This window comes from Microbacterium sp. JC 701 (assembly GCF_021026215.1).
In the GTDB taxonomy this organism is placed as follows: domain Bacteria; phylum Actinomycetota; class Actinomycetes; order Actinomycetales; family Microbacteriaceae; genus Microbacterium; species Microbacterium algihabitans.
The window spans coordinates 70689-127065 of sequence record NZ_JAJNCV010000003.1 but is presented as its reverse complement, the minus strand read 5'-3'; the positions used below and the strand labels follow the sequence as shown (position 1 = coordinate 127065).

Annotated in this window: 50 protein-coding genes, 1 tRNA gene and 2 pseudogenes (2 of these 53 only partly in view); 21 read left to right on the top strand and 32 right to left on the bottom strand. The window is 71.3% G+C overall.

The annotated features are described in order from the left end of the window. A protein-coding gene (locus LPW41_RS12405; protein WP_154097268.1) for an IclR family transcriptional regulator crosses the window boundary here: on the top strand, positions 1-531 show its 3' portion. The gene continues 261 nt to the left of window position 1, outside the view; the window shows 531 of its 792 coding nt (coding positions 262-792); the start codon falls outside the window, past its left edge; the stop codon is at positions 529-531. On the opposite strand, the gene LPW41_RS12400 is transcribed toward LPW41_RS12405, so the two are convergent. Both LPW41_RS12400 and LPW41_RS12395 read right to left on the bottom strand, forming a co-directional pair. Beyond that, complete coding sequence (locus LPW41_RS12400; RefSeq protein ID WP_144832288.1) at positions 528-1286, bottom strand: IclR family transcriptional regulator C-terminal domain-containing protein; 759 nt, start codon at positions 1284-1286, stop codon at positions 528-530. The two genes, LPW41_RS12405 and LPW41_RS12400, sit on opposite strands and share 4 nt — an antisense overlap. Continuing rightward, positions 1286-2689: an amino acid permease gene (locus LPW41_RS12395; protein ID WP_230705182.1), complete on the bottom strand. Its 1404-nt coding sequence runs from the start codon at positions 2687-2689 to the stop codon at positions 1286-1288. The genes LPW41_RS12400 and LPW41_RS12395 overlap by 1 nt, the downstream gene beginning before the upstream one ends. Before the next feature lie 355 nt (positions 2690-3044). Here LPW41_RS12395 and LPW41_RS12390 point away from each other — a divergent pair, with 355 nt between their 5' ends. Together LPW41_RS12390 and LPW41_RS12385 are read left to right on the top strand one after the other, a co-directional pair. Next, positions 3045-4100 carry a homoserine dehydrogenase gene (locus tag LPW41_RS12390; protein ID WP_230705004.1) on the top strand — a complete coding sequence of 352 codons (1056 nt, stop codon included), beginning with the start codon at positions 3045-3047 and terminating at the stop codon, positions 4098-4100. Then, the gene (locus LPW41_RS12385; RefSeq protein WP_230705003.1) at positions 4097-5488 is read left to right on the top strand and encodes an aldehyde dehydrogenase family protein; all 1392 of its coding nucleotides are present in this window, start codon (positions 4097-4099) and stop codon (positions 5486-5488) included. The genes LPW41_RS12390 and LPW41_RS12385 overlap by 4 nt, the downstream gene beginning before the upstream one ends. 73 nt (positions 5489-5561) lie before the next feature. On the opposite strand, the gene LPW41_RS12380 is transcribed toward LPW41_RS12385, so the two are convergent. Further along, entirely contained in the window at positions 5562-6005 is a 444-nt protein-coding gene (locus tag LPW41_RS12380; RefSeq protein WP_144832275.1) for an Lrp/AsnC family transcriptional regulator, read from the bottom strand. Positions 6006-6112: 107 nt separating this feature from the next. Here LPW41_RS12380 and LPW41_RS12375 point away from each other — a divergent pair, with 107 nt between their 5' ends. Next, on the top strand, positions 6113-7327 hold the full coding sequence (locus LPW41_RS12375; RefSeq protein WP_144832272.1) for a PLP-dependent aspartate aminotransferase family protein: 1215 nt from the start codon (positions 6113-6115) through the stop codon (positions 7325-7327). 6 nt (positions 7328-7333) lie between these two features. On the opposite strand, the gene LPW41_RS12370 is transcribed toward LPW41_RS12375, so the two are convergent. The 3 genes from LPW41_RS12370 to LPW41_RS12360 are packed head-to-tail and all read right to left on the bottom strand — an operon-like array spanning position 7334 to position 9592. Further along, complete coding sequence (locus LPW41_RS12370; protein WP_230705002.1) at positions 7334-8155, bottom strand: Cof-type HAD-IIB family hydrolase; 822 nt, start codon at positions 8153-8155, stop codon at positions 7334-7336. A 52-nt stretch (positions 8156-8207) separates the two neighbouring features. After that, positions 8208-8609 carry an HNH endonuclease signature motif containing protein gene (locus LPW41_RS12365; RefSeq protein WP_230705001.1) on the bottom strand — a complete coding sequence of 134 codons (402 nt, stop codon included), beginning with the start codon at positions 8607-8609 and terminating at the stop codon, positions 8208-8210. Beyond that, positions 8591-9592 carry a DUF222 domain-containing protein gene (locus LPW41_RS12360; protein WP_230705000.1) on the bottom strand — a complete coding sequence of 334 codons (1002 nt, stop codon included), beginning with the start codon at positions 9590-9592 and terminating at the stop codon, positions 8591-8593. Before LPW41_RS12360 ends, LPW41_RS12365 begins: the two co-directional genes overlap by 19 nt. Positions 9593-9872: 280 nt before the next feature. Here LPW41_RS12360 and LPW41_RS12355 point away from each other — a divergent pair, with 280 nt between their 5' ends. Next, positions 9873-10490 (top strand): histidine phosphatase family protein, encoded by a 618-nt coding sequence (locus tag LPW41_RS12355; protein WP_144832266.1) that lies wholly within the window; start codon positions 9873-9875, stop codon positions 10488-10490. A gap of 6 nt (positions 10491-10496) precedes the next feature. Here the strand turns inward: LPW41_RS12355 and LPW41_RS12350 are convergent, their stop codons facing one another. Genes LPW41_RS12350 through LPW41_RS12335 form a run of 4 tightly spaced genes read right to left on the bottom strand, consistent with a single transcriptional unit; the run spans position 10497 to position 17588 of the window. Beyond that, positions 10497-11177: an ABC transporter ATP-binding protein gene (locus tag LPW41_RS12350; protein WP_144832263.1), complete on the bottom strand. Its 681-nt coding sequence runs from the start codon at positions 11175-11177 to the stop codon at positions 10497-10499. Beyond that, positions 11174-12112: an ABC transporter ATP-binding protein gene (locus LPW41_RS12345; RefSeq protein WP_144832261.1), complete on the bottom strand. Its 939-nt coding sequence runs from the start codon at positions 12110-12112 to the stop codon at positions 11174-11176. The genes LPW41_RS12350 and LPW41_RS12345 overlap by 4 nt, the downstream gene beginning before the upstream one ends. After that, positions 12109-14667 carry a hypothetical protein gene (locus LPW41_RS12340; RefSeq protein WP_230704999.1) on the bottom strand — a complete coding sequence of 853 codons (2559 nt, stop codon included), beginning with the start codon at positions 14665-14667 and terminating at the stop codon, positions 12109-12111. The genes LPW41_RS12345 and LPW41_RS12340 overlap by 4 nt, the downstream gene beginning before the upstream one ends. Continuing rightward, positions 14664-17588: a hypothetical protein gene (locus LPW41_RS12335; RefSeq protein ID WP_230704998.1), complete on the bottom strand. Its 2925-nt coding sequence runs from the start codon at positions 17586-17588 to the stop codon at positions 14664-14666. The genes LPW41_RS12340 and LPW41_RS12335 overlap by 4 nt, the downstream gene beginning before the upstream one ends. 375 nt (positions 17589-17963) lie before the next feature. On the opposite strand from LPW41_RS12335, the gene LPW41_RS12330 reads away from it, so the two are divergent. Next, a complete protein-coding gene (locus LPW41_RS12330; RefSeq protein ID WP_144832253.1) occupies positions 17964-18395 on the top strand; it encodes a MarR family winged helix-turn-helix transcriptional regulator in 432 nt (143 codons plus the stop codon). A gap of 14 nt (positions 18396-18409) precedes the next feature. Here LPW41_RS12330 and LPW41_RS12325 read toward each other — a convergent pair whose 3' ends face one another. Beyond that, the gene (locus LPW41_RS12325; protein ID WP_144832249.1) at positions 18410-19906 is read right to left on the bottom strand and encodes an L-serine ammonia-lyase, iron-sulfur-dependent, subunit alpha; all 1497 of its coding nucleotides are present in this window, start codon (positions 19904-19906) and stop codon (positions 18410-18412) included. Between the two features lie 170 nt (positions 19907-20076). Between LPW41_RS12325 and LPW41_RS12320 the strand changes: the two genes are divergently transcribed. Next, positions 20077-20149 (top strand) — tRNA-Arg (locus tag LPW41_RS12320). Positions 20150-20260: 111 nt separating this feature from the next. On the opposite strand, the gene LPW41_RS12315 is transcribed toward LPW41_RS12320, so the two are convergent. The 3 genes from LPW41_RS12315 to LPW41_RS12305 all read right to left on the bottom strand — a co-directional run bounded on the left by LPW41_RS12315 (position 20261) and on the right by LPW41_RS12305 (position 21709). After that, the gene (locus LPW41_RS12315) at positions 20261-20467 is read right to left on the bottom strand and encodes a hypothetical protein (protein WP_144832246.1); all 207 of its coding nucleotides are present in this window, start codon (positions 20465-20467) and stop codon (positions 20261-20263) included. 128 nt (positions 20468-20595) lie between these two features. Further along, positions 20596-21237: an asparagine synthase gene (locus LPW41_RS12310; RefSeq protein WP_230704997.1), complete on the bottom strand. Its 642-nt coding sequence runs from the start codon at positions 21235-21237 to the stop codon at positions 20596-20598. Positions 21238-21280: 43 nt separating this feature from the next. After that, complete coding sequence (locus LPW41_RS12305) at positions 21281-21709, bottom strand: YdeI/OmpD-associated family protein (protein ID WP_144832244.1); 429 nt, start codon at positions 21707-21709, stop codon at positions 21281-21283. A 250-nt stretch (positions 21710-21959) separates the two neighbouring features. Between LPW41_RS12305 and LPW41_RS12300 the strand changes: the two genes are divergently transcribed. The 4 genes and pseudogenes from LPW41_RS12300 (at position 21960) to LPW41_RS12285 (ending at position 24439) form a co-directional block, all read left to right on the top strand. Further along, complete coding sequence (locus LPW41_RS12300) at positions 21960-22370, top strand: DUF4383 domain-containing protein (RefSeq protein ID WP_154097258.1); 411 nt, start codon at positions 21960-21962, stop codon at positions 22368-22370. Between the two features lie 2 nt (positions 22371-22372). Beyond that, positions 22373-22903: a hypothetical protein gene (locus LPW41_RS12295; protein ID WP_144832239.1), complete on the top strand. Its 531-nt coding sequence runs from the start codon at positions 22373-22375 to the stop codon at positions 22901-22903. Between the two features lie 142 nt (positions 22904-23045). After that, a pseudogene (locus tag LPW41_RS12290) lies at positions 23046-23747 on the top strand (oxygenase MpaB family protein); the annotation flags it as partial. Between the two features lie 87 nt (positions 23748-23834). Next, positions 23835-24439 (top strand): annotated as a pseudogene (locus tag LPW41_RS12285) (DUF1992 domain-containing protein). 169 nt (positions 24440-24608) lie between these two features. Here the strand turns inward: LPW41_RS12285 and LPW41_RS12280 are convergent. Beyond that, positions 24609-25439, bottom strand: coding sequence for an aldolase/citrate lyase family protein (locus tag LPW41_RS12280; protein ID WP_230704996.1), 831 nt, complete (start codon positions 25437-25439; stop codon positions 24609-24611). After that, on the bottom strand, positions 25436-26905 hold the full coding sequence (locus LPW41_RS12275) for a cation:dicarboxylase symporter family transporter (RefSeq protein ID WP_144832226.1): 1470 nt from the start codon (positions 26903-26905) through the stop codon (positions 25436-25438). The genes LPW41_RS12280 and LPW41_RS12275 overlap by 4 nt, the downstream gene beginning before the upstream one ends. Positions 26906-27042: 137 nt before the next feature. On the opposite strand from LPW41_RS12275, the gene LPW41_RS12270 reads away from it, so the two are divergent. Both LPW41_RS12270 and LPW41_RS12265 read left to right on the top strand, forming a co-directional pair. After that, positions 27043-28647, top strand: coding sequence for an ATP-binding protein (locus tag LPW41_RS12270; protein ID WP_230704995.1), 1605 nt, complete (start codon positions 27043-27045; stop codon positions 28645-28647). Beyond that, positions 28644-29327, top strand: coding sequence for a response regulator (locus tag LPW41_RS12265; protein ID WP_230704994.1), 684 nt, complete (start codon positions 28644-28646; stop codon positions 29325-29327). Before LPW41_RS12270 ends, LPW41_RS12265 begins: the two co-directional genes overlap by 4 nt. 415 nt (positions 29328-29742) lie before the next feature. Here LPW41_RS12265 and ald read toward each other — a convergent pair whose 3' ends face one another. Further along, positions 29743-30828 carry an alanine dehydrogenase gene (gene ald / locus LPW41_RS12260; RefSeq protein WP_230704993.1) on the bottom strand — a complete coding sequence of 362 codons (1086 nt, stop codon included), beginning with the start codon at positions 30826-30828 and terminating at the stop codon, positions 29743-29745. Positions 30829-30983: 155 nt separating this feature from the next. Between ald and LPW41_RS12255 the strand changes: the two genes are divergently transcribed. After that, a complete protein-coding gene (locus LPW41_RS12255) occupies positions 30984-31457 on the top strand; it encodes an Lrp/AsnC family transcriptional regulator (protein ID WP_144785944.1) in 474 nt (157 codons plus the stop codon). A 91-nt stretch (positions 31458-31548) separates the two neighbouring features. On the opposite strand, the gene mmuM is transcribed toward LPW41_RS12255, so the two are convergent. From mmuM to LPW41_RS12240, 3 genes are all read right to left on the bottom strand, one after another. Then, on the bottom strand, positions 31549-32403 hold the full coding sequence (gene mmuM, locus LPW41_RS12250; RefSeq protein WP_154097250.1) for a homocysteine S-methyltransferase: 855 nt from the start codon (positions 32401-32403) through the stop codon (positions 31549-31551). Then, positions 32400-32906 carry a MarR family winged helix-turn-helix transcriptional regulator gene (locus LPW41_RS12245; protein ID WP_144832214.1) on the bottom strand — a complete coding sequence of 169 codons (507 nt, stop codon included), beginning with the start codon at positions 32904-32906 and terminating at the stop codon, positions 32400-32402. Before LPW41_RS12245 ends, mmuM begins: the two co-directional genes overlap by 4 nt. Positions 32907-33081: 175 nt before the next feature. Beyond that, positions 33082-34083, bottom strand: a complete 1002-nt coding sequence (locus LPW41_RS12240; protein ID WP_144832211.1) for a LacI family DNA-binding transcriptional regulator — start codon at positions 34081-34083, stop codon at positions 33082-33084. 177 nt (positions 34084-34260) lie between these two features. Here LPW41_RS12240 and LPW41_RS12235 point away from each other — a divergent pair, with 177 nt between their 5' ends. Genes LPW41_RS12235 through LPW41_RS12220 form a run of 4 tightly spaced genes read left to right on the top strand, consistent with a single transcriptional unit; the run spans position 34261 to position 39814 of the window. Continuing rightward, positions 34261-35547, top strand: a complete 1287-nt coding sequence (locus tag LPW41_RS12235) for an extracellular solute-binding protein (protein ID WP_144832208.1) — start codon at positions 34261-34263, stop codon at positions 35545-35547. A gap of 11 nt (positions 35548-35558) precedes the next feature. Beyond that, positions 35559-36572 (top strand): carbohydrate ABC transporter permease, encoded by a 1014-nt coding sequence (locus LPW41_RS12230; protein ID WP_144832205.1) that lies wholly within the window; start codon positions 35559-35561, stop codon positions 36570-36572. Then, positions 36569-37453: a carbohydrate ABC transporter permease gene (locus LPW41_RS12225; protein WP_230704992.1), complete on the top strand. Its 885-nt coding sequence runs from the start codon at positions 36569-36571 to the stop codon at positions 37451-37453. The genes LPW41_RS12230 and LPW41_RS12225 overlap by 4 nt, the downstream gene beginning before the upstream one ends. A gap of 6 nt (positions 37454-37459) precedes the next feature. Further along, entirely contained in the window at positions 37460-39814 is a 2355-nt protein-coding gene (locus tag LPW41_RS12220) for a glycoside hydrolase family 3 N-terminal domain-containing protein (protein ID WP_230704991.1), read from the top strand. A gap of 86 nt (positions 39815-39900) precedes the next feature. On the opposite strand, the gene LPW41_RS12215 is transcribed toward LPW41_RS12220, so the two are convergent. Beyond that, positions 39901-40683 carry an alpha/beta fold hydrolase gene (locus tag LPW41_RS12215; protein ID WP_056224106.1) on the bottom strand — a complete coding sequence of 261 codons (783 nt, stop codon included), beginning with the start codon at positions 40681-40683 and terminating at the stop codon, positions 39901-39903. A 308-nt stretch (positions 40684-40991) separates the two neighbouring features. Continuing rightward, positions 40992-41408, bottom strand: coding sequence for an amidohydrolase family protein (locus LPW41_RS12210; RefSeq protein ID WP_230704990.1), 417 nt, complete (start codon positions 41406-41408; stop codon positions 40992-40994). Between the two features lie 61 nt (positions 41409-41469). On the opposite strand from LPW41_RS12210, the gene LPW41_RS12205 reads away from it, so the two are divergent. Both LPW41_RS12205 and LPW41_RS12200 read left to right on the top strand, forming a co-directional pair. After that, entirely contained in the window at positions 41470-43047 is a 1578-nt protein-coding gene (locus tag LPW41_RS12205; protein ID WP_230704989.1) for a deoxyguanosinetriphosphate triphosphohydrolase family protein, read from the top strand. Next, the gene (locus LPW41_RS12200) at positions 43044-43589 is read left to right on the top strand and encodes a hypothetical protein (protein WP_144832193.1); all 546 of its coding nucleotides are present in this window, start codon (positions 43044-43046) and stop codon (positions 43587-43589) included. Before LPW41_RS12205 ends, LPW41_RS12200 begins: the two co-directional genes overlap by 4 nt. A 60-nt stretch (positions 43590-43649) precedes the next feature. Here LPW41_RS12200 and LPW41_RS12195 read toward each other — a convergent pair whose 3' ends face one another. The 9 genes from LPW41_RS12195 to LPW41_RS12155 all read right to left on the bottom strand — a co-directional run bounded on the left by LPW41_RS12195 (position 43650) and on the right by LPW41_RS12155 (position 54528). Continuing rightward, a complete protein-coding gene (locus tag LPW41_RS12195) occupies positions 43650-44717 on the bottom strand; it encodes an SDR family oxidoreductase (RefSeq protein ID WP_230704988.1) in 1068 nt (355 codons plus the stop codon). Positions 44718-45143: 426 nt separating this feature from the next. Continuing rightward, positions 45144-46655, bottom strand: a complete 1512-nt coding sequence (gene araA, locus LPW41_RS12190; RefSeq protein WP_230704987.1) for an L-arabinose isomerase — start codon at positions 46653-46655, stop codon at positions 45144-45146. Between the two features lie 17 nt (positions 46656-46672). Continuing rightward, positions 46673-48256, bottom strand: a complete 1584-nt coding sequence (locus LPW41_RS12185; RefSeq protein ID WP_230704986.1) for a xylulokinase — start codon at positions 48254-48256, stop codon at positions 46673-46675. Next, on the bottom strand, positions 48253-48969 hold the full coding sequence (locus LPW41_RS12180; protein WP_144785930.1) for an L-ribulose-5-phosphate 4-epimerase: 717 nt from the start codon (positions 48967-48969) through the stop codon (positions 48253-48255). The genes LPW41_RS12185 and LPW41_RS12180 overlap by 4 nt, the downstream gene beginning before the upstream one ends. A gap of 233 nt (positions 48970-49202) precedes the next feature. Then, on the bottom strand, positions 49203-50171 hold the full coding sequence (locus LPW41_RS12175) for a LacI family DNA-binding transcriptional regulator (protein ID WP_230704985.1): 969 nt from the start codon (positions 50169-50171) through the stop codon (positions 49203-49205). 135 nt (positions 50172-50306) lie between these two features. After that, positions 50307-50873, bottom strand: coding sequence for an SIS domain-containing protein (locus LPW41_RS12170; RefSeq protein WP_230704984.1), 567 nt, complete (start codon positions 50871-50873; stop codon positions 50307-50309). A 27-nt stretch (positions 50874-50900) separates the two neighbouring features. Further along, complete coding sequence (locus tag LPW41_RS12165) at positions 50901-51923, bottom strand: ABC transporter permease (RefSeq protein WP_230704983.1); 1023 nt, start codon at positions 51921-51923, stop codon at positions 50901-50903. Further along, positions 51920-53425, bottom strand: a complete 1506-nt coding sequence (locus tag LPW41_RS12160; RefSeq protein WP_230704982.1) for a sugar ABC transporter ATP-binding protein — start codon at positions 53423-53425, stop codon at positions 51920-51922. The genes LPW41_RS12165 and LPW41_RS12160 overlap by 4 nt, the downstream gene beginning before the upstream one ends. Before the next feature lie 32 nt (positions 53426-53457). Then, a complete protein-coding gene (locus tag LPW41_RS12155; protein ID WP_230704981.1) occupies positions 53458-54528 on the bottom strand; it encodes a sugar ABC transporter substrate-binding protein in 1071 nt (356 codons plus the stop codon). Positions 54529-54765: 237 nt separating this feature from the next. Between LPW41_RS12155 and LPW41_RS12150 the strand changes: the two genes are divergently transcribed. Next, positions 54766-55512: a GntR family transcriptional regulator gene (locus LPW41_RS12150; RefSeq protein ID WP_230704980.1), complete on the top strand. Its 747-nt coding sequence runs from the start codon at positions 54766-54768 to the stop codon at positions 55510-55512. Positions 55513-55518: 6 nt separating this feature from the next. Here the strand turns inward: LPW41_RS12150 and LPW41_RS12145 are convergent, their stop codons facing one another. After that, positions 55519-56377, bottom strand: partial view of an FGGY family carbohydrate kinase gene (locus tag LPW41_RS12145; protein WP_230704979.1) — the 3' portion only. Its footprint extends 485 nt past the window's final position; only the last 859 of its 1344 coding nucleotides appear in the window; its start codon lies off the right edge, out of view — the gene reads right to left on this strand; its stop codon occupies positions 55519-55521.

Genomic DNA, 56377 nt, shown 5'->3' with positions numbered 1-56377 from the left:
CTCGTCGACCGCCGCCTGCGCGCGGAGGGCATCGAGGTGCTCGACGAACTGGCCTTGTCGACGGGCGAAGCGGTGTTCCTCGGCGTGCTGCGCGGAGACACCACCGTCACCGTGGTCGAGAGCATTCCCGCCTCGTCTCGCATGGTCGGAACGTGGATCGGCCGCGCCTACCCCGCCTTCTGCAGCGACGCCGGGCAGGCGGTGCTGTGGGATGCCGACGACGACGAGGTGCGCGCCGTGCTCGCCGCGACGCGCTTCGAGGCCGCCGGCCCTGAGGCGCCGCGCGACGTCGAGGACTTCCTGCAGCGGCTGCGCGCCGCGCGCGAGCGCGGCTACGCCATCGTCGACGAGGAGGCCGAGGCGGGCTTGTACTCCGTGGCCGCGCCGGTGTGGGACTTCCGCGGAGAGGTCGTCGCCGCGGTCCAGGTCGTCGGCGTGCGCACCGCCCTCGAGCCCCGCACCGGCGAGATCGCCGACGCCTGCAGCGCGGCCGCACGCGCCCTCTCGGAGCGCCTCGGCGGCATCCGCTAGTCGGTCGCGCCTGCGGCGAGCGCGCTGAGGCGTGCGGCGCTGTCGGCGAGCAGGGCGGCGATGCGCCGCGCCTGCGCCGCGCCCGCGGGAGGGCCGCTCACCGACACCGCCGCGACGATCCCCTCTGTCCCGCGCACGGGCAGCGCGTGATCGGTGACCCCGGCCACGTACTCCTCGTGGGCGGTCACGATCCCGCGTTCGCGGTCGCGCCGCAGCAGGGCGTCGACGTCGTCCACGGAGCGCGCGGCTCCCGGGCCGCCCACGCCCACGAACTGCGCGTCGGCCAGAAGCGCGCCCAGGTCGTCGCGCGAGTGATCCCAGAGCAGGGCGCGCCCCGCCCCGGTGCACCAGATCGGCGCGACGGCGGAGGGACGCAGGGTCCCCTCGCCGTTCGCCTCCGCCCCCTCGATGCGCAGCAGCAGGGCGCGCTGACCGTCGCCGGCGACGACGCGCGCGGTCATTCCGAGCTGGGCGGCCATCGAACGCAGGTGCACGCGGGCCGAGCGGAGCCACGGTTCGTGCCGCGCGGCCGACGCGCGAAGGAACGCGGGGCCCGCGCGCAGAGCCGAGGCCGCGTCGCGCTCGACGAAGTCGAGGCGCCGCAGCTCCTGCGTCACGCGCGAGGCCCTGCTGCGTTCGACGCCCGCCGCCTCCGCGAGCCGCGCGAGCGCGAGGCCCGGGCGACCCGAGCGCTCGCGTTCGACGGCCGCGGTGAGCAGCGAGAGTCCCTGCGTCAGCGAGGCGGGCGCGGTCATCAGCGTCTTTCGGTCGAGGGCGTCTCGGTGGCCTCTTCGTCGACGAGGGCGACGGGGGTGGCTCCTCGACGACCGTACCGCCACCAGAAGAACAGGTAGCACGCCACCACGAACGGGATGCCGAAGTACAGCGCGGCGACCTGGTTCGGGTCGAACGCGATCGCCACGATCGAGGCCAGGAGCAGCACGAAGGCGAGGATCGGCACGACCGGGTAGAACGGGGCGCGGTAGGCGAGCGTCTTCACGTCGCCGCCGCCGCGGACGAAGGCCCGTCGGTGGAAGAAGTGCGCCGCGACGATCGACATCCACACCGCCACGACGGCGAAGCCCGCGATCGAGACGAGCACGAGGTAGACGGTCTCGGCCGCGATCACGCTCGACACCAACGACACCAGGCCGATGGCCATGCTGACGCTCAGGGCGACGATCGGGATGCCGCGACGGGTGAGCTTCGTGAACGAGCGCGGGGCGTGCCCCTCCTCGGCGAGGGAAAAGAGCATGCGGGCGCACGAGAACAGGCCGCTGTTGCCGGCCGAGAGCAGCGCGGTGATGATGACGAAGTTCATGATGTCGCCGGCGAAGGGGACGCCCGCGTACTGGAAGACGTCGACGAACGGGCTCGAGGTCAACCCCGCCTGCTCGTAGGGCAGGATCGCGGAGATGACGGTGATCGAGCCGACGAACAGCACCAGCAGACGCAGCACGGTCGAGCGCAGCGCCTTCGGGATGTTTCGCGCCGGATCCTTCGTCTCACCCGCCGCGACGCCGATGAGCTCGGAGCCGCTGAAGGCGTAGAACACCGCGAGCGAGGTCATGAGCACGCCCGCGACGCCGGTGGGGAACAGCCCGTCGGGGGTGACGAAGTTGCTGAAGAGCACGGCGCCGGGGTGCTCGCTCGACAGCGGGGTGAAGCCGAAGATGGCGGCGGTGCCGAGCACGATGAGCGCGACGATCGCGACGACCTTGATGAGCGAGAACCAGAACTCCGTCTCGCCGAACACGCGCGCCGAGATCGCGTTCATCCCGAACAGCACGCCCGCGAACACGAGGCACCACACCCACACCGGGACGCCGGGGAACCACCTCTGCATGAGGATCCCGGCCGCGGTGAACTCCGACCCGAGGGCGACGACCCAGCAGAGCCAGTACAGCCAGGCCGTCGTGAACCCGGTCGCGGGGTTGATGGCCCGCGCCGCGTAGATGTGGAACGCCCCCGACACCGGGTAGGCGACGGCGAGCTCGCCCAGGCACGCCATGACCAGGTACACCACGAAGGCGCCGATCAGGTAGGCGATCACCGCGCCGAGGGGCCCGGCCTGGTTGATCGTGTAGCCGGAACTGAGGAACAACCCCGACCCGATCACGCCGCCCAGCGCGATCATCACGAGGTGGCGGGCATCCATGGAGCGCTGCAGGCGGCGCAGCGGCACCTGCGTGGCGACCGTCTGCGGCAGGGCGTTGGGCAGGGTGGCGGGGTCGGTGGATCTGGTCATGGCTTCTCGCATTCGAAGAGGAGGGAGCGGATCGCAGTTCGTGCTGGATGAACACTGCACCGTGTTCATTTCGCACATGTTTCCACGGACCCTAGCGTGCACCCCACCCCCGCTCAAGAGCCGGCGACGCATTCGCGACGAACGGACGATCCGCCCGCGGCACCGACGAAACGGCATCCGTCACCGCCCGAACGACAGGGGCGCGGTGCCGTGACGTCGTCGCACGATCGTCACAGTCCCTTCCGTACCCCTCTCGAGGAGCACCATGAACCGTCACGATCTCGCCCTCATCGGCTTCGGCGGCGTCAACCGCGCGCTGGCCGACCTCATCCGCAGCCGCGGAGACGAGCTGGCCGAGGAGCTCGGCTTGGCCCTGCGCGTGGTCGCGATCACCGACCTGCGCCTCGGCTCGCTCGTGCAGGACGAGGGCATCGACCTCGACGCGGTGTTCGCGCTCGGCGCCGACGACACCTTCGCCGCGTGGCCCGGGGGCGCGGCCGACCCGCGCAACGCCGAGGTCATCCGCGAGACGAGCGCCGACATCGTCGTGGAGGCGACCTTCACCAACCCCCTCGACGGAGAGCCCGGCGTCTCGCACGTGCGCCTCGCGCTCGAGGCCGGCAAGAGCGTCACCACCACCAACAAGGGTCCCGTCGCCCTCGCCGGCACCGAGCTGAACGCCGTCGCCGCCGCCCACGGTGTGCATTTCGCGTACGAGGGGTCGGTCGTCAGCGGCACCCCGGTGCTGCGCTTCGCGGCATCCGCCCTGCAGGGACTGCGCATCGACGCGGTGCGCGGCATCCTCAACGGCACGAGCAACTACGTGCTCGGGCAGATGGAAGCGGGAATGGACCTGGCCACCGCCGTCGCCGAAGCGCAGACCCTCGGATACGCCGAGGCCGACCCCTCGGCCGACATCGAGGGGTCCGACGTGCGCCTGAAGGTCGTGATCCTCGCGAACGAGGTGCTGGGCGCCCGCATCACCCCCGCCGACGTCACCTGCACGGGCATCACCGGCCTCGCGCCGGCCGACATCGCGGATGCCGCGGCCCGGGGTCTGCGTTTCAAGCTCATCGGTTCGGCCGAGCGTCGTGCCGACGGCTCGATCGACGCCCGCGTGGAGCCGATGGCCCTGCCCCTCACCCACCCCCTCGCCGGCATCAGCGGACCGATCAACGCGGTGTCGTTCGACACCGACCTGCTCGGAACCGTCACGGTCAGCGGCCCCGGCGCCGGCCGCGTGGAGACCGCGTACGCCCTGCTGTCCGACATCATCGAGATCGACGCCCGCGTCGCCCGCACCGCCGAGGCGAAGCGATGACGATCGTGGCCCCCTCCTCGTCCCTGGAGGTGCGCAACCCCTTCGACGACACCGTCGTCGGGCACGTCGCCCTCACGCCCGTCGACGACGTGCCCGCGGTCATCGCCCGGGCCCGCGTCGGCGCCGAGCTCTCCCGCGGGCTCTCGCGCTTCGCCCGTCACGGCATCCTCGAACGCGCGGCCGCCCTGCTGCGCGAGCGCTCCGACGCCGCGAGCGCCCTGATCGTGCGCGAGGCCGGCAAGACGATCCGACAGGCCCGCAAAGAGGTGCGCCGCGCGGTGACGACCCTGTCGCTGTCGGCCGAGACCGCCCGCTCGGCGACGGGCGAGGTCATCCCCTTCGACGCGTTCGAGGGGTCGGAGAACCGCAAGGGCTGGTTCACCCGCGAGCCGCTGGGCATCGTCGTGGCCATCACGCCCTACAACGACGCCCTCAACCTCGTCGCGCACAAGCTCGGCCCGGCCCTCGCCGGTGGCAACGCCGTGGTGCTCAAGCCGTCGCCGTACACCCCGTTCACGGCCGAGTTCCTCGTCGGCATCCTGATCGAGGCGGGCCTTCCCGATGAGATCGTGACCGTCGTGCACGGCGATCGCGAGGTCGCCGCCGCACTCGTCGCCGCGCGCGAGGTGCGCATGGTGTCGTTCACCGGCGGCTTCGCCACGGGCGAGGCCATCGCGCGAGGAGCGGGCCTGAAGCGCCTCGCGATGGAGTTAGGCGGAAACGCACCGGTGATCGTCTTCGACGACGCCGATGTGCGGCAGGCCGTGGAGGCGTGCGTGTCGGGGGCGTTCTGGGCCGCCGGGCAGAACTGCGTGGGCGCGCAGCGCATCCTCGTGCAGCGTGGGGTCTTCGAGGCCTTCCGCGAGCTGTTCGTCGACGCGGCCGCAGCCCTGCGCGCGGGCGACCCCGCCGACGAGGCCACCGACGTGGGGCCCATGATCACCCCCGCCGCCGCGCAGACCGCCCAGCGCGTGGTCGATGACGCGGTGCGCGCCGGCGCCCGCGTGCTCGTGGGGCACCGCCTCGAGGGGTCGGTGTACTCCCCCACCGTCGTCGAGGGCGTGCCGCTGTCGTGCGAGCTGTGGGCCGATGAGGCCTTCGCCCCCGTGGTCGTGCTCGCCCCGTTCGACGACGAAGACGATGCGGTGGCCCAGGCGAACGACATCGAATACGCGTTGCACGCCGGCACCTTCACCCGCGACCTGGGGCGCGCGCTGCGCGTCGCCGATCGCCTCGAAGCCGGCGGCGTGATGATCAACGACTCCTCCGACTACCGCGTCGACAGCATGCCCTTCGGCGGAGCCAAGTTCGGGAGCATGGGTCGCGAAGGAGTCCGCTTCGCCTACGAGGAGATGACCCAGCCCAAGGTCGTGTGCATCAACGCATGATCGACGGATGCCGCGGCTCCCGCCACGAGAGGGGGCTGCGGCATCCGCGCGCCCGTCGGTCGCGCCCCGCCGGTCACGCCCTGTCGATCACGCGGGTGAGCGAGACCGACGTCACCGTGTCGGAGACCTCCGGGAGGGCGGCGATGCGCTCCCAGATCTGCCCGATCCTCTCCATCGATTCGGCGCGGATCGTCACGAGCAGGTCGAACTGCCCCGAGAGGATGTCGCACTGCACGACCTCGGGGATGCGCGTCAGCTCGGTGATCACCCCGGCCCCGCGCATGCGGTCGGCACGGTAGACCAGGACGATCGCGGTCACGCGGCCGTCGTCGACCCGGGGCCGCGCGAGCGTGTATCCGGCGATCAAGCCGTCGCGCTCCATGCGTTCCATCCGCTGCTTCACGGCGTTGCGCGAGAGGTGCACGCGTGCGGCGAGCGTGACGAGGGGGATGCGGGCGTCGGCCTGCAGTTCGGTGAGGATCCGCTCGTCGACGGCATCCGTTCGCGGTCGAACCATGACTCTCCCTGTGTGCATATAGAGCACTATGCAATGCTCATATTGCACGTTAGGGTAACCGAGAACATCGCCGCCGTCACGCGCCGAGACGCAGAAAGGACCGCGACATGACCACCCGTCCCGATCGCACCCTCGCCGACAGCATGTCCGACGCGAGCCTCGCCGTCCACGGCGGCATCGAGCTCGACAGCACGAAGGCCCTGCGCACGCCCCTCGTCATGGCGAACTCCTTCGCCCTGCCCGACGATCCGAGCGAGATCAGCTGGTCGGCCACGGCCCCCGGCCTCTACACCCGCAACACCGGCGTCAATCAGCTCGCCCTCGAGCGCAAGCTCGCGGCCCTCGAGCACGGCGAAGACGCCGTGGCCCTGGCATCCGGAGTCGCCGCCCTCCACGCCGTGTTCTTCACGCACGTGAGCGCGGGCGACCACGTCGTGGTCAGCGACGTCGTCTACGAAGCGACCTGGCGCCTGTGGACCGAGCTGCTCCCCCGCCGATACGGCATCGAGGCGACGTTCGTCGACGTGACGGATCCGGATGCCGTGCGCCAGGCGATGCGGCCCGAGACGGTGCTCGTGTGCGTCGAGGCGATCGCCAACCCGACCACCAAGGTCGCCGACATCGCGCTGCTCGCCGAGATCGCGCACGAGGGCGGAGCGATCCTTATGGTCGACTCGACCTTCACGCCTCCCCCGTTCTATCGCCCGCTCGCCGACGGCGCCGACCTCGTCGTGCACTCGCTCACCAAGTTCATCAACGGTCACGGCGACGCGATGGGCGGCGCGGTCATCGGGCGCACCGACCTCATCGAGCCGATCAAGGCCGACGCCATGGTCGACGTGGGCGGGATCATCTCCCCCTTCAACGCGTGGATGATCCAGCGCGGCTCGGTGACCCTGCCGCTGCGCCTGCGCCAGCACTTCGCCTCGGCGGCCCGTGTCGCCGCGTTCCTCGACGCCGATCCGCGGGTCGCGTTCGTGGCCTACCCCGGCCTCGCCTCGCACCCGCAGCACGAGCTCGCGGCCCGACAGTTCGGGGGCGACGGCTTCAGCGGAAGCTTCGGCGGCATGATGGCCTTCGCCCTCGACGGCGACCCCGACCTGCAGAACCGCTTCGTCGCGCAGCTGCGTCTCATCACCTCGGGCTTCTCGCTCGGGCACGACGACAGCCTCATCGTGCACACCGCCGCCGAGGGACCGCGCACCGCGACGTACCCCGAGGAGTTCCGCCGCTACGGCCACCTGCGCCTGTCGGTCGGCCTCGAAGACGCCGACGACCTGCTCGCCGATCTCGCGGCCGCGCTCGACGCGGTGACCCGCTGAATCTCGTCAGCCCTCGGGGCCGAATTCGGGGAACAGCGCCTCGATCGTCGTGACCACGCCGTGGTCGAGGTGCGAGGGCGCGCGGTGCCGCGCACGCGCCACCACCTCGGGATGGGCGTTGTCCATCGCGAACGACCAGTCCGCGGCATCCATCATCTCGAGGTCGTTCAGGTAGTCGCCGAAGGCCGCCGTCTGCGCCGGCGCGACTCCGAGGGCGTTCTGCAGGCTCCGGAGCGCCGTGCCCTTGTCGACGCCGGGCTGCATGATGTCGACCCAGTGACGCGCCGACACGACGACGCGGAGCGTGTCGGTGAGGTCGTCGAGAGCGGGCCCGACGCTGTGCTCGGCGATCGCGAAGTCGTACACGGCGATCTTCAGCACGTCGTCGTCGGCGGCGAGCAGGTCGTCGACCGTCTCGAGAGCGGCGTAGTACGCCTCGGCGTTCGTGCGGAAGGCGGCGTCCGCCCGCTCGATGTAGGCGGAGCGCTTGCCGCACAGCACGACCCCGAGGTCGTAGCCCTGCGCGATCAGCGCGCGCAAACGCAGGATGACCCGCTCGACCTCGTCACGGGAGAAGACCGCGGATGCCACCTCGACACCCTCGCGCACGACGTACGCGCCGTTCTCGGCGATGAAGGTCATGCCGTCGGCCGCCGCGCCGAACTCGCGTCGCAGCGCCGCCAGCTGCCGGCCGGACGCGGGGACGAACGAGACGTCGCGAGCCGCGAGGCGCGGGAGCACGTCCCACAGCCCCGCGGGGACCTTGCCGTCTCCGTCGAGCAGGGTGCCGTCCATGTCGACGGCGATCAGGCGGATGTCGTGAGGCACGGTTCATTCTTTCAGGCGGAGGTGAACGGCGAGGCTCAGCCCTGTCGTTCCCTCAGAACGGTGCCGCCTCGTCTTCCGGCGGCGACGGATCATCCGGGAGGAACCGCACCGCCGACGAGTACGGCAGAGGCTCGTCGGCGTAGACCCGACCGGAGGGAGAGGTCCACTCGAGCACCCCGCCGGTGCGCTGTCTGACCTCCCACCGGGTGAACTGCTTCTGCGAATGATGTCGTTGGCAGAGATGGGCGAGGTTCGCGACGTCGGTGGTGCCGCCCAGGGCCCAGTCGACGGTGTGATCGACCTCGCATCGAACCGCGGGGACCACGCACCCGGGCCACCGGCACCGTCGATCGCGGGCACGGAGGTGCCGATCGATGGCCGCGGTGCGCTGGTACGTGTCGGTCATCAGGACAGCGCCGGTGACGGGGTGGGTGATCACGCGATCCCACGGCATCGACGTCGCCTCGGCGATGCGGCGAGCCGTGTCGATGTCGATCGGTCCGTGCCCGACGAGCTCGGCGGGATCGAGGCCCTCTTCCCCCGGCCGCACCACCGACAGAGCGGGGACGACCACTTGCACGCGCGCGCGGATCGCCCCGAGCGCCCCGGTCCGTCGCCCGAGACCGTGGGGTCGGAGACCGGAGCGGCGGCGAGCAGCAGGTCGGCGAGGATGTCGGCGCGCAACTGCGCGGTGGTGCGTTCATCGGTCGTGGCCGCGGATGCGCCGGTGGCTGCCGTCACGGCATCCGGACCCGTCACGCCCGGGGTCGCGAGGGCGCCCCCACTGCGCGCGTCGATCACCACCCTGCTCTGCTGGGTCAGCCGGTCGTAGATTCCGACGGCCAGCACCGTGGGGAGGGTCGCGATGAGGTCGGAGATGCCGTCGACACCGGGGACCACTCGCACACAGCGCGTCTCGCGACCTCGCTGATGCCGCTCGGTGAGCGTCGTCGGCTGCAGCTTCTCGGCCACGGCGGCGAGGCGCGAGCGCAGGCGCCCCGGGCTCAGTCGCGGCGCGAGCCCCACCGCGAGGGCGTCGAACTCGGTGCGGCGCTCTTCGGGGAGTGCGGCGCCGATGTCGGCGATCGCCCGCACGTGCGCCCGCGTGAGCGCCCCCTCACCCCAAGCCTGGAGGGTGGCCGGGAAGTCGTCGACCATCAGCATCGCGCGCCCGATGTGCGCCTGCACCGTGCGGTCGGAGAGGCGCTGCGCCGCTGCGACCTCCGACGCGATCTCGCGCAGCGCCATATCGGCCGCGCGCACCGACGTTCGCTCTGCGTTCGCGTCGACGCCGAACTGCCCGAGCGCCGCGTAGGCGCGGGTACGCCGAGCCTCTGCCGCCGCGAAAGCCGCATCGGCGGCGAGCGCCTCGGCCACGAGCGCGTGACCGGTGCGTGGCCCGTCTGGCGGGGGCGTCGAGGGCGTCTCGGGTGGCATGTCTGCATGCTAACGAGGACCTCCGACATCGCCCCGCGGAGCCGGGGCCGGGGGGCACCGGCCGCCGAAACCTATGAATAACGAAAGTGTCACGGACACATCTTCCCTTCCGTTATCTCACCGTTATAGAGTGCTCGCACGGTAGTTGTTTTGCTGTGGCAGCTACCGACATGTGATTGCAGGACACTCTGGTGCAGGAAAGGGCCGGTCGGGAATCTCCCGACCGGCCCTTCGTCCGTCTCGGGATGCCGATAGGCCCGCGGCGCGGAAGGATGGACGGGTGAAGGATGAAGAGCTGACCGAACCCGACGGGCGCATCGTGCTCGTGCGCCACGGCGAGACGGCGTGGAGCCGCTCCGGCAAGCACACGGGACTCACCGACATTCCGCTCACCGAGACCGGTGCTTACAAGGCCGAGCTCGCCGGCACCCTGCTGGCCACCCGCCGCTACGACCTCGTGCTCACGAGTCCCCTGCAGCGCGCGGTCGAGACCGCCGCCCGAGCGGGCTATCCGGATGCCCAGCCCGAGAAGCGCCTCGTCGAATGGGACTACGGCGCATACGAGGGCCTCACGACCCCCGAGATCATCGAGCAGCTCGGCCATCCCTGGACCATCTGGGACGGCACGCCCGCCGGCGAGACGCCGGGCGAGTCCGTCGCGCAGGTCACGGCACGGGCCGAAGCGCTGCTCTCCGAGCTGCGCCCCCGCGTGCGCGCCGGCCAGCAGGTGCTGCTGTTCTCGCACGGGCACTTCCTCCGCGCCCTCGCGGGAACCTGGCTCGGCCTGACCGCAGCGGGCGGTCGCTATTTCGTGCTCGGCACCTCCGCGGTCAGCGAGCTCGGCTTCGAGCACGGCACCGAGGTCATCACGCAGTGGAACCACGTGCGGGGCCGCTGAGACCGGTCAGGCGCGCACCCTCCCGTCGTGGATCTCGACGACCCGGTCGGCGCGGTCCGCGACGATCGCATCGTGCGACGCGATGAGGGCGGCCATCCCGTCGCGGCGCACGTGCTCGATCACGAGCGAGATGACGGATGCCGCCGTGCCACTGTCGAGTTGCGCCGTGGGCTCGTCGGCGACGAGCACCCGCGGCCGGTGCACGAGAGCGCGCGCCACCGCGACGCGCTGCTGCTGACCGCCCGACAACTCCTCGGGCCGCTGAGCGGCATGGTCACCGAGGCCGACCGCATCGATCATCTCCGCCACCCGCGCCCGTCGCTCGCGCGCTCCCGCCTCGCGCAGCCGCAGAGGGAGCTCGACGTTCTCGGCCGCGGTGAGGAACGGAACCAGCGCGAACTCCTGGTCGACGTAACCCATCACCTCGCGGCGGAGGCGCGCGGCATCCGCCTCCCCCGCCCCCGTCACCCGAACATCGCCGATCCACGCCTCCCCCGCGTCGGGCTCGTCGAGGCCCGCCGCGAGGGTCAGCAACGTCGTCTTCCCCGACCCCGACGGGCCCCGCAGCACGACGAACTCGCCGGCTGCGACGGAGAGCGACGCGTCGGAGAGGGCGGTCGTGCGCGCAGCCCCGCGTCCGAAGAAGCGGGTGAGACCCGCGACCCTGATCATGTCGTCTCCACTCATCGGCGCCGGCTCCTTCTGGTCGCGGGCGGCGGGCCCGCGGCATCCGACCCTTCCGCCGCCGCCGCAGAACCCTCCGTCGTCTCGGCGGGCTGCACGCGGATGTGATCGCTCTCGAGCTGCAACCGCACGCGGTCGCGCATGCCGAGCCTGTCGATGTGCTCGCGCGGAAGCTGCAGACGGCCGGCGCGATCGAGCACGGCGTACTCCCGGGCATCTCTGCCGGGTCCGGCCTCATCGCGCCACACCTCCACCGAGGTCCGTCCGTCCCGGATGCCGACGGTTCTGCGCACGTGATCGGCGACGCCGGAGTCGTGGGTCACGATCAGCACCGTCACACCCGAGCGCTCGTTCACGGCCCGCATCGCCGCGAGCACCTGCGCGGAGCTGGCATCGTCGAGCTCTCCGGTGGGCTCGTCGGCGAACAGCACACGGCACCCGTTGGCCAGGCCCAGCGCGATCGCCGCCCTCTGTCGCTCGCTTCCGGTGACCTGGCCCGGCCGTCGGTCGGCGACGCCCGCCACGTCGAGCATCGACAGCATCTCCGCCGCACGAGCGGGCCGCTCGCGGCGCGGGATGCGCCCCACCGACAACGTGAGGTCGAGATTCTCGGCGATCGTCAGGCCCGGAAGGAAGTTGCGGGCCGTCTGCTGCCACACGAATCCCGCCACCGTGCGACGGTATTCCGCCCGCTGGCGCGGGGTCAGCGCGAGCAGGTCGCGACCAGCCACGTGGACGCGCCCCGCGCTCGCGACATCGAGGGCCGACAGGATCGACAGCAGCGTCGACTTGCCCGACCCCGACGCGCCCACGATCGCGGTGAGTTCGCCTCTCTCGACCCGCAGGTTCAGCCCCTGCAGGGCTTGCACCTCGACGCCCGCTCCGCGGTAGATCCTCACCAGATCGACGCATTCGATCTCGACCGAGCTCTCCGTCATGTGCCCCGCTCCTCTCCCTCATCGCGGCGCGCGCGGCGCCGCCTGCCCGCGATCGCGGCCGTGGTCGTCGATGCGGCAGCGATCACCCCGACGATCAGCGCGGACGCGGCCGCCGGCGCCACGACGCTGGCGATCGACAGCGGTGCGGCGATACCCAGGCGGTCGGCGAGACCACCCGCCCCCGCGACGACCACGACGCCGACCCACCCGACGCCCCAGCCGACGATGGCGGCGACCGTCGCCAACGGCACCGCCTCGACCGCGACCACGCCGTGCACCCGGCCCGCGCCCAACGCCGACAGCACAGCGCGCGTTCGCCGCCGCTCGGGCGCTGCTGCGGCTTCCGTGATGACCGAGAGGGCGAGCGCGGTGAGAACCGCGAGAGCGGCGGCCCCCGCAAGGAGCCCCAGGATCGTCGCCGCCGTGGGCGCGGCCAGATGCTGGGCCGTCGCGGACGCCACATCGACCACCTCGAGCCCGGGATCCGCGTCGCGCAGGCGCGAAGCGACGAGCCCCGGAGGCGAGTCGGGCATCACGGTGATGACGAGGCACGACGCCCCGACGGGAGCGGCGAGAGCCTCCGCCGCGCGATCGTCGAGCAGCACCCACGAGTCCGCGAACGAAGGCAGGACGTCGTCGTCGACGACGGCTGCACCCGACACCTCTCGACCCCCGACCGCCAACGTCCCCTCGAGCAGTTCCGCCGCAGAGCGCGACATCACCGCCGGCACGGGATCGGTGTCGCCGAGCTCGGGGACGGGGGGCGCGACGCGGTGCAGGTCGACGGTCGATGCGGAGAGCACGGTGACGGGCCGCAGTCGTCCATCCCCCGTCACCGGGATGCCGTCGAGCCGGCGCACCCGCGCGACGGCGGCGACGCCGTCGACCGAGGCCGCCTCTCGGCTCGTCGCGGCGAGGGAGGCATCGTCGCCGCACGCACGCACGTCGGCACCGACGCTGCGGAAGGCCGCGGCGGAGATGCCGTCGCCGGTCAGCTGCGCCAGCCCGAGGGAGAGGGTCGCGGTGGCCACGGCAATCGTCACGCCGGTGATCTGCAGGGCGCGCCCGCCCCCTCGCGCCAGTCGCGACAACGCGAGAGCGACGCCGAGGGAACGGCCGCGCGACGCGACCCCGGCGAGGGGACTCACCAGCGGGCCGAGCACCCGAGCGAGCACGAGCCCCGCGGAGACCGCCACCAGCAGAACGCTGAGGCTGAGCAACGGGTCCACGCCCGCGGCGGGAACCCCGCGTCCGAGCAGGAGCGAGAGTGAGACGAGGGCGACGGCGACCACGACCCCGTCCCTCGCGACCCGCACCACCGACGGCACCCGCGTCGGCCGCACCGCCTGGCGCGCGCACATCGCCGCCAGCGCCGCCACCCCGGCCACGACCACGAAGACGAGGCCGAGCCCGGTGGCCACGGCATCCGGAAGCGTCGACCGAGGCGTCAGGGCGACCGCCAGCGCCCACCCCGCTACCCCTCCGACAGTCGCCGCGAGCGACGCCTCGACGGCCCCGCGTGCCATGACGCGCCCGGTCGCCGCACCACGCGCCGAGACGAGCCGACGCTCCCCCGCGCGGCGGCGCTCGGCGGCGGTGACGGCGAGGGCGCATAGAAGGATCGCGGCGCCGAGGGGCGCGGCGACGAGGAGGGCCGTGAGGGCGACGAGCGCGTCCTGCGCGGTCCGCACCCGATCGAGCAGGGCGGACAGTCGCGTCGAGACCGTCACGGGATAGCCGCTCGCCAGGGTGGTCCCCTGCGCGGAGGTCTTGTTCGCCGCCTGTTCGAGGCCGTCGACATCGCCTGATCGCAGGCCCTGTGCACGCACGGGGAGCGTCGCGACCAGCTGAGCGCGAGCGAGCTGAGGGCCGAGCGTCGCGATCGACCCCGGGTCGACGTACGCCCCGACCGTGACGAGGTCATCGGTGGCGCTCACGCGGGACGAGACCGCCCGATGGAAGACGTCCTGCGCCGACGGACCGCCCTCCGCGTCGGCGATCAGTGCCGTCACGGCGAAGGATCCGTCGGGACCCTGCCACACGGTGCCGACGCTCGCGTCGGCTCGGGCCGCGACCGACTGCTCGAGGGCGATCTCGACCGGTGCACCGAAGGCGGCAGGTCGCGGGGCCGTTCCCTCGATGATCGACCACTGCCCCTGGTACTCGGGCGCCGTACCCACGCGGATGCGAAGGAGCGAGCCATCGACGGCGACCGCCGTGACATCGGGGAACGACAGGATCCACGCCGCCTCCCCCAGAGCCGACCGCAGCGGCTCATCGACGGTCGCGGGATACCGCGCGAGGGTGGTGGCCACGTCGTCGACGGTGTCGGCGCCCAACGCGAAGTCGTCGAGGTCGGCGCTCAACACGACACTCGCCGCGGCGACCGCCTCCGCGTCGCCCTCCGGCGCGAGGGCCGCCGCCAGTCGCGCGTCGGCGACCGTGTCGAGCACGCGCGGAACGGCGACTCCGGATGCCACGAGCACGGCGACCGTGATCGACACGAGCGCCAGGGCGAATCGATGCGGTGCGATCGTGCGCCACCACCGCCTCATCGTTCGCCTCCGTCCGTGGAGATGTCGTCGCGCATCGCGAAACAGACGGCGACGGCCAGTGCGACGAGCACGGCGAGAGCGACGACACCGCCCGCGCGCACGGGATCGATCACGACGTCCGCATCGACCGCTCGCGGGAGGGCACCGGTGATCACGACGGGGAGGAGAACCATCGCTGCCACCGCCGTCGCCACGACGGCGACCAGGGATCCCGCCGCGACCGCGGCGGCGGCCTCCGTCACGCGCAGGCGCCGGCGCACTGCCCGTGCGACACCGATCGCGCGCAGGGACGACGCTTCATCGCGCCTCGATCGACGCGTGACGAGGGCGATCGCGGCGAGCCCCGCGACCGCGAGGGCGGCGAAGCCCGCGGCACCCGTCCACAGCAACGTCGGCACCTTCGACAGCACGACGTACCCGTCGTCGGCGGTGGTGCCCGCGATCCGCGATCCGTCGGGCAGCACCGCGGCGACGGCCTCGGGATCGGCACCCGGCGAGATCCAGGCGCCCTCCGCTCCCGGGAGTGCCGTGGCGGTGCGCAGACGCGACGACAGCGCCGTCCCGACGTCGACGAAGACGGCCGAGTCGAGGGGCGCCCCGGGGATGACCGGAACGACCGCGGCGACGCGGGCCGGCCGCGATTCGGCACCGGGCGCGAGCGCGAGGGGAAGAGTGTCTCCCTCCGTCACGCCGGAGGCCGCGGCGAACGCCTGCGAAACGACGGCGGAGGCCGTCGATGCGACCGGCACGAACCGCACCCGGGTGATCGCACTGCCGACGGAGACCTCGGCGGGACCCGCCGCGGTCTGCATGTCGATCGCCTCGCCGCTGATGTCGACGGGCATCACCGCCGCGCCCAGGTCGAGCAGCGCCCCGTCGACGCTCACGCCGTCGATGGCGACCAGGGCTCCAAATTCATCCCCTGTCGATACGGCGACCTCGACCGCCGCCAGCCGCCACGCCCCGCCCGGGCCGGCGGAGACGGCGGGGATCGCGAATGCCCCGTCGCTTCCGGCCCCCACGGAGGTAACCCGCCCCCACGCGTCCACGAGAACGACCGCGGCGGCCTGAGCCGTGGCATCCGTCGCCCGTACCTGCACCGTCAGGTCCTGGGCGTCCTCGGGGAGGAGAGGGCCGGGAGCGTCGGAGCGTGCGCCCTCGGCAAGACGATCGCGGTCGGGGACCGCGGGATCGGCGAGGGCGGCGACCGCGGCCGGCGACGCGATCACGAGCGAGGCCGAACGCGCGGCGATCGAGGTGTTCGCCGTCCACACGGGCGCGACCCCCGCGACCGACTCGACACCCGCGACGCGGTCGAGCACCGCGGGCGTCAGCTCGTCGCCGTCGCCCGCGACGCGCAGGTCCGTTCCCTCCTGGGCGGCGAGGGCGGTGCGATACCCCGCGTCCCACGTCGACTGGTACACCGCGGCGAACCCGAGCTGCGCGACAGCGACCCCCACGACGGCGACGGTCGCGGCGAGGGCGAACGGACGCCGCGCCGCGCCCATCGCGGAGAGGAACGCGGTGGCGCTGCCTCGGGCGGCACGACGCTCGCGAAGCCGCTGCGTCAGCAGCAACGGGGCGGCCGTCGCGACGAGGACGGCGGCGGGCAGCAGCGCTGCCGGGGCGGCGACGGCGACGGGGTCGGGCGAGAGGCCGCCGCGACCGTCGCCCGAGGTCGAGCCGAGCGTGAGCGCGCGCCAGGTCGTGAAGCCCGCGAGGAGGAGGACGACGGATGCCGCGACCCCGGCACTCCACCGGCGCGAGGGTGATGCCGCCCCCTCCGCGCGGCTGAGGACGCCCACGTCGCGGGTGGCGAGGACGGCCACGAGCACCGCCGGAGCCGCGGCCCCCACCGCGGTGGCACCGATGATCCACGGGACCATGGCGACGGACGGCGTGAGCACGACGGCGACCGTCACCGCACCGACGATCGCACCGACGACGCCGGGTACGAGCGCTCGCACCGACTCGGCGGCGACGATGCGCGTCAGCGGTTGCCCCCGCGCCCAGCGGGTCCGGCGCTCGGCGGCTGCGGAGCCCACCAGCAGAGCGGCGAACAGGGTGGTCACCGCGAGCGAGGCGAGAGCGACGGTCGCCAGCGAAACGGGCGCGGCCGCGTTCAGCACCGCGGCGCGGGCGGACGCGATCTGCGCCGTCGGGACGAGGGCCCCGGCGGTCTCGATGTCCGCGGCTTCCACCCCTTCCGCCGCCAGGGCGTCCGGCAGCGCTCGCCACCCCGCGCTCACCGCGTGCAACGTCGCGAGGTCGAGGCGCGCGGCGTCGGGGCGCAGCGTCCAATGCACCTCGCGCGTCAGACCGTCCGCGGTGGCCACGGCGTCCACGACCTCCGCCGACACTGCGACGGGGCCCTCTCCCCCGCCCGCGGCGAAGGCCGCTCGCACGCCGAACCATCGATCCGCCGCCGCGCGCGACGACGACCACAATCCCGTGACCTGCACCGTGCGGCCGCCGAGGTCGAAGGTGTCGCCGATCTCGACATCCAGCGTCTCTGCGACAGTGGAGCCGAGGGCGGCCTCGCTGGCGGTGGCGGGCCATCGTCCGGCTTCGAGGGGCAAGGCGGGGCCGTCGATACTCGCGAGATACGCGCGCCCCGCCCCGGCGTCGAGGAGCCCGGCGGTCTCCGTCCTCTCGATCGAGAGGTCGGCACCGTCGGGCATGACGCGGGCGATCGTGCGACGCACCAGTTCGTCCTGAGCGACGGGGTCTCCGGATGCCGGGAGCGCGAGGTCGAGGCCGGTCTCGGCTCCCGATCGAGCGGCGACGACGCCGCGCGCCCCGGCGTCACCGGCCTGCTCGGTCAGGGCGGGCACGAGCACCGCGAGCGCCGTCGTCACCGCGGCGACGAGGGCGACCATGCCACCGAAGACGACGCGCGACGAAGAGGGCAGCAGGCGCACGGGATCCCTAAGCGATGAGGATGAGGCGAATCTACTCCTCGCCCTCGGTCCGCCGAGCACCGCGGAGGGCAACGCGCCGACGTCGGCCGGAATACGCAGAGCCGTCGCGCCCGGCATCAGGAACCGAGTCCCGGCCCGCTCGTCGGAAATCGATCACAAGAACATAACGAGCCCCTCTTCCCCTCCGTTACCTCACCGTTATAGAGTGCTCGCACGGTAGTTGTTTTGCTGTGGCAGCTACCGACATGTGATTGCAGGACACTCTTGGTGCAGGGACAAGGGCCGGTCGGAAGCCTCTCCGACCGGCCCTTACTCTGTGCGCCGCGCCGAGGTCGAGAGAGCGGTCCCGCCGGGCCGCTCCCCTACGCTGAACCTATGACCGATCGTCGTCTCGCCGTGCAGGCCTGGGAGAGTCTCTTCCGCGCCCAGCACGAGGTGTTCGACGACATCCGCACCGACTTCGACGGCACCGAACTCACGCAGGCTGAGTACGACGTGCTGCTCACCGTCACCCGCGCCCCGCGCATGACGGCACGCCTGCGCGAGGTCACGGGCAACATGCTGATCAGCCAGCCGAGCGTCTCGCGACTGGTCGAGCGGATGGTCGCGCGCGGCCTCGTGACCAAGTGCGCCGACCCGGAAGACGGGCGAGGGTCCCTGGTGACGGCCACCGAAGAGGGAGCGGTCATCTTCCGTCGCATCGCCGCTTCGCACGCCCGCTCCATCGCCGAGCGCATGGCGCGCCTGAGCGACGCAGAACTCGCGCAACTGCACGCCCTCACCGCGAAGCTGCGCGACGACGCCTGAGCCGCCGCTCCCGCTCAGCACTCGATGACGTTGACCGCGAGGCCGCCCTCGCTCGTCTCCTTGTACTTCGTCGACATGTCGATACCGGTCTGACGCATCGTCTCGACCACCGCGTCGAGAGACACGTAGTGACTGCCGTCGCCGCGCAGGGCGAGACGTGCGGCCGTGACCGCCGTCGACGCCGCGATCGCGTTGCGCTCGATGCACGGGATCTGCACGAGTCCGCCGACCGGGTCGCACGTGAGGCCCAGGTGGTGCTCCATCGCGATCTCGGCCGCGTTCTCGATCTGCCGGTTGGTGCCGCCCATCACGGCGGTCAGTCCACCCGCGGCCATCGCACACGCGGATCCGACCTCGGCCTGGCATCCGCCCTCGGCTCCCGAGATCGAGGCGTTGGCCTTGAAGAGGGAGCCAAGCGCCGTCGCCGTCAGCAGAAATCTCCGGATGCCGCGACGGCGATTGGCTTCTGCGACATCGTCGTCGTCCCACGCCGACACCTCGCCGCGCGTGACCGCGTGACCGTCGTAGCCCAGCAGGGCGCTGCCGACGAGCTCGCCGTAAGGGGTGACCGCATTGCCCTGGCCGAGTCCGGAGTCAGCCAGGAAACGCCACCAGTACATGGCCACGGCGGGCAGGATGCCGGCGGCGCCGTTGGTCGGGGCGGTCACCACCCGTCCGCCCGCGGCGTTCTCTTCATTGACGGCCAGCGCGAAGGCGCCGAGCCACTCGCCCGGCAGCTCGCGGTGCCCCTCGGCCTGGATCTCCTCGAGCTGGCCGCGGATGACCGCGGCGCGACGCTTCACCTTGAGCATGCCCGGCAGCACACCGTCGTTCGCGAGTCCGGCGTTCACGCACGCCGCCATGGCGTCCCAGATGCGATCGAGGCCGGCCGCGACCTCCTCGTCGCTGTGGAGCGCGGTCTCGTTGAGACGAGCCGCTTCGGCGATCGTAATCCCGCGCTCGTCGCACAGCGCGAGCAGTGTCGCCGCGTCGTCGAACGCGAGCGGCATCGGCTCGGCCGCCACGCGCGCGGGTTCTCCCTCGCGGCGGATGAAGCCTCCACCGACCGAGTAGTACGTGTCCTCCGCGATCACCGCGCCATCGCCGTCGCGCGCGACGAGGGTCATGGCGTTCGGGTGACCGGGCAACCGCGTTCGCGGCTCGAAGACCACGTCGCTCTTCGCGAAGGCGATCTCGCGCCGACCGGCGAGGAGGAGCGGCTGCCCCTCGGGCCAATCCGACCAGGCCCGCCGCACGGCATCCGGATCCACGCTCTCGGGCTCGAGGCCCTGCAGGCCCGCGACGACCGCGTCGGGGGTGCCGTGCCCGATACCGGTGGCGCCGAGCGAGCCGTACAGGGCGCACGAGACGGATGCCACCTTCTCGAGGGCGCCGTCGCCCTCGAGTCGAGCGGCGAAATCGACAGCGGCCCTCATGGGGCCGACGGTGTGGGAGCTCGAGGGTCCGATCCCGATGGAGAACAGCTCGAACGCGGAGGTGTATGCGCTCATCCCGCCAGCGTACGTCGCCCCTCCCCCCCCGGCGCAGTCACCGCGCAGACACCCTGGCGTCACCGCTGCGCCACGCCCGGGATGCAGGGTGTGCGGAGCCGATTAGACGTGTCACAGGGTCCCGGCTATGCTGGACCACGGCCTGCGCGCCGTTTCGCGCGGAGGCCCTAGCGCCCGTAGCTCAATGGATAGAGCATCTGACTACGGATCAGAAGGTTAGGGGTTCGAGTCCCTTCGGGCGCACACTGTGTTGAGACAGTGACAAGCCCCGGCCGTGAGGAAACTCCGGCCGGGGCTTTTTCCGTCTCCGGATGCCGAGCCCTCCGCGTCCCGCGTGGTCGCGGTGGTGCCGGGTCAGGCCGAGGCTTCACCCCGGTGCGCGGCCTCGGTCGCCGCCGAGTGCAGCTGCAGGATCGCCATCGCCTCGTGCAGCGATCCGAGCGGGGCCTCGATGTCGTCGTAGTGGTGCACGAAGCCGGCCGCGTCGCGGGCGCTCACCGACACGAGCGCATATCCCTCTCGGGCCACGCGGGGCTTTCGTCCGAAGCGTCGCTGCGCCATGGCATCCACCTTCCGTCGGCGCCGACGCTACTCGGGGCTCGCACGTGCGCCCGCGCACCGCGCCGCACGCGGGTGAGACTCGGCCGCATGAGCGAAGGCACCCGTGTCAGTTCACGCGAGAGGACCCCTCAGCGCGCCGCGGACTTCTTCTTCTTGCCGCCCTTGCCGCCACCGGTCGTCGGTGCGACCTCGTCGGCGGGCTCTGCCTCATCGGCCGCGGCCTTCTCTTTCGCGCGGCGCTTGGCCTGGGAGGCGAGGCGGGCGAGGTCGACCATACGCAGGGCGTCCATACGGGCCTTGCGCATCTGGGCGTACTCCGGATCGGCGTCGGCGGTCATGCCCTCGACGTCGAGCCGCTTGCTGAGGTTCGCCTCGACATCGCCCCACGCCGCGATCCGGGCGTCGGCGACGAGCTTGGCGAGGCGCTCGGGGTCGGCGGCGAGAGCACGCAGCTCTTTCGCGACGCCACGGGACTGCTTCGCCCGGCGGCGGAGGTTGCGGGTGTCGCGATCGCGGTAGTCATGGGTGCCCGACGAGTCGGAGAACCGTCCCCACGCACGCTTGCGCTGGTGGGTGACGCGCTCGGCCGCCTGGTCCTGCTCATCGGCGAGGGCGGCGAGCGTCTCGCGGGCGAAGTCGGCGAAGACCTCGCCGTCGAACTGCCCCCCGCGGGCGATCGTCTCGACCAGGATCCGATTGCGCACGGTCAGACGCGCCGCGGCCGTCGCAATCGACAGCCCCTCGGCGATGGCCTCTTTCGTACGCCCCACGGGACCTCCCGCTCCAGGCTATCGCCCGGGGCGCGCGGATCGCTCAGGCGAGTTTCGACACGATCGTCTCGACGCGACGCGAGCGGGTGTCGGCGGCCTTCGCGGACTCCACGTTCGTCACGTGCGCCTTGCGCGCGCTGGGCGAGAGCGCGTCGAACGCGTCACGTCTCCCCACCTCGGCGAGCGCGGTGGCCAGATCGTCGGGAACCTCGACGGTGCGCGGCGCCGTGTCGAGCGCGAGCTCCACCGTGATCGCATCGCCACCCGCCAGACCGGTCGCCTTGCGCTTGTCGGCGGAGAACGGGATGAGCGAGCGCCCGCCCATCGCCCCCACAGTGCTGGTGTAGGTGTAGCCGTTCACATCGACGGTCACGGCAGGGCGCTTGCCCCCGCCCAGAGCCTCCAGCACCTCGGGCGGCACCTCGATGCCGGTGTTGTTGCCCATCTGAAGCAGTGTGGTCTCGAACCGCATGCGATGAGTGTCCCAGATCGCTCGCTACGTGAACACCCCGCGAAATGCAATCCCCTCGGGCGGACTGGTACCCCTGCCTATCGTCGGATCTGTTGCGGAGGGCCTCGGAGAGTACTCGGGGGCCTTCTGTCGTTTCCGGGCATAGTGCATTGCGTGCTGCGAAAGCAAAGGGCAATCCGATTCGAAGTGTTCCTCCGAAGATGTGGTGAAGCGACCGGACGGTCGCTGCCAACACTCTGGGAGGTTCATCATGAGCTCGTCACCCAACCGCATCGTCGCGACCGTCTTCGGTGCCGTTTACCTGCTGGTCGGTCTTCTCGGCTTCGCCGTCACCGGCGGCGTCGGTTTCATCGCGACGCAGGGCAATCTGCTCCTCGGCATCTTCGAGGTCAACCCGCTGCACAACATCGCCCACCTGCTCATCGGTGCGGCCCTGCTGATCGCGGGCCTGGCCAACGCACGTGCCGCGAAGGGCGTCAACACCACCGTCGGCGCCGTGTACCTGCTGCTCGGTATCGTCGGGTTCTTCCTGACCGGTACCGCGGCGAACATCCTTGCGCTGAACGTGCCCGACCACTTCCTCCACCTCGCCAGTGCCGTCGTGCTGCTGGGTGTCGGACTCGGCACCGAGCGCAACGTCCCGCGCACGGCTGCGGTCTGATCATGACCGCCGCGACCTTCGTGCGGTCGTGGCCCTCCGTATCCGCGTGGGGGGCCGGCCTCATCACCGCCGCCCTCGGCGCGGGTGCGATCGTCCGTTCCGATTCCGGGGCCGTCGCCGACGGCCTCGGGATCGGGGCGGTCGTCTTGGGACTCGCCGCTCTCGCCTGGGGCGGCGCGGTCCTCTCCACCGGCCGTCTCGTGTTTCCGCGCCTCGCTCTGGGCGGCGCGATCGCCTCGCTGCTCGTGGTGTCGGCACTGATGTTCCTCACGCCCGCGCACACGAGCATCCTCGGCGTCGCCGCCGCGTGCGTGCTGCTCGTCGTCGTGGGCGCCACGGTCGCCGTGCACCTGCGCCGTCTGCGCGATGGAGCACCCGCAGACCGTGCGGCGAAGCCGATGAGCGTCGTCGGGCTGCTCGTCGCGGCCGCCGTGCTCTCGGTCATCGTCACCCCGGCTCTCGGAGCCACTCAGGACGCCGTGCTCATGCGCGACGACGGCACCGTTCCTGTGATCTCGCACGAAGGTCACTGACGACCTCGGTCGATCCCGCGCCCGCCCGCTCAGACGGTGGCACGCTGGAGAGGTGACCGACGCGACCTACCCCTCCGCTCCCGGCTGGATCCAGTCGCTGCGGGGCAAGATCCTCGTCGCTCTGGCGGGCGACCCGACCGGGATGGCACCGTACGTCCGCGCCATCGCCGACGGGGACGACACCGGCTACTTCGCCGAGAACGGCCCCGCGTGGACCGTGCACGCCGGCATGGGGACTCTCGTCGCCGGCATCCGGGCTCTGCTCCTGCAAGCACTGCACCCGGGAGCGCTCGCGGGGGTGCACGACTGGTCGCGCTATCGCGAAGACCCCATCGGTCGCCTCACCGGTACGGTGCGCTGGGTCATCACCCTCACCTACGGGAGTACGACGCAGGCGGATGCCGAGACCCGACGCGTCGGTCGATTCCACCAACGGGTGAAGGGCGAATACCGGGCGGGTGACGGCACTGAGCGCGGCTACACGGCGGAGGCGGCCGACCTCGTGAGGTGGGTGCACCTGGCCTTCACCGACGCGTTCCTCGCCGGACACGAGGTCTCACGCAAACCGATTCCCGGCGGACCCGACGCCTACGTCGCCGACTGGGCGACGGCGGGGCGCCTGATGCGGGTGGTCGATCCGCCCCTCACGCGCGACGCCCTGCGCGCCGAGATCGACGGCTTCGCCGACCGCCGCGAGCTGCGCGGTGACGAGCGCGTGGCCGACGTCGTGCGCTTCCTGCGCAAGCCGCCGTTCCCCGGCCTCATGGGTCTGTCGTACCGCGTGCTGTTCGCCGCGGCCGTCGCGACGATCCCCCGCCGCTACCGCAAGATGCTCGGCGTGCGACGCTGGCCCCTGCCCGTGCTGACCCTCACCCGCCTCGTGCTGCGGATCACCGAGCGCGCGCTCGGCTCGGGGCCCCGCGCCCAAGACATGGCACGTGAACGCCTGCGCCGGTTGGAGCGCGAACAGCGGGAGGCGGCGTGAGCGAAGACCCCCGGCAGGAGGCCGAACGCTACCGACTCGACCGCCGTCTGCGCGAGGCGGGGCTCGAACCCGAAGCGGAGCCCGAGGCACCGGCCCGCGGCTCGACGGCTGCGGAGCGTGCCGCCTTCGTCGAGACCTCGATCCAGCAGGCGATCCGTCGCGGCGAGTTCGACGATCTGCCCGGGGCGGGCAAGCCCCTGCCCGACCTGGGGGCGTCGCACGACCCGAACTGGTGGATCCGGCGCAAGATCGAGACCGAGCAGCTCTCGGGTCTCGGTCCCCCGGCCCTGACGCTGCGGGTCGAGTACGCCGAACGGGCGGAGCGGATGGATGCCATCGCGCGCGAGCCCGACGTGCGGGAAGCCCTCGAGGACTTCAACCGCCGCGTCATCGAGGCGCGGCGTCAGCTGCAGGGCGGGCCGCCCGTGGTCACCCCGACCGTCGACATCGATGCCGAGCTCGCGGCGTGGGGCGAGAGACGCCGCGCCCGCGAGGCCGCGGCCGCGGTGGAGGCGCCGGCTCCGCGTCGGAGGTGGTTCCGGAGGCGGTAGGGGCGTCCTTCGCGAGGTGGCTGAGCGTGTCGAAGCCGCCGGTTTGGAGCGGTCCCTTCGACAGGCTCAGGGACCTTGCGCTGGGCGGTCCCTTCGACAGGCTCAGGGACCTCGCGGTCAGGCGGTCCCTTCGACGGGCTCAGGGACCTTGCGCGGGGTGATCGCTCGGTCAGAGGGCGGCGAGGGCCTCGGCGCGCGCGATGAGGGCGCGGGCACGGGCGAGCGTCGGGGCGTACGAGCCGTCGACGGGACCGTCCGGGGTCGCGGACAGCAGGGCGCGGGCGCGCTCCACCTCGTCGGGCGCCGGCGTGAACCCGGCGTGGGCGCCGGGCACGGCGGCATCCTGAAGCGCGAGAGTGCCGGTGAAACCCATCGCGACCGCGTGCCGAGCCGCGTCGAGCGCCTGGTCGATCGGACCGCAGGGGCCGTCGATCGGGCCGGCGATGCCCGCCGCGGCGGAGGCGACCACGAGCTGGGCGCGCGGCCACGACAGCGCGATGCGGTCCGCCGCCATGCCGGTGTCGCGACGGAAATCACCGGTGCCGAAAGCGAGACGTCGGGTCGCGGGGTGCGCGGCGATCGCGGGGGCGGCCAGAAGAGCCGCGGCGGACTCGACCATCGCGACAATCGGCGTGCCCGCCGGAAGCGAGGCCGCGACATGACCGACGTCGGCGGGGCCGGCGCACATCGCCAGGACGACCCCGGCGAGACGGTCGTCGAGCTCGCGTCCGAGAGCGAGATCAGCCTGCCCGTCTCGGGTGCCGGCGGCGCTGATGCGCAGCCAGACGGGAACCTCGGCGGCCGCGCGGCGCGCACGATCGCGACCCTCGTCCTTGCGTCCGGAGGGAAGGCCGTCTTCGAGATCGAGCACGAGAACATCGGCCGCGGTGTCGAGGCCGCCCGCGAGGGGCGAGCGCAGCATCCAGGTGCGGGCGAGGTCCGCGCGCGCGGGGGCGGGGGCGGCCGAAGCCGCCCCCGCCGGGGTGTGCGCAAGGCTCACGAGCGGCTCCGAGCCGACTCCTCCGCCTCCGCCTGGACGCGGAAGGCGTTGAGCGTCGAGGTGTCGACGGCACCGACGGGGCCGGCGCCGACCGCCACGGAGGCGTCCTGCTTGGCATCCGCCGCCTCGTTCACGGCCGCACCGTGCGAGCCGCCGTGACCGTCGCCGGTGAGCATCGTCTCGTCGAACGGGAGGTTGCCGGCGAGCACTTCGCGGACGCGCTGGCCGTCGTACTCCTTGGTCCAGACGCCGATGAGCATCGTGGCCACCGCGTTGCCGGTGAAGTTGGTGACGGCGCGGGCCTCTGACATGAAGCGGTCGATGCCGACGATGACACCGACGCCGTCCACCAGGTCGGGGCGGTAGGCCGACAGTCCACCGGCGAGGGTGGCGAGACCGGCTCCGGTGACACCGGCGGCGCCCTTCGAGGCGATGATCATGAAGATCATGAGCCCGATCTGCTCGCCGAGCGACATGGGCGAGCCCATCGCGGTGGCGATGAACAGCGAGGCCATCGTCAGGTAGATCGCGGTGCCGTCGAGGTTGAACGAGTACCCGGTCGGGACGGTGATGCCGACCACCGGCTTCGAGACGCCGAGGTGCTCCATCTTGGCGATGAGGCGGGGCAGAGCAGCCTCCGACGACGAGGTGCCGACGATCAGCAGGTACTCGCGGCCCAGGTACTTCATGAGCGTGAAGATGTTCACGCGGGTCACGACGTACAGCAGCACACCGAGCACGAGCGTGATGAACAGGAAGCACGTCAGGTAGAACGCGCCCATCAGGATGCCGAGGCTGATCACGGCCTGGAAGCCGGTCTTGCCGACGACCGCGGCGATCGCACCGAAGGCGCCGATCGGAGCGAGCCACAGGATCATGCCGAGGATGCGGAAGACGAGCACCTGGAAGTTGCGGATGCCCTCGACCATGCGCGCTCCGCGCTCGCCCATGCCCTGCAGGGCGAAGCCGACGAGGAGGGCGATGAACAGCACCTGGAGGATGCTGCCGCCGGTGAATGCCGAGAAGAACGTCGTGGGAATGATGCCCAGAATGAAGTCCTGCGTGGTGGTGGCCTCGGCCGGGGCTTCGTACGTCGCTCCCGAGATGTTGAGACCCTCACCGGGGTGGATGATGTTGCCGACGACCAGGCCGATGATCAGTGCGAACGACGACATCACCAGGAAGTAGACCATCGCCAGGCCGCCGATCTTGCCGACCGTGGAGGCCTTGGCGATCGAGCCGATGCCCACGACGATCGTGCAGAAGATCACCGGGGCGATCATCATCTTGATCAGCGAGACGAAGCCCTTGCCGACCGGCTCGAGTGCCGTGGCGAAGGCCGGGGCCATGAGACCGACGATGATGCCGGCCACGACGGCGACGATCACGGCGATGTAGAGCCAGTGGTTGCGGTCGATCTTCTTACGGGGGCGACCATCCCGAGTGGTGCGGAGTGAGAGAGCCATCAGCGCCTTTCCCCTCTTCCTAACGTCATTGTTTTTCCCGACGAAGCCGTCGGCGAATGACTTGACTGTGGTCGAGCGCGGACGCATCCACGATTTGTGGTCGTATTGTTCACGACAGCGCGAGGAAGGGCGGTGACATGCGATTGAGCGTGGGAGGACGCCTGGCATTGGTGTCGCTCGGCGTCGTCGTTCTCGTCGCCGGCGTGCTCGCGGCGCTGCTGTCGCTGCAGCTCAGCGACTCCGGTCAGCGCGAGGCCGAGAAGGTGACGCGGTCGGTCGCCGAGACGCTCGCGCACGAGCCCGATGTCGCGGTGCTCGCGGCCGCCCGCGACTCCGACACCCTGCAGCCGATGGTCGAGCAGATCCTTGCCGAGGCCGACCTGTCGTTCGTCACGATCATGACGCCCGACGGCACCCGCATCACCCATCGCAACCGGTCGGAGATCGGTGAGCCGTACCTGGGCTCGCGCGAAGAAGCCCTCGCCGGGAACACGTTCACCGAGGTGTACGAAGGCACCCTCGGTCCCTCGGTCCGCACGATCGCCCCCATCCGCGTCGACGGCGGCGAGAACGGCGACATCATCGCGCTGGTTTCGGTGGGCGTCACCCTCGGCGCCGTGCAGCAGGACATCGCGGCGCGCGCACCGCTCATCGTCCTGGCATCCGCCGCCATCGTCGGCATGGGCGTGCTCGGGGCGCTGTACGTGCGTCGCAGCGCCCGTCGCGTGACCGGGTCGTACACGCCGGGCGAGCTGTCGCGGCTCGTCGAGAGCTACGAGACCGTACTGCACTCGCTGCGCGAGGGGCTCGTCGTGACCGACCGTGCCGGACGCATCGTGCTGTACAACGACGAGGCGGCCGACCTGTTGGGGCTGCCCCCGGCCACGAGCGGGCAGGTGTCTCTCGACCCCCGCGAGGTCGAGATGGACGCCGGGCTCGCCGATGCCATCGCGACCGGGCGCCGCATGGTCGAAGAGACCGTCGTGAACGGCGACCGCGTGCTGCTGGTCAACCAGGAGGAAGCGCGGGACCTCAGCGGCCGACGCGCTCCCGAGCGCGGGCGCGTGATGACCCTGCGCGATCGATCGGAACTGCAGGCCCTGCTGGGCGAGCTCGAGGGCGTGCGCACGCTCAGTGACACCTTGCGCTCGCAGACGCACGAGCACGGCAACCGCCTGCACGCCCTACTCGCTCTGCTCGAACTCGGCCGCGTCGACGAAGCCCGACGATTGATCGTCGCGTCGACCGGAGAGCGTCAGGACCTCGCAGACCGCCTCGTCTCGGACGACGACGACGCCGTGGTCGTCGCCCTGCTGCTCGGCAAGCTCGACGAAGCCGCCGAACGCGGAGTGCGCCTCGACATCGATGTGGCCGAGCCCACCCCGACGCTGCCGCTGGCCGCGGCCGAAGCGGTGACGGTCGTCGGCAACCTCGTCGACAACGCGCTGGATGCCGCGGCGGCGGGCCCCGAGCCGCGGTGGGTGCGCGCGGCGCTGCGCGACAACGGTGCCGACGTGGTCGTCGAGGTCGTCGACAGCGGGGCGGGATTCGACCCGGCGCTCGCCGACCCCTTCGCCTTCGGCGCCTCGACGAAGACCGCCCTCTCCCCCGGTGGCCGCGGCGTGGGACTCGCGCTCGTCCGCGACATCGTCGCCGCCCGGGGAGGCACTCTGCAGGTGACCGCTCAGCCCACCACGGTGCGAGTCTTCCTCCCCGCGGTGGCCGAGGCGGTGGCACCGTGATCCGCGTGCTCGTCGTCGACGACGACGCCCTCGCCCTCGAGCTGCACAGCGCCTACGTCGGCCGCGTGCCGGGGTTCGAGGTCGTCGGTCAGGCCGCCGGAGCCCGCGCGGCGCTCACCGCGATCACCGACCCGGATCGCTCGATCGATCTCGTGCTGCTCGACATGACCATGCCCGACGGCACGGGACTCGACGTCGCCCGGCGCGTGCGCGCGATGGGTTCGGGCGTCGACATCATCGCGGTGACCGCGGTGCGCGACGCCGCCACCGTGCGGGCGGCGGTGTCGATCGGGGTCGTGCAGTATCTCATCAAGCCGTTCGCGTTCGCCGCGTTCCGCGAGCGCCTCGAGGCGTACCGCGCGTACGTCGAGGGACTGGATCGCGCCGCCGGCGATGCGACGCAGTCGGAGGTCGATGCCCTGCTCGGGTCGCTCCGCACGGTCGCCGCCCCCACCTTGCCGAAGGGGCTCAGCGACGAGACGTTGCAGGCCGTCGCCGCGCGCGTGCGCACCGCCGCCGGAGCGGTGTCGTCGACCGAGGTCGGCGAGAGCGAAGGCATGTCGCGGGTCACCGCCCGGCGGTACCTCGAACACCTCGCCGACGCCGGGCGCGTGCGCCGCGAACCCCGGTACGGCGGCCAGGGCCGCCCCGAGATCACCTACGCCTGGGTGCGCGGCTGAGCCCCGCGAGGTCCCCGAGCCACGCGAGGTCCCTGAGCCACGCGAGATCCCTGAGCCTGTCGAAGGGACCGCAACCCGCAGCCCCCTCGCGCAACCCAGGTCCCTGAGCCTGTCGAAGGGACCGGAACCCGCGGCAACCCCGGTGACTTCGACAAGCTCAGCCACCTCTGCGCAACCCAGGTCCCTGAGCCTGTCGAAGGGACCGGAACCCACAGCCACCCCGGTGACTTCGACAAGCTCAGCCCTCTCGCGCAACCCAGGTCCCTGAGCCCGTCGAAGGGACCAGAGCCCACAGCCACCCCGGTGACTTCGACAAGCTCAGCCACCTCGCGCAACCCAGGTCCCTGAGCCTGTCGAAGGGACCGGAACCCGCGGCCACCCCGGTGACTTCGACAAGCTCAGCCACCTCTGCGGATCAGAGGTCGAAAGCCGCGCGGACGCCCTCGTTCACGACCACCCCGGCGCGCACGTTCAGGCCCGTGGCGAGGGCAGGATCGGCGGATGCCGCTGCCTCCCAGCCCTGCTCGGCGATGCGCGTGATGTACGGCAGGGTGGCGTTCGACAGAGCCCGGGTCGAGGTGCGCGGCACCGCGCCGGGCATGTTCGCCACGCAGTAGTACAGCGCCTCGTGCACGCGGAAGGTGGGTGCGTCGTGCGTGGTCGGGCGCGAGCCCTCGAAGCAGCCGCCCTGGTCGATCGCGATGTCCACGAGCACCGCGCCGGGCTTCATCGCGGCGACCATGTCGTCGGTGACGAGCTTGGGGGCGGCGGCGCCGGGGATGAGCACCGAGCCGATCACGAGGTCGGCGTCGGACAGCTGCTCGGCGATCTCGAGACGGGTCGAGGCGCGGGTCTCGATCGCGCCGCCGAAGCGCTCCTCGAGCTGGCGGAGCTTGGGCAGCGAGATGTCGATCACCGTGACGCGGGCACCGAGTCCGAGGGCGTTGGCCGCGGCGTGCTCGCCCGCGACGCCGCCGCCGATCACGACGACCTTGGCCCGCGGGGTGCCGGGCACGCCGCCGGGGAGCAGACCGCGCCCGCCCGAGGCGCGCAGCAGGTGGTGGGCGCCCTCGATGATCGACAGGCGCCCGGCCACCTCGCTCATGGGGGCCAGCAGCGGCAGCGCCCGATCGGCGGTCTGCACGGTCTCGTACGCCACGGCCGTGGTGCCCGCACCCATGAGGGCGTCGGTCAGCGGTCGGTCGGCGGCGAGGTGCAGGTAGGTGAAGAGCGTGAGGTCGCGGCGCAGGAAGCCGTACTCGGGGGCGATGGGCTCCTTCACCTTGACGAGCAGTTCGGCACGCGCCCAGGTCTCTTCGGCGGTGTCGACGATCTCGGCACCGGCCGCACGGTACTGCTCGTCGGAGAAGCCGCTGCCCTCACCCGCACCCGCCTGCACGAAGACCTCGTGACCGCGATGGACGAGCGAATCGACCCCCGCGGGCGTCATGGCGACGCGGTTCTCGTTGTTCTTGATCTCGGTGGGCACGGACACGCGCATGGGTTCCTCCTCGAGCGGATGAGCGTTGCCGAGAGGATCGCAGAAAAGAGTGTTTCCGTGGTGTTTCCGCGCAGATCCTTCGGCTACAGCCGTTCGTGCAGGGATACCATCGGCGAAACGACTCCCGCCGGGGTCGCCGACGCGAAGGATCTACGGTGGCCGACGACGACCTGCACCCCCTCGACGCGCGCATCATCGAACTGCTGTCGGCCGACGCACGCATGACGAACGCCGCCCTCGCCGACGAGCTCGGGGTTGCGGCATCCACCGCCCATGCGCGCTTACGGGGCCTCGTCGACCGCGGGCTCATCACCGGGTTCCACGCCGCCGTCGACCAGAGCCGCCTCGGCCGCGGGCTGCAGGCGATCGTCGGGGTCACCCTGCGTCCGGGGCAGCGGCAGGAGAGCATCCGCGCGTTCGCTCACGAGATCCGCCGCCACCCCGACGTGATCCAGCTGTTCTTCCTCGGCGGCGCCGACGACTTCCTCGTGCACATCGCCGTCGACGATTCGTCGGCCGTGCGCCGCTTCGTCGTCGACCACCTCTCGGCTCGGCACAGCGTCGCCTCGACGCGCACGAGCATCATCTTCGAGTACCACCGCAACGCCCTGGCCGCGGACTTCGACTGAGCCCGCCCCCGCGTGAGGGGTCACGATCGGTCGCTGGAAGCCTCTCGACGCGACACTTCGTGACCCCTCACGCAGACGGTGGAGGGCCCGCTCAGCGCACCGCGGCCGCGATCGCGGCGATGTCGGCGGGCCTCGACCGGCAGCATCCGCCCACCAGACGCGCGCCGGCGGCGACCCACGCGGGAGCGTCGTCGGCGAGCGGGGCAGCTCCGCCGTGCCAGGTGCGCGTCGCGGCCTCCCACGTCTCGCCCGTGTTGGGGTAGACCACCAGCGGCAGGTCGGGCGCATCCGCGAGGGCGGGCAGCACCGAGCCGGGGGCGCAGCAGTTGACCCCCACTGCGACGACTCCCGGGGCGGATGCCGCTTCGCGCAGTGCCGCGGCGAGCGCTCCGCGTCCCGCGAAACCGGTGCTGTCGGCCGAAAGGCTGACGAAGGCCGGCATGTCGAGCGCGGCGAGCTCGAGCGCGAGGGCCTCCACCTCGAGCAGCGAGGGGATCGTCTCGATCGCCAGGACGTCGGCCCCGGCATCCGCGAGAACGTGCAGGCGTCGGCGGTGGGCATCGCGCAGCTCGGCGAGGGTCAGCCCGTACGCGCCGGTGTACTCGCTGCCGTCGGCGCGGAGCGCTCCGACTGGACCGACGGATGCCGCGACCACCGCCGCGCCGGCGTCGCGCGCCACGGTCACCGAGCGGCGCAGCAACGCCTCGACCTCGGCATCCGGGATCTCTCCCCCGAAACCGATCTGGTACGACGCGGTGATCACGACCTCGGCGCCCGCGGTGACGAATTCGGCGTGTGCGGCGCGCACCTCGTCGGGGTCGTCGCGCAGCACGCGCGCCGACCACAGGTCGCTCGTGACGTCGTTGCCGCGCGTCTCGAGCAGAGTGCCGAGACCGCCGTCGAGGACGACGGGGCGCTGGGTCAGAGCGGTGGCGAAGTCGGTCACGCCTCGTGCGTCTCGCCGGCCGCCAGCACGCGCAGGGCGCTCGCGAGCAGCGCCTGGTCTTGGCGGCTGACATCGCGCAGGGCTTCGGCCTCGAGACGGACGAGCTCGGTCATCGCGGCGTCCACGCGCTCGATGCCCTCGGCGGTGATCGCGACGAGGATTGCCCGACCGTCGGAGGGATTGGGACGTCGGTGCACGAGGCCGCGCTCGGCGAGCTTGTCGAGGCGGTTGGTCATGGCGGCGCTGCCGATCATGGTGGCCGTGATGAGGCGCGTGGCGCTCAGCTCGGTGCCCGCGCGGCGGAGCACCGCGAGCACGTCGAACTCCCACACGGCGATGCCGGCGCTCGCGAAGGCCTTGGCGCGCAGCTTCGACAGGTGGAAGGCCGCGCGGCGCAGGCGCGACATCACGTCGAGGGGCGTCAGGTCGACCTCGGGAAGCAGCTGCGACCAGGCGTCGATGAGGAGGTCGACCTCGTCGTCTTTACTGCTCGCGGTAGGCATTCTTCGACGGTACCGGAGCCGCGGGGTGTCGCGGCGCGCCTTGCGGGCTCGTCGGCGCTCTCGCCGGGGCGACGACAGGCCGCTGAGCGTCCAGAACACCCGGACGATCTCGACACTCATGCAAGGGGTGAGGGCAGGGGCACCGGATGCCGGGACCCCGGCCGCACGCCCCGCTTCAGCGCTCGCGCGGCGGCGCCGTCGTCCCGCGCGCGACCAGACGCGTCGGAAGCTCGACGTGCGTGGCCGGCAGCTCCTCACCGGCGAGCAGCGCCAGCACGATGCGCACGGCTTCAGCGCCCAAGCGCTTCATGGGTTGGCGCACCGTCGTGAGAGCGGGTTGGGCGCGGGCGGCCTCGGGCACGTCGTCGAAGCCGACCACCGAGAGGTCGTCGGGCACGCGGAGACCACGTTCGCCGGCGACCTCGACGATCGACAGGGCCGAGAGGTCGTTCGCCGCGAATACCGCGGTGGGCGGGTCGGGCAATGCGAGCATCGCGTGCGCAGCCTCGCGGGCGACGTCGTGCTCGTACCGTCCGTCGCCCACGAGCGCGGGATCGAACGGGATGCCGGCGGCCGCGAGCCCCGCGCGGTATCCCGATGCGCGGGCCACCGCCGAACGCAGATCGGGGCGACCGGCGATGAAACCGATGCGGCGGTGGCCGAGTTGCACGAGGTAGTGCACCGCCTGCTGAGCTCCGGTGAAGCTGTCGGATTCGACGGTGGGCACGTCGCCGCGTCCGGTGTGCGGATCGATCGCGACGATCGGCACGTCGCTCGAGACGTTGACCACCGTGGGGGTGACGATGATCGCCGCGTCGATGAGCGTTCCGCTGAGTCGACTCAGGGAGCGGCGCTCCCAGCCCTCGCCGTCGCGACGGGCTCCGGTGTACGCGAGCAGGTCGTAACCGGTGTCGGACAGGGCCCCCGCGACACCCTTGAGGATCTCCGCCGAGAACGGCTCGATGTCGGCCACCAGCACACCGATCACTCCCGTGCGGCGCGAGCGCATGCTGCTGGCCACGAGGCTCGACTCGTAGCCGAGGGTCTTCACCGCGTCGAGCACGCGGCCCACGGTCTCGGGCGAGACGCCGTAACGGCCGTTCACGGCCTTCGACACCGTGGCCACCGAGACCCCGGCCGCCGCGGCGACGTCGTGGATGGTGGTTCGCCTCGTCATGGCATCCGACCCTAGCGTGGAAATCATTTTCGAAAACGTTTGACGACGAAGCGGGCTCCGGGCGACACTGCTGACACCTCGGCGGGCAGCAGACCCCGAGAAGCGCACGAACGGCAGAGCAGCCGCACACACCGACGCGCCCCGCGGCGCACCTCGACGAAGAGAAACGGGCATCACATGAACACGCGCAAGATCCTCGCCGGAGCGGCCCTCGCCGTCGCCGGCACCCTCGCGCTCGGCGGTTGCGCCGCAGGCGGCGGCAGCGGCCAGAACGCCGACGGCAGCGTCACCCTGACGCTCTGGCACAACTCCACGACCGGCGACGGCAAGAAGTACTGGGAAGACACCGCGGCCGCGTTCGAGGCGGCGAACCCGGGCGTCACCGTCGAGATCCAGGCCGTGCAGAACGAGGAGATGGACGGCAAGCTCCAGACCGCCCTGAACTCGGGCGACGCCCCCGACCTGTTCATGGCCCGCGGCGGCGGCAAGCTCGCCGACATCGTCACCGCCGGCCAGGCGATGGACCTGACCGACAAGATCTCGGCTGACGCGAAGACGGCCCTCGGCTCGTCGCTGTCGGCGTTCGAGATCGACGGCAAGAACTACGGCATGCCGGTCGCCGTGCTGCCCTCCGGCATCTTCACCTCGCAAGACCTGCTCACGGCCGCCGGTGTCACCTCGGCGCCGACGACCATCGACGAGCTCGAGGCGGCCAACGCCAAGATCAAGGCGACCGGGGTGGCCCCGATCGCCGTCGGCGCCAAGGACGCCTGGCCCGCCGCCCACTGGTACTACAACTTCGCGCTGCGCGCCTGCTCGAAGGACGTGCTCGACTCCGCCGCCGCGAGCCGCAGCTTCGACGACCCGTGCTGGCTGAAGGCCGGCGAAGACCTGCAGTCGTTCCTCGCGACGCAGCCCTTCAACGACGGCTTCCTCACCACCGCGGCCCAGCAGGGCGCCGGTTCGTCGGCGGGTCTCCTGGCCAACCACCAGGCCGCCATGGAACTCATGGGCGCCTGGGACCCGGGCGTGATCGCCTCGCTCACCCCCGACGAGCAGCCCCTGGCCGACCTCGGCTGGTTCCCCTTCCCCGAGGTCTCGGGCGGCGACGGCGAACCCGGCGCCATGATGGGCGGCGTCGACGGCTACTCGTGCTGGGTCAACGCTCCCGCGCAGTGCACCGACTTCTTGAACTTCCTCGTCAACAAGGAGAACCAGGAAGCGTACGCGAAGGCCTTCCAGACCCTTCCCGCCTCGAGCGAGGCCGAGGGAGCGGTGACGACCCCCGCGCTGAAGTCGGTGCTCGAGGCCTATTCGAAGGCGCCCTACGTCTCGGTGTGGCTCGACACCCTCTACGGCCAGAACGTCGGCAACGCGCTGAACGTCGCCGTCGTCGACATGTTCGCCGGCAAGGGCTCGCCGCAGGGCATCGTCGACGCCGTCAACGCCGCAGCCTCGCGCTGAGGACACCGCTCATGACCACGCAGCTCGCCGCTTCGGCGACCGACGCCGGGTCTCGCCGCCCGGCCGGGGAGGGTGCGCACCGCACCCCCTCGGCCGGGCGGCCGCCCGCGCGGCGGCGGCTCGAGAACTGGCGCATCCGCGGCGAACTCGCGATCCTCCTGGGCCCCGCCCTGGTGGTGTTCGTGTCGTTCGTCATCCTCCCCGTCGCCCTGGCCGCGTACTACGGCTTCTACAAGTGGTCGGGCTTCGGCACTCCCGTCGACTTCGTCGGCATCCGCAACTACGTCACGATCCTCACCGATCCCGCGTTCCACGAGGCGCTCGGCCACAACGCCTTCATCGTGATCGGCTCGCTCGTGCTGCAGGGGCCGCTCGCCCTCGGGCTCGCGCTGCTGCTGAACCGCAAGATGCGGGCGCAGTCGCTCATCCGCGTGCTCATCTTCGTGCCGTACGTCATCTCCGAGGTCGTCGTCGGTCTCGGCTGGGGCCTCATGCTGCAGTCGGGCGGCGCGCTCAACGGGGCGCTCGAGAAGATCGGGCTCGGCGCCCTCCGCGCCGATTGGATCTCCGACCCGGCGTTGGCGATCTGGACGCTGCTGATCATCATCACGTGGAAGTACATCGGCTTCGCGGTGATCCTCTTCCTCGCCGGACTCCAGGGCATCCCCGAAGAGCTCAGCGAGGCCGCCGCGATCGACGGCGCCTCGTACTGGCAGATCCAGCGCCACATCGTGCTGCCGCTGATGGGTCCGACGATCCGCATCTGGGCGTTCCTGTCGATCATCGGCTCGCTGCAGTTGTTCGACCTCGTCTGGATCATCTGGGGCCAGTACGTCGCCTCGACCGCCGGCACCTCGACCATGGCCACCTACATGGTCGCCAACGGCCGCAACGCGGGCAGCTTCGGCTACGGCAGCGCCGTGGCCGTGGTGATGTTCCTCATCTCGCTCGCCGTCGCGCTCATCTACCAGCGTTTCGTGCTGCGGCGCGACACCGCCGGCGCCCTCACCGGAGGTTCCGAATGACTGCCACCGCCACCCTCGTGGCCCCCAAGGCCCCGCGCTCGACGCTGCGCTCCCCCGCCGGGGCGAAGCGCTCCAGCTCGATCGTCGTCGGCTTCGTCGCCCTGTTGCTGATCGGCATGATGCTGGCCCCGGTGGTCTACATCATCCTCGGCGGCTTCCGCTCGAACGCCGAGATCACCGTCGACCCGGCCGGCTTCCCGACCACCTGGAACTGGCAGAACTACGCCGATGTGCTCGCCAGCCCCATCTTCTGGGGCCAGGTCGGCAACTCCGCGATCGCGGCGATCGCCACCACGGTCTTCGTCGTCGCCCTCGGCTTGATGGCCGCGTACGCCCTGGCGCGCTACCGCTTCCGCGGCCGCGGCGCGGTCTTCGCGCTGTTCACCGCCGGCCTGATGTTCCCGATGACGGTCGCCATCACCCCGCTGTACATCCTCGTGCGCAACCTCGGCCTGATGAACTCACTCGCGGGCGTCATCGTGCCGCAGATCGCCTTCGCCCTGCCGCTGACGATCATCATCCTGTCGCCCTTCCTCGCGGCCATCCCGAAAGAGCTGCAGGAAGCCGCCTCGATCGACGGGCTCGGCCGCCTCGGGTTCTTCTGGCGCATGGTGCTGCCTCTCGCCGTCCCCGCGGTGGTGACCGTCGGCATCCTGGCCTTCGTCAACAGCTGGAACTCGTACATGCTCCCGCTGTTCATCCTCAACAACGAGGCCGCCTTCACGCTGCCTCTCGGAACGCAGGCGTTCGCCTCCCAGTACTCCGTCGACACCGCGCGCGTGCTCGCATTCACCTCGCTGTCGATGATCCCCGCTCTGCTGTTCTTCAGCGTGTTCGAGCGTCGGATCGTCGGCGGCCTCACCGGCGCCGTGAAGGGCTGACCCACCATGACCATCCACAACACCGACGTCGGCGCTGCCCTCGCCAGCGGGGTGTCCCCTCGCGTGCAGGCGCTCGTGGCCGAGATGACCCTCGACGAGAAGCTCGCGCAGCTCGTGGGGTACTGGGTCGACCAGGGCGATGAGGTCGTCGCCCCGCTCTCGGGGGAGAAGGTCACCACCACCGCCTATGCGGATGCCACCGTGCACGGCCTCGGCCACCTCACCCGCGTCTACGGCACCCGGCCGGTCGACCCGGTCGAGCGCGCCGAGTGGCTCTGGGGCGAGCAGCGGCGACTCCAGGCCGAGACGCGCCTGGGCATCCCCGCCCTCGTGCATGAGGAATGCCTCACGGGCTTCGCGGCCTGGCAGGCGGCGACCTTCCCGACGCCCCTCGCCTGGGGCGCGTCGTTCGATCCGGATGCCGTGGAAGCCATGGCATCCGCGATCGGTCGCTCGATGCGCGACCTCGGGGTGCACCAGGGCCTCTCGCCCGTGCTCGACGTCGTGCGCGACGCCCGGTGGGGACGCGTCGACGAGTGCATCGCCGAAGACCCGTACGTGGTCGGCACGATCGGCACGGCCTACGTGCGCGGACTTCAAGACTCGGGGGTGCACGCCACGCTGAAGCACTTCGCGGGGTACTCCGCCTCGCGGGCCGGGCGCAATCACGCGCCCGTGTCGGCCGGACGCCGCGAGCTGCAGGACGTGTTCCTGCCGCCGTTCGAGATGGCCGTGCGCGACGGCGGCGCACGCAGCGTCATGAACTCGTACACCGAGATCGACGGGGTGCCGGTGGCCTCTTCGCACGAGCTGCTGACCGATCTCCTGCGGCGGCAGTGGGGCTTCGACGGCACCGTCGTGTCGGACTACTTCGCGGTGGAGTTCCTCCGCTCGATGCACGGGATCGCCGCCGACCGCGGCGAGGCCGCTCAGCTCGCGCTCGAGGCGGGCATCGATGTCGAGCTCCCCGGCCCCGACGCCTATCCGTTCCTGGCCGAGCGGGTGGCATCCGGTGCTCTTCCCGAAGCCGTCGTCGACCGCGCCGTCGCGCGCGTGCTCGCCGAGAAGGAAGACCTCGGGCTGCTGGATGCCGACTTCTCCGCACCCCCGCAGAGCATCGACCTCGACGACGCCGGGCATCGCGCCCTCGCGCGTCGACTCGCCGAGGAATCGGCCGTGCTGCTGCGAAACGACGGCGTCCTCCCCCTCGCCGCCGGAACGCGGATCGCCGTCATCGGACCGAACGGCGACAGCGCCGAGGCGCTGATGGGCTGCTATTCGTTCGCCAACCACGTGCTCGCGCACCACCCCGGAACCCCGATGGGCTTCGAGATCCCGACGGTCCGCGAGGCACTCGTCGAGCGGTTCGGCGAGGTCTCCTACACCCGCGGATGCGAGGTGGAGGGGACGGACCTCTCGGGTCTGGAGGCCGCGGTGTCCGCCGCCCGCGACGCCGAGGTCGCGATCGTCGTCGTCGGCGACCGGTCCGGACTCTTCGGCCGTGGAACGGTCGGCGAGGGCAACGACGCCGACTCCCTCGAGCTGCCCGGCGTGCAGCGACAGCTCGTCGAGGCTGTCATCGCGACCGGCACGCCCGTCGTGCTCGTGCTGCTGACCGGTCGACCCTATGCCCTGGGCTGGGCGCTCGACGTCGCCGCGGGACCGGCAGCGGTGCTGCAGGCGTTCTTCCCCGGCGAGGAGGGCGGGCCCGCGCTGGCCGCGCTGCTCGCCGGAGACGCCACCCCCTCGGGGCGTCTGCCCGTCTCGCTCCCCCGCTCCGCCGGTGCGCAGCCCTACTCCTACCTCCACCCCCTGCTGGGCGGGCCGTCAGGCGTCACGAGCACCGACCCCACCCCCGTGCGCCCGTTCGGATTCGGGTTGTCGTACACGACCTTCGAGAGGGGGGAGCTACGGGTGGACGGAGTCACGGCGACCCACGCGCGCCGCGACGCCGGTGTGCCGGCATCCGGAATCTCCGCCGAGGCGCGCGCCGGCGATGCGTTCACCGTCTCGGCCCGCGTAACGAACACCGGAGCCGTGTGCGGCGCCGACGTCGTGCAGATCTACGCGCATCGTGCTGTTGCGACCGTCACGCGCCCCGTCGCGCAGCTCGTGGCGTACGCGCGTGTGGAACTCGATCCCGGCGAGAGCGCCGACGTGCGCTTCACCGTGCCCGCATCGCGTCTTGCCTACAGCGATCGTGCGCTGCGACGTGTGGTCGAGGCGGGCGAGGTGGAGCTACGGCTCGGGCCGTCGTGCGCGGCGGTCGACGAGTCGGTGACGCTGCGGATCACCGGGCCGGCGTACGAGCTGGGCATCGATGACGCGCGGATCGTCGAGGTGGACGTGCGGAGGGGGTGAGGCCGGGTTCGGCGCGAAACGGAGCACGACGTTTCGCGCCGAACCCGGAAACCCGGCTGCCGGTGACGGTCGCGCAGTCCTCTGTATCAGCTGGTGCGGTCGAGGATGAGTTGCGTCGCTTCGCGGGGGGCGTCCCATTGCGGGAAATGGCCGCACCGTTCGAACCAGTGGAGCGAGGCGTCGGGGAACAGTCGCGTGGCGCGATCGGCCTGTTTCGGCACCGTCACGAGGTCGCGCCGACCCCACCCGATGGTGACCCGGCCGGGTGCCGTGCCTGCGGGGGCGCCCTGTTGCAGCGGGCCTTTCGTGAGGGCGTCCATGGCGTCTCCGACCGAGGGGGAATCGGCCAGTCCGCGCACGTCCGCCAGCACGGTTTCCCGCGAAAGAGCCCAGGGTCGCGTTGACAGCTGCGCCAGGAGCAGCGTCCGCCCGACGGGGTTGCCGAGCAGGGCCGGCAGCGTGCCGCGCAATGCTCGGACCAGCGCGATCGACGGCCGCAGCGTGGCGGCGAAGACGGCACGCTCACGGGGACTCCAGAAGCCGCCGGGGTCCAACGCCACGGTGTCTGCGCCGACTCCCCTCCGCGCGAGCTCGAGCACGATTCGGCCGCCCATCGACTGCCCGACGGTGGAGACCCCATCCAGCCCCTGCTCGCGGATGAAGTCCGCGACGGAGTCGGTCAACGTGGCGATGGAAACGTCACCGGACAGCGGCGGTGTCTGACCGAACCCCGGCAGATCGACGGCGATGACCTCACGGTGCCGGGCCAGGTCGTCGAGGATCGGGGCCCAGGATCGCCAGCCCGCGCCCAAGCCGTGCACCAGCAGCAGCGGGCTGCCCGTCCCTCGTCGAATATGGTTCAGCGTCACACTGGCAACGTTAAGCCGGGCGCCTTCTCGAATACACGGCGGCCCGGATGATTGCGGCGGTCGGCACGGAGGCGTATAAGCGGGGAGTGCGCGAGCCGATGAAGCTCCGAGATGCGCTCGATCATGCTCGCGTCACGGCCGGCGCACAGCGCGTGGTCGACGTCGAGGTGCGGCGAGGCTGACTCTCGACGCAGCGGAGAACCACCGCTCGAACGTCCAGAACACCCGGACGGATTCTCGGGCCCTCCGGGTGTTCTGGACTCTGGACCGGCCCCGGGCGGGGCGGGGACCTCAGCCGGCGGGACCGCTCAGGACGTCGACGGCGGCGGAACCGACCACGTCCTCGATGATCGTGCCCCGTACGGCCACGGCAGGCAGGTCGTCGGGGGCGGGGCGAAAAGGTCGCCCTGGAAGACGGTGAAGCTTGCGCTGCGCCCGGGGGCGATCGCCCTCTCGTCCACCCCGGCAGTCCGCGCCGCAGAGAGCGTGTACGCCGTGAGGACCTCTGCCCGTGTCAGCCGCTGCGACGGCACCACCGCGCCTATATCGACCGCGCCCACCCGCCGTCGCATCTCAGCGATCGCGATGATCTCCCGCGGGTCGAAGGGCCCGATGGGCCAGTCGGAACCGATGGCCACGATGGTTCCGGCGTCGAGGAGATCTTCGAGTGCGACAGTGCGGGCGAGTCGAAATGTAACACCGGCGATCGCGGTCGTCTCCGGCACTGCCGACGACCCGGCGCCGCGTTAGCGTTGACCCACGCCATCGACGCCGCGAGAGGACCGGATGACGCTGCACGACGAGACCACGCCCCCGGATGCCGCCGCGCTCGCGCACCCCGTCTCCGGCGGGGCCGCCGCGGGCTCGCGCCACGCGCGCGCCGTCGGCAACCTCGCCTCGCGCGTCTACCCCGACGGGGACGACGCCCGGGCCGATCCGTGGTCGATCGACCTCGAGCGCATCCAGTTCTCGCCGTACTTCTCGCGACTCTCGGCCGTGACGCAGGTCGTCTCGCCGTCGATGGGCGGGGCCCCGGTGCACAACCGCCTTACCCACACGCTCAAGGTCAGCGCGATCGCCCGTGTCGTCGCGCTGCAGCTGAACACCCGCTCACGCCAGGCCGGAGAGGGCGACGTCTGCAACGCCACCGTCGTCGAGGCCGCGGCCTACGCGCACGACCTCGGGCACCCGCCGTTCGGCCACCTCGGCGAGACCACCCTCGACAGGCTCGCCCGCGACGAGCTGGGCCTCGCCGACGGATTCGAGGGCAACGCGCAGACCTACCGCATCCTCACCGCGCTCGACGTGGTCGAGAACGCCCCGCGCGGACTCAATCTCACGGCCGCCGTCCGTGCCGCCTCGGCCAAGTACCCGTGGGCTCCGTCGGTCGGCGCGGCCGACATCGAGCGGATCGGCCCGCCCCGTGGCATCCGCCGCTCCCCCGACGGCGCGTACCGCGTGCACAAGTACTCCGCGTACGACATCGACCTCGACGACCTCGCCGAAGCGCGTCAGGGCGTCGATGCCGAGCCACTGCGCCAGAGCATCGAGGGCGCGGTGATGGACCTCGCCGACGACATCGCCTACTCGGTGCACGACGTCGACGACTTCTATCGCGCCGGCATCCTCGACCACGCCCCGATCGCGGCGGAGTTCCGCGGCTGGCTCGACGACGTGCTCGAGTGGCGTTCGCGCGACGATGCCGAGGTGCGCGCCGAGCTCGCCCCCGGGGCCGGTCTCGAGCGCCTGCGCCGCAAGATGCGTCGCGACGACCCCTGGATCGCCGACGATGAGGCCTTCCTCGCCGCGGTCAGCGACGTGGATGCCGAGATGGTCACCGACCTGCTCGCGCGCCCGTTCGACGGGTCGCTGACGGCCGAGCGCCGGCTTGCCGGGTTCACGGATCGGTGGATCCGCCGCTTCCAGGAGTCGGCGCGTCTGCGGCCCCTCGACACCCCGCGCGCCGGGCCCGTCGTGCTCTCGCCCTGGGCCTGGCACCACGTCGAGGTGTTGAAATTCGTGCACAAACGGTTCGTGCTCAGCCGCCCCGACCTGGCGATCCAGCAACGCGGCATGAGCCGCATCCTCGCCCGATCGGTGCGCGCGCTCGGTGAGTGGCTCGACGACGACCTCGACCGCGCCCGCACGCCGCGGCGCCTGCGTGAGCTCATCGCGCTGGCCCGCGAGCAGTACGCGCAGCTGCCCGCCGAGCGCCGCCCGACGGATGCCGAGGCCGAGACCCTCGCGCGCTCCCGCGGCATCGTCGACTACATCGCGTCGCTGACCGACGCGCAGGCCTTCGCCCTGTCGGAGGCGATCTCGGGTCGCGCCGACCGGCTGTGGGCGCTGGGGCAGCGGCTGTGACCGAGATGCACGCGGAGAAGGTGCTCTTCGACCGACCACTGCATGTGCACTACGGCTTCATCTGGCTGCATCCCGAGGAACGCTTCGGTGAGATCGTTTCGGGCAGCCCGTTCGCCGGACAGCAGAACGGGCTCTGCGGCGCAGCGATTCCGGGGCTCCTGGATCTGCGGACGGGGCTGCACACCGGCGCAGTTCCCGTACGCGTCGTGCTGGTCGACAGTGAGCCCCCGCTCAGTGAAGCGGAGGACGTCGTCGAGGTGTCCTTCCGCCCCGACCAGCGGGTGTTGTGGTTCGGGGGTTTCGACGACGGCGACGAGATCACGCTCCCGGTCATGTCGTACCGCGCACGGTGGTCGGCGACCGCGATGGATGCCGGCCGTGACGCCGACACCGTCCTCGAAGAGGAGGCCGCGCCCGACCGCTACGAACTCTGCTTCTGGCCGGATGCCGACACTCGCCCCGACCAGATCGTGCGGCTCGGGAGCAAGACCGCCGCGTACTGGCACAGCACGACGACGACCACCGACGACCCTGAGAGCTGACGGCACCTGCAACCACGGGTCGCCACGGCCAGCTCGGGACCGTGGGTCAGCGCCTGTGGCTCAGGGGATGAGGCGCGCCGCGCGGTAACGCCCGAAGAGCTTCGTGAACGAGTCGCGCGTGCGGTGATGCTCGGTGAACCCCGCGAGGCGGCTCTTCGACATGTCGGTCATGACCTCGATGTCGCGCCCGAGATCGGCATCGGTGTGCCACCACGAGGCGACGCGCGTGATGCCGGGTTCGACGAGTCCGTGCTGCTCGACGATCTCGGCCCACACCGGCGCCGCATCGGCCATCTGCTGTTCGAACGGGCGCGGGGCGGTGTCGAATCCCTCCGCCTCGACACCCAGGTCTGCCGCGATGCGCGGCCACATCCAGCGCCACCGGAAGACGTCGCCGTTCGCGGTGTTGAACGCCTCATCCGCGCCCTCGGGGTGCGTGGCCGCCCAGACCATCTGGCTGGCCAGCAGGTCGGCATCAGTGACGTCGGTGAGGCCGTTCCACTGGGTCTCGCTGCCCGGGAAGACGAGCGGCCGGCCCGTGTGACGGCTGATCGCGGCGGCGACGGCGATCGTGAGCCCCATGTTCATCGCGTTGCCGACGGCATGGCCGAGAACCGTGTGCGAACGGTGCACCGACCACGTGAAGCCCTGACGGCGGGCGGCCGCGAAGAGCTCGTCCTCCTGCGCGTAGTAGAAGTTGTCGACGTCGAGTCGCGGCTCGTCCTCGTGGAACGGGGTGTCGGGCATCTCGCCCTGGCCGTACGCCTCGAAGGGTCCGAGGTAGTGCTTCAACCCGGTCATCAGGGCGACGTGACGCACCGGTGCGTCGGAGAGCGCCGCGAGCAGGTCACGGACCATGCCGCCGTTGACGGCGATGTTCTCGGCCTCGGTGTCCTGCCGCGACCACGCCGTGAAGAACACGTGCGTGACGGGCAGGTCGCGCAGCGCCGCGCGCAGCGACTCGGGCGAGCGCAGGTCGGCCGACCGCCACTCGACACCCGGACGCTCCGCACCCGGCCGACGGGAAAGGCCGGTCACCGCCCATCCCTCGTCGGACAGTCGGTCGATCAGCGCGCCGCCGGCGATACCGGTCGCGCCGACCACGAGGGCGTGTGCGGATGCAGTCAAAACGGGGGTCCCATCGATCGAGGTGAACGAACGGAAACCGTGCGAGGTCGAAGCGTATTCCTCGGCCGGGCTTCGGCCCGGCGCCGACGACAGGTCCCCCAGCGCACCGGACGCCCCCGCACCCATGTCCCGAAAAGTGCGGGCTGAACACCCCGCGAACCGCACAATCTGGGACACACCCCGACCGAAATGGGGACGAGCACCCCCGCACCGGATGCCAGGGCATCCACGTCCCGAGAGATGCAGATCGAACCATACGACAACGTGCCCCGGACCCTCGGCGGCCCACCGCCGCCCCGGGTCCGGGGCACGATCCGCTCGTCGAGGCGATAGGGAGGCCTCGTCGGGCGAGAGCGCGTCTCGAGAGAGCGGGACGCGCGCGTACCGCGTCACCCCGGGGCAGTGCGGCTCCCGGGGCGACGGGTCTTACAGGCCCTGGGCCAGGCGGTAGTACGCCTGGTTCCAGCGCAGTTCACTCTGGAAACCGCGGACCGTGGTGTCGTCGTCGATCACGACGAGCTCGGTCTTGGCGATCTCCGCGAAGTCGCGGAACACCTCGATGCCCACGGCCGTCGTCATGACGGTGTGGTGGGCGGCGCCGGCGGCGAGCCAGCAGCCGGCCGAGGTCGCGAAGTCGGGCGCGGGCTTCCACACCGCGCGGCCCACGGGGAGCTTCGGAAGGTCGGGCGCGTCGACGTTCTCGACGACGTTGGCCACCAGACGGAAGCGGTCGCGCATGTCGCTCATCGCGACGACCAGCGCGGGGCCGGCGTCGGCGGTGAAGACCAGACGCACCGGGTCGTCCTTGCCGCCGATGCCCAGCTCGTGGATCTCGAGGCGCGGCTTCTTGGTGGTCAGCGAGGGCGAGACCTCGAGCATGTGCGCCCCGAGGATGCGCTCGTTGCCGGGGACGAGGTCGTAGGTGTAGTCCTCCATGAGCGAGGCGCCGCCGCGCAGGCCCGCGCCCATGACGTTGGCGACGCGCACGAGGATCGCGGTCTTCCAGTCGCCCTCGGCGCCGAAGCCGTAGCCCTCGGCCATCAGGCGCTGCACCGCGAGACCGGGCAGCTGCTTCAGCGCGCCGAGGTCTTCGAACGAGGTGGTGAAGGCGCCGAAGCCGCCCTCCTCAAGGAACGAACGCAGGCCCAGCTCGATCGCCGCGCCGTCGCGCAGCGACTGGTGACGCGCGCCGCCGGGGAGGAGTTCGTCGACCACGTCGTAGCTGTCGACGTACTCCTGCACGAGGGCGTCGATGTCGGCATCCGATGCCTTCTCCACAGCCTCGACCAGCTCGTTCACGCCCCAGGTGTTGACCTGCACGCCGAAGCGCAGCTCGGCCTCGGTCTTGTCGCCCTCGGTGACGGCGACGTAGCGCATGTTGTCGCCGAAGCGCGCGAGCTTGAGGGTACGGGCGGCGGTCCAGCCGGCGGCAGCGCGCTCCCAGTCCTCGATCTGCTGGCGCACGACCGGGTTCGACACGTGGCCGACGACCGTCTTGCGAGAGACGCCGAGGCGCGTCTGGATGTACCCGAACTCGCGGTCGCCGTGGGCGGCCTGGTTGAGGTTCATGAAGTCGAAGTCGATGTCGTTCCACGGCAGCTCGACGTTGGCCTGCGTGTGCAGGTGCAGCAGCGGCTTCTGCAGGGCGTCGAGGCCGGCGATCCACATCTTCGCGGGGCTGAAGGTGTGCATCCACGCGATGACGCCGATGACGTCGTCGCGACCGTTGATCTCGAGCGCCATGCGGCGGATGCTGTCGGAGTCCTTCAGCACGGGCTTCCAGACGACCTTCACCGGCAGGCCGTTCAGGCCTTCGACGACGGCCTGCGACTGCTCGGCGACCTGCGTGAGCGTCTCTTCGCCGTAGAGGTTCTGGCTGCCGGTGACGAACCAGACCTCGTAGCCGTCGAGGTCGTTCTTGAGCTTCGTGCGCGTCATGTTTCTTCCTGTCGTTTTCAGAGGGATGCCACGGCGGCGGCCTCGACGGCGAGGCCTGCGCGGTAGCGGTCGAGGTAGGACGAGAAACCGGCCACGTCGGCGGGTTCGGGGTCGGCGATGACGATCGGGGCGGTGGCGAACACCGTCTCGCGCAGCCACGTGTCGAGGTCGCGACCGGAGTCGTCGGCGACGTAGGCGGCCAGCACGGCCATGCCCCACGCCCCGCCCTCCGACGCCGTCTCGGCCACCGCGACGGGGGCGTCGAGGGCGGCGGCGAGGAAGCGCTGGGCGACGCCGGCCGTGCGGAACATGCCGCCGTGCGCGTACATCTTGTCGAGCTGCACGCCCTCGCCGTGGAGTACGTCCATGCCGAGCGCGAGGGTGCCGAACACGCCGTAGAGCTGCGCGCGCATGAAGTTCGGCAGCGTCAGGCGGCTGTCGGGGGTGCGCACGACGAGCGGTCGGCCCTCGTCGAGACCCGCGATGGGCTCGCCCGCGAGGTGGTTGTAGGCCAGCAGTCCGCCGGCGTCGGCCTCGCCGTTCAGCGCCGCCTCGAACAGCGCCGCGTAGGTGGCATCCGGGGTCACCGGGGTGCCGGCGGCGGCGGCGAATGCGGTGAACATGTTCGCCCACGCGGCCAGCTCGCTCGCACCGTTGTTGCAGTGCACCATCGCGACCGCATCACCCGCCGGCGTCGTGACGAGATCGAGCTCGTGGTGCACCTCGGTGAGCGGGCGTTCGAGCACGACCATCGCGAAGATGCTCGTGCCGGCGCTGACGTTTCCGGTGCGGGGAGCCACGGCGCAGGTCGCGACCATGCCGGTGCCCGCGTCGCCCTCGGGGGGAGCGAACGGGATGCCGGGGCGCAGGGTCCCGCTCGGGTCGAGCAGCGTCGCGCCCTCGTCGGTCAGCGCGCCGGCGGCGGTGCCGGCCACGAGCACGCGCGGCAGCAGGTCGTTCAGCGCGGGCACGCGACCTGCGGCGAGCGCGTCGTAGCGCGCGACGAGCTCGGCGTCGTAGTCGCGGGTGGCGGAGTCGATGGGGAACATGCCCGAGGCATCGCCCACGCCGAGCACCTTCTCGCCGGTGAGCTTCCCGTGCACGTACCCGGCGAGGGTGGTGAGGAAGCGGATCTCGCGCACGTGCGGCTCGGCGTCGACGACGGCCTGATGCAGGTGCGCGATCGACCAGCGGAGCGGGATGTTCACGCCCAGCAGCTCGGTGAGCTCGGCGGCGGCGACACTGGTGTTGGTGTTGCGCCACGTGCGGAAGGGCGCGAGCAGCTCGCCGTCGGCGTCGAACGCGAGGTAGCCGTGCATCATCGCCGAGACACCCATCGCGGCGTAGCGCTCGGGGGCGACGCCGAAGCGCTGCTGCACGTCGGCGATCAGTGCCGCGTAGGCGGACTGCAGGCCCGACCACACGGCATCCAGCGAGTAGGTCCACAGCTTGTCGGCGTAGACGTTCTCCCACTCGTGGGAGCCGGTGGCGAGCACCTCGGTGTCGGGGCCGATCAGGCACGCCTTGATGCGGGTGGAGCCGAGCTCGATCCCGAGGCTGGCGCGGCCTTCTTCGAGCAGTGCAGTGATCTGCGCGTTCATCGGCGGTCGTCCGTGCTCTGTCCGTAGACGTTCTGGTAGCGGTTGTAGAGGGCGTCGATCTTGTCCTGTGGGATCGGGATGAGAGGACCCGCCTCGCGCGCGATGTGCACGGTGCGGGCGACGTCTTCGAGCATGACGGCGGCCTTCACGGCGTCCTTCGCGTTCGTGCCGATCGTGAAGGGGCCGTGGTTCTGCATGATCACGCCGCGCGAGCGGTGTCCGCGCAGGGTCTCGACGATGCCGCGGCCGATCGAGTCGTCGCCGATGATGGCGAAGGGACCGACGGGGATCGGGCCGCCGAACTCGTCGGCCATCGCGGTGATGACGCAGGGGATCTCCTCGCCGCGGGCGGCCCAGGCGACGCCGTAGGTGGAGTGCGTGTGCACGACCCCGCCGACCTCGGGCATGTTCCGGTACACGTAGGCGTGCGCCGCGGTGTCGCTCGAGGGGCTGCGCTCAGAGCCGGGGGTGCCGGGGATCGCGTTGCCGTCGAGGTCGCAGAGGATCATGTTCTCGGGGGCCAGGTCGTCGTACGAGACGCCCGAGGGCTTGATGACGAACAGGTCGGCGCCGGGAACGCGGCCCGAGACGTTGCCGCCGGTCCAGACGATGAGGTTGTAGCGCACGAGCTCGGCGTGCAGTTTCGCGACGTCGGCGCGGACGGCGTCGATCGCCTCCTGCACCTCGGGTGCGAACGTGGCGGCAGCGGACACGCGTGTCTCCTTCGACGGGGTCGGGTGGGGCCGGGTTTGATGTTACCGGTAACATCGCGTCTTGGCGAGGGGCGGATGTCGGCGGCCGGGCTGACCCCGAGAGCGGCCGTGCAGCGACGTCAGTGCAGAACTCCGGAGATCCACGCCGCCGGTTCCGGTCGAACGCTGAGGTCGCCGGGCTGCGGAAGCCGCGCCGGCGGGTTCTTCCGGAGTTCGGCCCGGGGGCCGACCGCTCAGCGCGGCGAGGCCGTCGACGTGCGAACCACCAGCACCGGTTCGGCCGGGGGCGCCGACGACTCGCCCATCACGGCCGCGACCGCGTGCGCGGCCTCGCCCTCCACATCGAGGCGCACGGTCGTGAGTGCGGGGGTGTAGAACGCGGCATCCGGATTGTCATCGAATCCCGCGATCGAGACATCGGCCGGCACCGCGAGCCCCCGGGCGGTGAGCCCCCCGATGAGACCGAGAGCCATCTGGTCGTTGGCGACGGCGACGGCCGTGACCCCCTCGCGCACGCGGGCGGCGACGGCCTCGGAGAGCGCGAAGCCGGATGCCGCGCTCCAGTCGCCCTCCGCGCGATCGACAAGCTCGAGGTCGAGGCGGGCGACGGCGTCTGCGACCCCCGCCGTGCGGGCGAGGGATTCGCGCCAGTCGGAGGGACCGGCGACCTCGATGATCCGACGGTGTCCGAGGTCGGCGAGGTGTTCGACGACGAGCGCGGCCGCGTCGCGCTGGCGGGCCCCGGACTCGCCGTACAGCGGCACGATCGGCACGTCGAAACCGTCGAGGGCGGTGGCGCCGTGGGCGGCGACCAGCACGATGCCGTCGACTCCCTGATCGAGCAGGTGGCGCACGGCGGCGTCGATGTCGGCCGGGTCGTCGGAGTCGGTGTACGCGGTGGAGATCCACCGACCCCGCGCCCGCGCGGCCCGTTCGAGGGCGGCGATGCCGGCGGCGGGTCCATGCAGGACGGCGTCGGATGCCACGACCCCGACCGTGCGCGTGAGGCTCGTGCCCAGCGCACGGGCGGCGTTGTTGACCCGATAGTCGAGGGTGGCCACCGCGTCGAGCACGCGCTCGCGGGTCGCTTCGCGGATGCCCGGATACCCGTTGAGCACGCGAGAGACGGTCTGCGTCGAGACCCCCGCGGCGGCGGCGACCTCGCGCACGCCGATGCGCTTGCCCCCGACCTCGCCGCTCATGGTGACTCACAGTAGCGGGGGACGCACCTCCTCCGAGCGGGGCGGGGTGCGAGAGCCGACACGTGAAGGTCACCCCGCCCCCCGAACAGCCGAATGCCCCGGTCCTGTGGGGTGGACCGGGACATTCGGGGCCGGTCACTCGAAGTTGCGGTGGCGGGCGACGAGGTCGTGGAACTTCGCTCCCGTGCGACGCACGAGCATGAGGTAAAGCACGTCCCAGAAGATCCAGAGCGACTGCTCGAACAGGCTCCCCATCGCCTGAATCGTAGGCACGAGGCCGCTGGGGTCTTCGGCGCCGTAGGTGTGGGCCGGGACTGTGAGGACGATATCGGCGAGCTGAGCGGTCAGGCCGTCCGGCACGGCAGTGGCGACCAAGAGCGTCGCCCCGGTCTTCTTCACCTGTTCGGCGATGTAGTGCAGGTGCGGGATGTTCGCCGGCCCCGAGGGCATGATGAACAGATCGTCCGCGGTCACGGCGGGGGTGGTGTCGTCCCATCCCCAGTGCACGGTCTTGCCGAAGTGCGTCAGCCGCATCGCGAAGGCCTTGGAGCCGAGTCCCTCCCGCCCGATCCCGAGCACGAAGATGCGCTGGTGCGTCTCCAGGGCGTCGAGGGCGGCCCCGAGATTCTGCTCCGGGACGCGGCTGAACACCTCCCCGAGCTCCGCGACGACGGTCGAGCTGATCTCCTGGAATTCCGACATGAACGGTCCTTTCTTTCGTCCGCGGGGTCAGTGCGTGTTCGTCCGGCCGCCCCAGCGACCGACGAGCAGGGCGAGGAGGATGACCGCGCCGTAGACGGCGTTGATCCAGAAGGTGGGCACGCCGGCCAGGGTCAGGACGTTCGTCAGAGTACCCAGCAGCAGCACGCCCAGGAGCGCGCCGACGATCCGACCCTGTCCGCCGTTGAGCTGCACGCCGCCGATGACGGCCGCGGCCAGGGCGCTGAAGATGAGGTTGTCGCCCATGCCGCTGGTGACCGACGCGAGACGCCCGGCGAGCATGAGACCGGCGAAGGCGGCGAGCGCGCTGGCCACGACGAACGCGGTGATGAGCACGGCGTCCACCCGGATGCCGGCGGCCCGGGCCGCGTCGGCGTTCCCGCCGATCGCGTAGAGCGCACGACCCCAGGCGGTGTAGCGCAGCACGAGGGCGGCGACGAGGAACAGGATGCCGGTGATCCAGATTGCGGCGGGGATGCCGACCCAGCGAGCCGAGCCCACGTAGCGGAAGGCCTCGGGGAGGCCGGCGAGGGTCTTCCCCTGGCTGACGCCGAGCGTGATGCCGCGCAAGAGGATCAGCATCGCCAACGTCACGATGAAGGGATCGAGTTTGACCTTCACCACGAGGAAGCCGTTGATCAACCCGATCACGACACCGATCGCCAGGGTGACGAGGATCGCGAAACCGGGACCGATCTCGGATCCGAGTCCGCCCGTCACCGCGGGCACCATCAGCCATGCGGCGACCATCGGGGCGAGGCCCACGGTCGACTCCAGCGAGATGTCGAGCTTGCCGGTGATGAGGATGAACGTCAGACCGATGACGACGATCCCGAGCTCGGCGGACTGACGCAGGATCAGCGTGAGGTTGGCGGCGGAGAGGAACGCGGGGCTGACGACGGCTCCGACGATCGCGACGATGATGAGGCCCGGCAGGACGCTCAGCTCGCGCACGTTCTTCACGACGGAGCGCACCACGGGGTTCGGGGCGCTGACGGGGGTTCTGACGACGGTGGTTCGCACGGTGTTCACTCCAGGCCTTCGATGGCTCGAACGATGTCTTCTTCGGTGGGGTCGGCGAGTTCGGACGAGATCCGTCCCTCGCGCATGATCAGGACGCGGGGGCTGACGAGCAGCTCCTCGACGTCGTCGGAGATGAGGATGACCGCGACACCGTCGGCGAGGGCTCGCAGCATCAGGGCGTAGATGGCGTCCTTCGCCGCGATGTCGACACCCGCGGTGGGCGAGATGAGCACCAGCACACGCGGGGATCGCGCGAGGGCGCGGGCGAGCACGACCTTCTGCTGGTTCCCCCCGCTCAGTCCGGACACGGCGAGGCGAGGGTCCGGCGGGACGAGGGCCACGTCGTCGATAAGCGTCCGCGACATCTCGGTCTGCGCGCGCGGCGAGAAGAAGCCCCGCGGCGCCAGCTGGTCCATGACGCCCATCGTCGTGTTCTCGGCAACGCTCAGCTGCGGGACGTAGCCGTCCTTGTGCCGGTCGGCCGGGACGAATCCGATGCCGGCCCGCTGACTCGCCTTCACGTCTCCCGTGCGGATGGGCTCCCCGGCGACGACGATCTCTCCGCCGCCGAGGGACCGGAGTCCCGCGATGGCCTCGCCGACCGAGTACTTACCCGACCCGCCCACGCCGCCGATGGCGATCAGCTCGCCCGGGGCGACCGAGAGGCTGACGTCCGTGAACGCCCCCTCGCGATCCGTGGCGCCGCGCAGCTGCACGGCGGGTCGTGCGTCGAGGGCCGGGGCGGCGTTCTCGGCGCGGTGCCGACGCTGCTCCTGGCCGGCGAGGAGCGCGTCGACGAGGTCGTCGGAGCGGATCTCGTCACCCACGCGCGACCAGAGCAGTTTGCCGTCGCGCAGGACGGTCGCCGAATCGCAGATCGCGGTGACCTCCCGGAGGAAGTGGGAGACGAAGACGAAGGTGACGCCGGCCTCCTGCAGTTCCTGCACCTTATCGAACAGCCGCCGGATGGCCGCGCCCTCGAGCTGGACCGTGGGCTCGTCGAGCAGAACGATGCGCGTGCCCGCCTCGAGCGCCTTCGCGATCGTGAGCATCTGGCGCTCCTCGATCGGGGCGTCCGCGAGCAGCAGCTTGGGGTCGAGACGGATGTTCCACGCGTCGAGGATCCGCTCGGCCTCGGACTGCATCTTCGTCCACGACACGCGCGCTCCCGTGGTGGGCAGACGCCCCGCGAAGAGGTTCTCCGCGATGGTGAGGTTCGCGAAGACCGAGGGCCGCTGGTAGACGCAGGCGACACGCTGCTGCCAGGCTTTCGGATCGGATGCCGGGGGAGCGGCCTCCCCGAAGAAGCTCACCGTCCCGGTGTCGGGCGTCTCGAGGCCCGTGATCATGCGCAACAGGGTGGACTTGCCCGCGCCGTTGCGTCCGATCAGGCCGTGGACCTGGCCGGGGAGGATCGAGACGGAGACGTCTTGGAGGGCCTTGGTCGCACCATAGGTCTTGCTCACGCCGTCGATGCGGATGGCAGGCACGGTGGTCGTAAGGGTGGTCATGACGTCTCCGTCTCGCTGGGGTGATGGCCGGATTACTTGCTGACGCCGAACGCGTCGAGGGCGAACTGCTTGTTGCCCCAGAGGTTCGGGTCCTCGACGTTGTCCTTGGTCACGACGGGCGTGGGCAGCAGGTCGACGAGGTTGCCGTTACGCTCCTCGATCGTGCTGCCGTGATCGGTCGCCCCCGCCTGGAACGTCTCGCCCTTGATGGCGCGGGTGAGGTAGTCGACGCCGTAGTCGATGTAGTCGGTCATGGGCTGGGCGACGGCGGCATCCAGCCATCCGTCGCGGATCGCGTTCATCGCCATCGGGCTGGCGTCGACCGAGACCTGCACGATGTGGCCCGACTGCCCCGCGGGCACGAGCTTGCCGGCCGACTGGAGCGTGTCGAGAATCGTCGGGAAGAAGGTGGCGTCGCTCTGGTTGTAGATGCCCGCGACGTTGCCGTACTGGTTCAGCGCGGTCTCGATTCCGGATGCCGCCTTCGCGGGGTCCCACTCGGTGGCGACGTTCACGAGCTTGACGCCCGGGTACTTCGACGCCATGCAGTCGTTGAACCCGTTCGTGCGGTCGCGACCGTTCGAGGTGACCGGGTCGCCGTCGAGGGTGACGACGACAGCGTCGGCGGCGACGCGCTTGCCCATCTCCTCGCAGGCGAGCTCGCCCATCTGCACGTTGTCGGCGCGCACGATCATGGCGATCTTGCCGGAGGCGGGAGCTTCGTCGATGGCGACGATCGGAACGCTCGAGTCGTTGGCGTACTCGATGGCCGGGACGATCGCGTCGGCGTCGCCGACCGAGATGACCAGGCCCTTGGCGCCCTTGTTGATGAGCGTCTGGATGTCGGTGATCTGCTGTGCGGCGTCGCGGTCGGCGTTGGTCGCCGGGATGGTGGCGTAGCCGAGCTCGGCGAAGCGCTCCATGGAGCCGACGTTCTCGGCGTTCTGGAACGGGTCGGTGTGCGGCTGCGAGTAGCTCAGCGGGGTGTCGGCCGGCTCGCCGGCGCCGGAGCCGGCGTCGCCGGATGCACCTCCCGCGCATCCGGCGAGCAGCAGCGCGCCGGCGCCGAGGAGGGCGAGTCCGGTGATGGGTGAAGTTCGCATGCGTACTTCCTCTCTGAAGTGCAGAAGCCTCTGGGGTAGATGGCGGTTTCGCTGTACAGGACCGAAGCCCTGCCCGTATCGTACGTCTTGTACGTACAGAATGTACAGCGCAAATCGGAAGATGCGAACAGACGAAGGTTCGGGGGTTCGCGGGATCGGGTATCCGCACCGTCTGTACAGTCAGAACCAAACGTACGACGAAGGCGCGACGATGCGCACGACGACGAGGAGAATCACGTGGTGCACACGATCGAACGGGTCTCCCCCGTGCCGTACTACGAGCAGCTCTACGAGATCCTGCGCGAGCAGATCGCTCAGGGCGAGATCGCCGAAGAGGAACGACTGCCGAGCGAACTGGAGCTGTGCCGTGAGTTCGGACTCTCGCGGGCGACGGTGCGGCAGACATTGACCAAGCTCGAGAACGACGGCTACGCGCACCGCATCCCCCGCCGCGGGGTGTTCGCGAGCATCCCCGGTCAAACGGCGGGGTGGACCGTCCAGGAAGGGTTCCTCGAATCGCAGCTGCGGCACGGACGGACCGGCATCACGACCACCGTCGTGCACACGGGCTACGTCACCCCCGAGACCCACGTCACGGACGCCCTGCGCGTCGACCCCGACACCGAGGTGTTCGCGCTGGAGCGCGTCCGCGCGCTCGACGGACGCCGGGCCATGTACAGCACGAACTGGTTCCCCCGCGACGTGGCACGGACGATCGCGAGCGAATCGGGCGTGCTCGATGGCTCGGCCTCGCTCAACAGCCACCTCCGATCAGCGGGCTTCATCAGCAGCGGCGCGCAGCGGGTCATCCACGCCCTCGCCTCACCGGACGCGGTCGCCGCTCACCTCGACGTCGAACCGGGCCACCCCGTGCTGCGCGTGCGCTCCTCGTCGTGGGCGGCCGATGGAACACGGTTCGATTACTACGAGACGTGGGTGCTCACCGACGTCATCCCCCTCGAGGTCAGCGTTTCGGCCAGCTGACCGGGCTCATCCCAGCATCCCGCTGACGAAACCCCCGAGCGCGTCGACCGGGTCGGGGGTCCACCCCCGCGCGGTCGCCGCCAACAGGGCGGCCCCCACGGCCGTGACCTCCGGCTCAAGGACCGGCACCGCCGGGGCACCGTTGACAGCGGCCTTCAGCGCGATCCACCCGGGAGAGCGCACCCACCCCCCGGCCATACGGACCTCGGCCACCCCGCCGACATCGTGACGCACCGCGTCCACCGCGTCGCGGCCGGCCACGGCGAGCGCCCCCAGCACCGCGGAAGCACGGGCCCGAGGATCTGCCGGAGCATCGACGGCGTACGACGGCTGCCCCCCGCCCCGCTGCCCCGGAACGAACCAGCCCGACTCCCACACCGGGAGCGGCTCGGCCCGTCCGATCAAGAGGTGCCTGATCGCGCGGGCCACCTCGGCATCGCGCGAGGCCCACTGCACGTTGCGCGCCAGTTCCTCCACACGCAGCAGAGTGCTGCCGCTGGCACGGATACCGGGAGCGACATCCACGTGGTCGTCACCCCGCACCCGCGAAGAGGCCGACTGCGCGACCACCACCTCGGCCGTGCCCATCGAATCCAGCACGGCGCCCGGGACCATCAACTGCACGCCCCACCCTCCGATCGGGTGATCGTGGCCGCCCGCCACGGCGATGGCATCCGAGGTCACGACCCCCGCCGCGCGGAGCGCCGGCGACACGATCTCCCCGACCACGTCCCCGGTCGCGACGACGGGCGGAAGAAGACGCTCGTCGCCGAGGGTCAGAGTCACACGGTCGTGGGCCCAGGCGCGCTCACCGCTGCGCCACGCGGCCGTGCGCGGCGCCAGCGTGTCGCTGAGGAAGGCGCGG

What these genes read in the sequence shown, in the direction of transcription:
- LPW41_RS12400 (WP_144832288.1), bottom strand. Translation starts at nt 1,286, where the DNA reads ATGACCGCGCCCGCCTCGCTGACGCAGGGACTCTCGCTGCTCACCGCG.
- LPW41_RS12395 (WP_230705182.1), bottom strand. Translation starts at nt 2,689, where the DNA reads ATGGATGCCCGCCACCTCGTGATGATCGCGCTGGGCGGCGTGATCGGG.
- LPW41_RS12390 (WP_230705004.1), top strand. Translation starts at nt 3,045, where the DNA reads ATGAACCGTCACGATCTCGCCCTCATCGGCTTCGGCGGCGTCAACCGC.
- LPW41_RS12385 (WP_230705003.1), top strand. Translation starts at nt 4,097, where the DNA reads ATGACGATCGTGGCCCCCTCCTCGTCCCTGGAGGTGCGCAACCCCTTC.
- LPW41_RS12380 (WP_144832275.1), bottom strand. Translation starts at nt 6,005, where the DNA reads ATGGTTCGACCGCGAACGGATGCCGTCGACGAGCGGATCCTCACCGAA.
- LPW41_RS12375 (WP_144832272.1), top strand. Translation starts at nt 6,113, where the DNA reads ATGACCACCCGTCCCGATCGCACCCTCGCCGACAGCATGTCCGACGCG.
- LPW41_RS12365 (WP_230705001.1), bottom strand. Translation starts at nt 8,609, where the DNA reads ATGCCGTGGGATCGCGTGATCACCCACCCCGTCACCGGCGCTGTCCTG.
- LPW41_RS12360 (WP_230705000.1), bottom strand. Translation starts at nt 9,592, where the DNA reads ATGCCACCCGAGACGCCCTCGACGCCCCCGCCAGACGGGCCACGCACC.
- LPW41_RS12350 (WP_144832263.1), bottom strand. Translation starts at nt 11,177, where the DNA reads ATGAGTGGAGACGACATGATCAGGGTCGCGGGTCTCACCCGCTTCTTC.
- LPW41_RS12345 (WP_144832261.1), bottom strand. Translation starts at nt 12,112, where the DNA reads ATGACGGAGAGCTCGGTCGAGATCGAATGCGTCGATCTGGTGAGGATC.
- LPW41_RS12340 (WP_230704999.1), bottom strand. Translation starts at nt 14,667, where the DNA reads ATGAGGCGGTGGTGGCGCACGATCGCACCGCATCGATTCGCCCTGGCG.
- LPW41_RS12330 (WP_144832253.1), top strand. Translation starts at nt 17,964, where the DNA reads ATGACCGATCGTCGTCTCGCCGTGCAGGCCTGGGAGAGTCTCTTCCGC.
- LPW41_RS12325 (WP_144832249.1), bottom strand. Translation starts at nt 19,906, where the DNA reads ATGAGCGCATACACCTCCGCGTTCGAGCTGTTCTCCATCGGGATCGGA.
- LPW41_RS12315 (WP_144832246.1), bottom strand. Translation starts at nt 20,467, where the DNA reads ATGGCGCAGCGACGCTTCGGACGAAAGCCCCGCGTGGCCCGAGAGGGA.
- LPW41_RS12305 (WP_144832244.1), bottom strand. Translation starts at nt 21,709, where the DNA reads ATGCGGTTCGAGACCACACTGCTTCAGATGGGCAACAACACCGGCATC.
- LPW41_RS12300 (WP_154097258.1), top strand. Translation starts at nt 21,960, where the DNA reads ATGAGCTCGTCACCCAACCGCATCGTCGCGACCGTCTTCGGTGCCGTT.
- LPW41_RS12295 (WP_144832239.1), top strand. Translation starts at nt 22,373, where the DNA reads ATGACCGCCGCGACCTTCGTGCGGTCGTGGCCCTCCGTATCCGCGTGG.
- LPW41_RS12275 (WP_144832226.1), bottom strand. Translation starts at nt 26,905, where the DNA reads ATGGCTCTCTCACTCCGCACCACTCGGGATGGTCGCCCCCGTAAGAAG.
- LPW41_RS12270 (WP_230704995.1), top strand. Translation starts at nt 27,043, where the DNA reads ATGCGATTGAGCGTGGGAGGACGCCTGGCATTGGTGTCGCTCGGCGTC.
- ald (WP_230704993.1), bottom strand. Translation starts at nt 30,828, where the DNA reads ATGCGCGTGTCCGTGCCCACCGAGATCAAGAACAACGAGAACCGCGTC.
- LPW41_RS12245 (WP_144832214.1), bottom strand. Translation starts at nt 32,906, where the DNA reads ATGCCTACCGCGAGCAGTAAAGACGACGAGGTCGACCTCCTCATCGAC.
- LPW41_RS12240 (WP_144832211.1), bottom strand. Translation starts at nt 34,083, where the DNA reads ATGACGAGGCGAACCACCATCCACGACGTCGCCGCGGCGGCCGGGGTC.
- LPW41_RS12235 (WP_144832208.1), top strand. Translation starts at nt 34,261, where the DNA reads ATGAACACGCGCAAGATCCTCGCCGGAGCGGCCCTCGCCGTCGCCGGC.
- LPW41_RS12230 (WP_144832205.1), top strand. Translation starts at nt 35,559, where the DNA reads ATGACCACGCAGCTCGCCGCTTCGGCGACCGACGCCGGGTCTCGCCGC.
- LPW41_RS12225 (WP_230704992.1), top strand. Translation starts at nt 36,569, where the DNA reads ATGACTGCCACCGCCACCCTCGTGGCCCCCAAGGCCCCGCGCTCGACG.
- LPW41_RS12220 (WP_230704991.1), top strand. Translation starts at nt 37,460, where the DNA reads ATGACCATCCACAACACCGACGTCGGCGCTGCCCTCGCCAGCGGGGTG.
- LPW41_RS12205 (WP_230704989.1), top strand. Translation starts at nt 41,470, where the DNA reads ATGACGCTGCACGACGAGACCACGCCCCCGGATGCCGCCGCGCTCGCG.
- araA (WP_230704987.1), bottom strand. Translation starts at nt 46,655, where the DNA reads ATGACGCGCACGAAGCTCAAGAACGACCTCGACGGCTACGAGGTCTGG.
- LPW41_RS12185 (WP_230704986.1), bottom strand. Translation starts at nt 48,256, where the DNA reads ATGAACGCGCAGATCACTGCACTGCTCGAAGAAGGCCGCGCCAGCCTC.
- LPW41_RS12175 (WP_230704985.1), bottom strand. Translation starts at nt 50,171, where the DNA reads ATGAGCGGCGAGGTCGGGGGCAAGCGCATCGGCGTGCGCGAGGTCGCC.
- LPW41_RS12170 (WP_230704984.1), bottom strand. Translation starts at nt 50,873, where the DNA reads ATGTCGGAATTCCAGGAGATCAGCTCGACCGTCGTCGCGGAGCTCGGG.
- LPW41_RS12160 (WP_230704982.1), bottom strand. Translation starts at nt 53,425, where the DNA reads ATGACCACCCTTACGACCACCGTGCCTGCCATCCGCATCGACGGCGTG.
- LPW41_RS12155 (WP_230704981.1), bottom strand. Translation starts at nt 54,528, where the DNA reads ATGCGAACTTCACCCATCACCGGACTCGCCCTCCTCGGCGCCGGCGCG.